This is a genomic window from Bacillus sp. 95MFCvi2.1 (genome assembly GCF_000374965.1).
Lineage (GTDB): Bacteria > Bacillota > Bacilli > Bacillales > Bacillaceae_G > Bacillus_A > Bacillus_A pseudomycoides.
In genome coordinates, this window is sequence record NZ_KB895707.1 from 57672 (window position 1) to 105512 (window position 47841).

The 47841-nt window shown below is 34.7% G+C and carries 48 protein-coding genes and 4 pseudogenes (1 of these 52 cut by a window edge); 13 read left to right on the forward strand and 39 right to left on the reverse strand.

The features are described from left to right. A protein-coding gene (locus tag C568_RS0121360; RefSeq protein ID WP_018782673.1) for an amino acid permease crosses the window boundary here: on the reverse strand, positions 1–1100 show its 5' portion. Its footprint begins 337 nt before the window's first position; only the first 1100 of its 1437 coding nucleotides appear in the window; the start codon lies at positions 1098–1100; its stop codon lies beyond the left edge, outside the window. Between the two features lie 407 nt (positions 1101–1507). On the opposite strand from C568_RS0121360, the gene C568_RS0121365 reads away from it, so the two are divergent. After that, complete coding sequence (locus C568_RS0121365) at positions 1508–2005, forward strand: CcdC protein domain-containing protein (protein ID WP_018782674.1); 498 nt, start codon at positions 1508–1510, stop codon at positions 2003–2005. 657 nt (positions 2006–2662) lie between these two features. On the opposite strand, the gene C568_RS0121370 is transcribed toward C568_RS0121365, so the two are convergent. The 8 genes and pseudogenes from C568_RS0121370 to C568_RS0121405 form a co-directional block, all read right to left on the reverse strand. Continuing rightward, entirely contained in the window at positions 2663–3049 is a 387-nt protein-coding gene (locus C568_RS0121370) for a VOC family protein (protein ID WP_018782675.1), read from the reverse strand. A gap of 536 nt (positions 3050–3585) precedes the next feature. Further along, entirely contained in the window at positions 3586–5034 is a 1449-nt protein-coding gene (locus tag C568_RS32365) for a transglutaminase domain-containing protein (protein WP_018782676.1), read from the reverse strand. A 730-nt stretch (positions 5035–5764) separates the two neighbouring features. Further along, positions 5765–7174, reverse strand: coding sequence for a PH domain-containing protein (locus C568_RS0121380; RefSeq protein ID WP_018782677.1), 1410 nt, complete (start codon positions 7172–7174; stop codon positions 5765–5767). Continuing rightward, on the reverse strand, positions 7167–7643 hold the full coding sequence (locus C568_RS0121385; RefSeq protein ID WP_003195753.1) for a PH domain-containing protein: 477 nt from the start codon (positions 7641–7643) through the stop codon (positions 7167–7169). The genes C568_RS0121380 and C568_RS0121385 overlap by 8 nt, the downstream gene beginning before the upstream one ends. 87 nt (positions 7644–7730) lie before the next feature. Next, a complete protein-coding gene (locus C568_RS0121390) occupies positions 7731–7913 on the reverse strand; it encodes a hypothetical protein (protein ID WP_018782678.1) in 183 nt (60 codons plus the stop codon). A gap of 94 nt (positions 7914–8007) precedes the next feature. Continuing rightward, on the reverse strand, positions 8008–9015 hold the full coding sequence (locus tag C568_RS0121395; RefSeq protein WP_018782679.1) for a sensor histidine kinase: 1008 nt from the start codon (positions 9013–9015) through the stop codon (positions 8008–8010). Next, positions 9012–9682: pseudogene (locus C568_RS32045) on the reverse strand (response regulator transcription factor). Before C568_RS32045 ends, C568_RS0121395 begins: the two are co-directional and overlap by 4 nt. A gap of 34 nt (positions 9683–9716) precedes the next feature. Continuing rightward, positions 9717–10703, reverse strand: coding sequence for an alpha/beta fold hydrolase (locus tag C568_RS0121405; protein WP_018782680.1), 987 nt, complete (start codon positions 10701–10703; stop codon positions 9717–9719). A 518-nt stretch (positions 10704–11221) separates the two neighbouring features. Between C568_RS0121405 and C568_RS0121410 the strand changes: the two genes are divergently transcribed. Further along, positions 11222–11701, forward strand: a complete 480-nt coding sequence (locus tag C568_RS0121410) for an NUDIX hydrolase (protein ID WP_006093851.1) — start codon at positions 11222–11224, stop codon at positions 11699–11701. Between the two features lie 275 nt (positions 11702–11976). Here C568_RS0121410 and C568_RS0121415 read toward each other — a convergent pair whose 3' ends face one another. Genes C568_RS0121415 through ecsA form a run of 3 tightly spaced genes read right to left on the reverse strand, consistent with a single transcriptional unit; the run spans position 11977 to position 14657 of the window. Then, positions 11977–12696 carry an EcsC family protein gene (locus C568_RS0121415; RefSeq protein ID WP_003195743.1) on the reverse strand — a complete coding sequence of 240 codons (720 nt, stop codon included), beginning with the start codon at positions 12694–12696 and terminating at the stop codon, positions 11977–11979. 13 nt (positions 12697–12709) lie between these two features. Beyond that, positions 12710–13921, reverse strand: coding sequence for an ABC transporter permease (locus C568_RS0121420; protein WP_018782681.1), 1212 nt, complete (start codon positions 13919–13921; stop codon positions 12710–12712). Next, positions 13914–14657: an ABC transporter ATP-binding protein EcsA gene (ecsA, locus tag C568_RS0121425; protein WP_003195739.1), complete on the reverse strand. Its 744-nt coding sequence runs from the start codon at positions 14655–14657 to the stop codon at positions 13914–13916. The genes C568_RS0121420 and ecsA overlap by 8 nt, the downstream gene beginning before the upstream one ends. Before the next feature lie 587 nt (positions 14658–15244). Between ecsA and C568_RS0121430 the strand changes: the two genes are divergently transcribed. Further along, positions 15245–15679 carry an HIT family protein gene (locus C568_RS0121430; RefSeq protein WP_003195737.1) on the forward strand — a complete coding sequence of 145 codons (435 nt, stop codon included), beginning with the start codon at positions 15245–15247 and terminating at the stop codon, positions 15677–15679. 41 nt (positions 15680–15720) lie between these two features. Here C568_RS0121430 and C568_RS0121435 read toward each other — a convergent pair whose 3' ends face one another. Then, complete coding sequence (locus tag C568_RS0121435; protein WP_003195735.1) at positions 15721–15912, reverse strand: hypothetical protein; 192 nt, start codon at positions 15910–15912, stop codon at positions 15721–15723. A 79-nt stretch (positions 15913–15991) separates the two neighbouring features. Here C568_RS0121435 and C568_RS0121440 point away from each other — a divergent pair, with 79 nt between their 5' ends. Both C568_RS0121440 and C568_RS0121445 read left to right on the forward strand, forming a co-directional pair. Next, positions 15992–16354, forward strand: coding sequence for a YtxH domain-containing protein (locus tag C568_RS0121440; RefSeq protein ID WP_006093849.1), 363 nt, complete (start codon positions 15992–15994; stop codon positions 16352–16354). A 300-nt stretch (positions 16355–16654) separates the two neighbouring features. Beyond that, the gene (locus C568_RS0121445) at positions 16655–17212 is read left to right on the forward strand and encodes an HTH-type transcriptional regulator Hpr (protein WP_006093848.1); all 558 of its coding nucleotides are present in this window, start codon (positions 16655–16657) and stop codon (positions 17210–17212) included. A 6-nt stretch (positions 17213–17218) separates the two neighbouring features. Here the strand turns inward: C568_RS0121445 and C568_RS0121450 are convergent, their stop codons facing one another. Beyond that, the gene (locus C568_RS0121450) at positions 17219–17554 is read right to left on the reverse strand and encodes a DUF1878 family protein (RefSeq protein WP_003195729.1); all 336 of its coding nucleotides are present in this window, start codon (positions 17552–17554) and stop codon (positions 17219–17221) included. 119 nt (positions 17555–17673) lie between these two features. Between C568_RS0121450 and C568_RS0121455 the strand changes: the two genes are divergently transcribed. After that, positions 17674–17868, forward strand: coding sequence for a hypothetical protein (locus C568_RS0121455; protein WP_018766633.1), 195 nt, complete (start codon positions 17674–17676; stop codon positions 17866–17868). A 30-nt stretch (positions 17869–17898) separates the two neighbouring features. Here C568_RS0121455 and C568_RS36535 read toward each other — a convergent pair whose 3' ends face one another. After that, the gene (locus C568_RS36535) at positions 17899–17970 is read right to left on the reverse strand and encodes a YjcZ family sporulation protein (RefSeq protein WP_224796251.1); all 72 of its coding nucleotides are present in this window, start codon (positions 17968–17970) and stop codon (positions 17899–17901) included. A gap of 355 nt (positions 17971–18325) precedes the next feature. Between C568_RS36535 and prsA the strand changes: the two genes are divergently transcribed. Beyond that, a complete protein-coding gene (gene prsA / locus C568_RS0121460; RefSeq protein ID WP_006093846.1) occupies positions 18326–19171 on the forward strand; it encodes a peptidylprolyl isomerase PrsA in 846 nt (281 codons plus the stop codon). Between the two features lie 299 nt (positions 19172–19470). Here prsA and glpD read toward each other — a convergent pair whose 3' ends face one another. From glpD to C568_RS32050, 10 genes and pseudogenes are all read right to left on the reverse strand, one after another. Continuing rightward, positions 19471–21153: an aerobic glycerol-3-phosphate dehydrogenase gene (gene glpD, locus C568_RS0121465; RefSeq protein WP_018782682.1), complete on the reverse strand. Its 1683-nt coding sequence runs from the start codon at positions 21151–21153 to the stop codon at positions 19471–19473. Between the two features lie 133 nt (positions 21154–21286). Next, positions 21287–22777: a glycerol kinase GlpK gene (glpK, locus tag C568_RS0121470; RefSeq protein ID WP_003195725.1), complete on the reverse strand. Its 1491-nt coding sequence runs from the start codon at positions 22775–22777 to the stop codon at positions 21287–21289. 13 nt (positions 22778–22790) lie between these two features. Continuing rightward, positions 22791–23612, reverse strand: coding sequence for a glycerol uptake facilitator protein GlpF (glpF, locus tag C568_RS0121475; RefSeq protein WP_003195722.1), 822 nt, complete (start codon positions 23610–23612; stop codon positions 22791–22793). A gap of 540 nt (positions 23613–24152) precedes the next feature. After that, positions 24153–24710, reverse strand: coding sequence for a glycerol-3-phosphate responsive antiterminator (locus C568_RS0121480; RefSeq protein WP_003206079.1), 558 nt, complete (start codon positions 24708–24710; stop codon positions 24153–24155). A 240-nt stretch (positions 24711–24950) separates the two neighbouring features. Continuing rightward, positions 24951–25151: a sporulation YhaL family protein gene (locus C568_RS0121485; protein ID WP_018782683.1), complete on the reverse strand. Its 201-nt coding sequence runs from the start codon at positions 25149–25151 to the stop codon at positions 24951–24953. A gap of 144 nt (positions 25152–25295) precedes the next feature. Then, positions 25296–27683, reverse strand: a complete 2388-nt coding sequence (locus C568_RS0121490) for an immune inhibitor A domain-containing protein (RefSeq protein WP_018782684.1) — start codon at positions 27681–27683, stop codon at positions 25296–25298. A 224-nt stretch (positions 27684–27907) separates the two neighbouring features. Continuing rightward, positions 27908–28801: an alpha/beta fold hydrolase gene (locus tag C568_RS0121495; protein ID WP_033794563.1), complete on the reverse strand. Its 894-nt coding sequence runs from the start codon at positions 28799–28801 to the stop codon at positions 27908–27910. Between the two features lie 364 nt (positions 28802–29165). Next, positions 29166–29363 carry a Phr family secreted Rap phosphatase inhibitor gene (locus C568_RS0121500; RefSeq protein WP_018782686.1) on the reverse strand — a complete coding sequence of 66 codons (198 nt, stop codon included), beginning with the start codon at positions 29361–29363 and terminating at the stop codon, positions 29166–29168. Beyond that, on the reverse strand, positions 29363–30457 hold the full coding sequence (locus C568_RS0121505; RefSeq protein ID WP_018782687.1) for a Rap family tetratricopeptide repeat protein: 1095 nt from the start codon (positions 30455–30457) through the stop codon (positions 29363–29365). The genes C568_RS0121500 and C568_RS0121505 overlap by 1 nt, the downstream gene beginning before the upstream one ends. Before the next feature lie 207 nt (positions 30458–30664). After that, positions 30665–31056: pseudogene (locus C568_RS32050) on the reverse strand (tyrosine-type recombinase/integrase); the annotation flags it as partial. Between the two features lie 410 nt (positions 31057–31466). Between C568_RS32050 and C568_RS0121515 the strand changes: the two are divergent. The 6 genes from C568_RS0121515 (at position 31467) to C568_RS0121540 (ending at position 36771) form a co-directional block, all read left to right on the forward strand. Next, complete coding sequence (locus C568_RS0121515) at positions 31467–31850, forward strand: hypothetical protein (protein WP_018782689.1); 384 nt, start codon at positions 31467–31469, stop codon at positions 31848–31850. A gap of 53 nt (positions 31851–31903) precedes the next feature. Next, positions 31904–32398 (forward strand): hypothetical protein, encoded by a 495-nt coding sequence (locus tag C568_RS0121520; RefSeq protein ID WP_018782690.1) that lies wholly within the window; start codon positions 31904–31906, stop codon positions 32396–32398. A gap of 706 nt (positions 32399–33104) precedes the next feature. Continuing rightward, on the forward strand, positions 33105–33935 hold the full coding sequence (locus C568_RS0121525; protein WP_018782691.1) for a hypothetical protein: 831 nt from the start codon (positions 33105–33107) through the stop codon (positions 33933–33935). 56 nt (positions 33936–33991) lie between these two features. Beyond that, a complete protein-coding gene (locus tag C568_RS0121530) occupies positions 33992–35656 on the forward strand; it encodes an AHH domain-containing protein (protein WP_018782692.1) in 1665 nt (554 codons plus the stop codon). Between the two features lie 42 nt (positions 35657–35698). Beyond that, positions 35699–36271, forward strand: a complete 573-nt coding sequence (locus C568_RS0121535) for an imm11 family protein (protein ID WP_018782693.1) — start codon at positions 35699–35701, stop codon at positions 36269–36271. Between the two features lie 164 nt (positions 36272–36435). After that, the gene (locus tag C568_RS0121540) at positions 36436–36771 is read left to right on the forward strand and encodes a hypothetical protein (RefSeq protein ID WP_003197782.1); all 336 of its coding nucleotides are present in this window, start codon (positions 36436–36438) and stop codon (positions 36769–36771) included. Positions 36772–36829: 58 nt separating this feature from the next. Here C568_RS0121540 and C568_RS0121545 read toward each other — a convergent pair whose 3' ends face one another. The 14 genes and pseudogenes from C568_RS0121545 to C568_RS0121605 all read right to left on the reverse strand — a co-directional run bounded on the left by C568_RS0121545 (position 36830) and on the right by C568_RS0121605 (position 47646). Continuing rightward, positions 36830–37042, reverse strand: coding sequence for a Phr family secreted Rap phosphatase inhibitor (locus tag C568_RS0121545; RefSeq protein WP_018782694.1), 213 nt, complete (start codon positions 37040–37042; stop codon positions 36830–36832). Then, positions 37042–38136: a response regulator aspartate phosphatase gene (locus tag C568_RS0121550; RefSeq protein WP_018764131.1), complete on the reverse strand. Its 1095-nt coding sequence runs from the start codon at positions 38134–38136 to the stop codon at positions 37042–37044. The genes C568_RS0121545 and C568_RS0121550 overlap by 1 nt, the downstream gene beginning before the upstream one ends. Positions 38137–38298: 162 nt before the next feature. Further along, a complete protein-coding gene (locus C568_RS0121555) occupies positions 38299–39327 on the reverse strand; it encodes a GH25 family lysozyme (protein WP_018782695.1) in 1029 nt (342 codons plus the stop codon). Continuing rightward, complete coding sequence (locus C568_RS0121560) at positions 39327–39533, reverse strand: hypothetical protein (RefSeq protein WP_018764129.1); 207 nt, start codon at positions 39531–39533, stop codon at positions 39327–39329. The genes C568_RS0121555 and C568_RS0121560 overlap by 1 nt, the downstream gene beginning before the upstream one ends. A 9-nt stretch (positions 39534–39542) precedes the next feature. Continuing rightward, on the reverse strand, positions 39543–39794 hold the full coding sequence (locus C568_RS0121565; protein ID WP_033794565.1) for a hemolysin XhlA family protein: 252 nt from the start codon (positions 39792–39794) through the stop codon (positions 39543–39545). Between the two features lie 84 nt (positions 39795–39878). Continuing rightward, positions 39879–40367 carry a hypothetical protein gene (locus tag C568_RS0121570; protein WP_018782697.1) on the reverse strand — a complete coding sequence of 163 codons (489 nt, stop codon included), beginning with the start codon at positions 40365–40367 and terminating at the stop codon, positions 39879–39881. A 153-nt stretch (positions 40368–40520) separates the two neighbouring features. Continuing rightward, positions 40521–40745 (reverse strand): hemolysin XhlA family protein, encoded by a 225-nt coding sequence (locus tag C568_RS0121575; RefSeq protein WP_003210100.1) that lies wholly within the window; start codon positions 40743–40745, stop codon positions 40521–40523. A 143-nt stretch (positions 40746–40888) separates the two neighbouring features. Next, entirely contained in the window at positions 40889–42283 is a 1395-nt protein-coding gene (locus tag C568_RS0121580; protein ID WP_018782698.1) for a BppU family phage baseplate upper protein, read from the reverse strand. Beyond that, a complete protein-coding gene (locus C568_RS32055) occupies positions 42280–43269 on the reverse strand; it encodes a tail fiber domain-containing protein (protein ID WP_331271563.1) in 990 nt (329 codons plus the stop codon). The genes C568_RS0121580 and C568_RS32055 overlap by 4 nt, the downstream gene beginning before the upstream one ends. Positions 43270–43276: 7 nt before the next feature. Next, a pseudogene (locus C568_RS33415) lies at positions 43277–43450 on the reverse strand (head maturation protease, ClpP-related); the annotation flags it as partial. Beyond that, positions 43416–44607: pseudogene (locus tag C568_RS32060) on the reverse strand (phage portal protein). The pseudogenes C568_RS32060 and C568_RS33415, both read right to left, overlap by 35 nt. A 197-nt stretch (positions 44608–44804) precedes the next feature. Next, a complete protein-coding gene (locus C568_RS0121595) occupies positions 44805–45260 on the reverse strand; it encodes a hypothetical protein (protein WP_018782701.1) in 456 nt (151 codons plus the stop codon). A 228-nt stretch (positions 45261–45488) separates the two neighbouring features. Further along, positions 45489–47141 (reverse strand): terminase TerL endonuclease subunit, encoded by a 1653-nt coding sequence (locus tag C568_RS0121600; protein ID WP_018782702.1) that lies wholly within the window; start codon positions 47139–47141, stop codon positions 45489–45491. Beyond that, positions 47125–47646 (reverse strand): P27 family phage terminase small subunit, encoded by a 522-nt coding sequence (locus tag C568_RS0121605; protein ID WP_018782703.1) that lies wholly within the window; start codon positions 47644–47646, stop codon positions 47125–47127. Before C568_RS0121605 ends, C568_RS0121600 begins: the two co-directional genes overlap by 17 nt. Between the last annotated feature and the right edge of the window lie 195 nt (positions 47647–47841).

Genomic DNA, 47841 nt, shown 5'->3' on the forward strand with positions numbered 1-47841 from the left:
GAGAATAGGCTCGCTATAATATCGAGCACTAATACAAGCACAATTGCATTTACCGGTACGGATGTTCTTGGATTTACCTTTTTAAAATAACGCGAAGCAAAAAACACATCATCCCGCGCCATTGCATAAATGATACGGGAAGCAGAAGCCATTCCGATTAAGCCACATGCAAAAATGGAAATGATAACAAGAAGCATAAACAAAGTCCCAATGAATTGGCCGAGCTTTGTTTTAATAATAAGTGGAAGCGGGTTGACAGAAGCTGTCACATCGGCTAAATCTGAAATGGAAATTGTAACAGTAAAAAGAAAAGCAAATCCAATGATACCGCCAATCAGCAATGCGAAAAATACAGCACGCGGTACATTTTTGCTCGCGTCAATTGTTTCTTCCGAAAGATTCGCCGCGGCTTCAAAGCCGACCATGGTCCACGACCCCATCAGCATAGCGATCACAAAGCCACCAAGGTAAGTACCGCTTTTTTGCTCGCCAATATTTGTTAGCATATCCCAATTCGGAGTTGTGAATAGCGCAACGATAGCAAGAATGACAAGAATGCCTACCATACCGATTACTTCAGTATATACTGCAATGTCATTGAGACGAGAAGCCAGTTTTACGCCGAAAATGTTGAGGACAGCCTGTAGCAGTAAGGTTGCGAGTACAATATACAAAAGGGTCTTCCCACCGATATTCCAGCCGAACACATCCGCAATGAGTGGAGCCAGGCCAAAATCGACGGCAGGAATGACAATGACAAAAAAGCAAAATCCGAGCCAGCCGGAAAACCACCCTAATCCTTGATTTGCCAGCCGCGTCACCCATTGATACGAGTAGCCGCTGAGTGGCATTCTCCCTGCCAATTCAGCAATAACAAGAGCGACAAGCAAGTGACCTGCTAATACGATTGGCCACGTCCAAATACCTGCGGGCCCCGCATTGTTTAAAACAAACCCAAAATTCGTGAAAATGCCCGTTGTGATGGACATAAATGAAAACGCGACTGCAAAGGAGCTAAAAAATTTTAAAGACCTCTTTAACTCTTGCTTGTAGTGATATTGCTGCATGTTATTCGTTTCCTGCTTGACTTTTGTGTGCATAAAAAGCCTCCTTCCACTTTTCCTGTACGTTGTATATCTTCTTAGCTTGTTTCCATCCTTTCTCTTTTTTTGTTTTGAAAATTCAGTCTTTTTAGAGCGATTTCATTCACTCTCCTCTATTGCAAGTACCATACCAATTATACAATTTGCGTCATGCTTGGATTTTGCAAGCTTTTCACTGTTTAAAATGTTGCCCCAATATGAAATTTTGAATAGTTTATTCAAGATTTCATATTCCGTCGGGGACTGATTTTCTGTTTTAAAGATATACAAAAAAAGAAAAAGCTAGATCTAGACTAGCTTTTTTACATAATCAGCGTTATTGGTATTCAATTAAAACAAATACTACTACTCAACCATCTACAATTCCCATATAATTGAAATATCCTATGTATAGAGGTGAAATTATGGATTCTTCTTCGTTTTACTCTATTGTGATCATAGTTGCTGCGTTGGTCTTATGGCGTAGAATCAGGGCAATGCATCATCCTATTAAAGGAAACGGAACCCGTCTTCTCTTACCCATACTATTTTTGTTATTACCCTGCATTCCCATCATCTTAAATCCAAAAGCACATGCCGCTGGCTGGGAATGGATTTGTGCAGTTATCTTTGGGTGCCTTTTGTCAATTCCACTTATTTGGACCACTAACTATGAACTCCGATCCGATCGGCATATTTATGCCGTAAGAAACAAGAGCTTTATCATTACCTTTCTCATCATACTTATTATCCGATTTTTACTTCGTGATTATTTAAAATGGCTAGGTCCAGAAACAGAAGCAGCACTATTTATGACTGTAGCGCTGGGGTATATCTTACCTTGGAGAATTATCTCTTTCATCAAATTTCGTCAACTATACAAAAGTCGAATCCAAACTAACGACAACATCGACTTCCGATAACCCCACTTATCAGCAGTCAATGTATCTCGAAACCTATAAAAAAAGTCCCTACAGAATATGAAGGGGCTTTTTACTCACATAATCATCATTATCAATAACAAAGTAAGGCTCACTTTTTATCTATGACTCCTAAACAGAAGTAATCATTACCGTACCCGATAAACCAAATTATAGGTAGTTAGTTACACCATTCTTATTCATTTCATACAATATACGTTGGTTAAATGACTACTCTTTTATAAAAGGAGGTGCAACAAATGATGCCTTATTCTGGTATGCCGTCTCAAATGTATTCGGGACGGATGGTGTCTACAGACAGTCAAATACCTCAAATGGTACCCAGTCCCTGTTGTTGCAAGGCAAACAGCTCGTAATCAAATTGAAATAACTTATGACCAGCCTACTGATTTAGAATCTGCAATAAATGTAAGAAATTACTGGATTAGAAATAATCTAGATAGACCAGCAGTTGGAGAGCTTGTGGAGATAAAAAAGTAAGTTCAGCTGATACCTCATGCAAAAAAGCACCGTCTTTTCTGTTCGTTCCCTATAAAGATTCTACTCTTACAAACACAATTAACACAGTTCAAATAAATTGAACTGCGCTACTAAAGTTGTTTAATATTGTTTAACCTAATCCCATTTTGAACAATCGAATTACAGCATTTTATATATCTCAATTAAGTTATCGTCAGGGTCACGAAAATGTGCAACACGCGCTCGCCATTCCTCACGATCATGCGGTTCATTAACAAATTCAATTCCTTTTTCTTTGAAACGGTTATAAGTCTGATCGACATCTTCAACTTCAAATTGAAGCAAGAATTTTGATTGGGACTCAGCTTCTAAAGGCTTATTTCCTTCTCCGACCAATTCGGCCATCACGTTTCGAGATACAAGCTCAATTTTCGTTTCTCCATTATTGAAAAGCGCATATTCCATGTTTTCCTCGTACCAACTCACTGGAAATTCCAATAGATCTCTGTAAAACACGGCACTTTTCTTAAAATCTTTGACCAAAAGTCTTATTTGCAACAACTTCAAATCAATCATCTCCTAAAAAATACTATTGAAGAGCCAACACCATCGTCATTCATTGAACATTTCGTTACTGATTCCAATATCCCTTCATGCTTCATGTAATTATCCTGCTGTGTTATCTGTATAACAAATGAAACAACATTGTTATCATTCAACACTTTCTATCGTGATACAGAAAGAATATTCTCTATAAAGCTTTAGAAAATAGAATAAGGAAGCACTCTTCATCAATTAAAGTTGCTTCCTACCTTCCAATGTACTATCAAATGCAGTTGTCTAGAACTACAATATATATTCGTTAAGATTAGACTTCTTAAGTGTAGCCCCAATAGTCGCTACTATCGTGAAAATTGAATCACTATATATTCTATGTTTAGCTAGTTTTATTGATATGTAATATTAAATATTTATTTTGGTTTTGCAACGCCCTCTACGTGAATACATGTACTTTTTCATACGGATATTACTCACCTTTATAGGCTCATCATATCCGTATGTCTAAGCAAATGTATTAAAGTTTTTGTACCAAAAGATACAGTTTAACGTTTGATGGCTTTTAAAATGTCCTGGTATTTCCATGATTTTGAGCTACCTGACTGGATTTTATTTGCTAATTCATTCGTGTAATTTGTTGTTGCTGCCGCAAATTTATTACGATCCCACTGATGATCTTGAGCGATTTGTGCATCAGACAGATTATAGTATGAATAAGTTACTCGTCCTTGCACATCTGGAATTGGATCATCAAAAGTTGTATCAAGATGGTACCATTTTCCTTCAATTTTCACTTGATTCCAAGCATGTGGTTGTCCATTTCCAGTTCCTGTTACAATATGATTTTCTATTCCAGCCTCTTTTAACAATTGATATGTTAATAATGCATATCCTTGACAAACAGCAGAACGGTTTGCTAAAGCTTCATACGCTGTATAAGCTTGGAAAGAAGTATCATAAGAGACATGTTTTACAACATAATCATGAATTGCTTTTACTTTCTCGTGTTCATCCATACCAGCTTGAACAATGGAATTGATAATTGATTTCGCTTGTGTCTTTACATAGTTCGTTTGTTCTTTGGATTCACGATATGTAATCTTTAATGTAAACGTGTAATTTCCTGGAATACCACGAATAGAGTATTGCGTATTTGCGATATTATAATTTAAGTATTCGTTAGATTCGACTGCCTTGTCGTATTCTTTAACAAGTGTATCCATAACTTCATTAATATTAGAGTTTTTGGATTTGTATGTCATTGTTATATTTTCTTCTTGATTATTAATATGCTTTTTTATTTCATTTTGAAATGCGTCTAATAGTTGCCCGTCAGGTCGTGAAACGTTATTTGCATTTGCAGCGTTTGGATTCCAAACACCATTACTTTCAAAGTAATACTTTTTACCATTATCTTGGATCCAGCCTGTTTGCATTGCTCCGCTTCCACCAAAGTAGTACCATGCTCCATTAATTGACTGCCAACCTGTTTGCATTGCTCCACTTCCGTTGAAGTAGTACCATGCTCCATTAATTGACTGCCAATTTGTTTGCATTGCTCCACTTCCGTTGAAGTAGTACCATGCTCCATTAATTGACTGCCAATCTGTTTGCATTGCTCCACTTCCGTTGAAGTAGTACCATGCCCCATTAATTGACTGCCAATCTGCTTGCATTGCTCCACTTCCGTTGAAGTAGTACCATGCCCCATTAATTGACTGCCAATCTGTTTGCATTGCTCCACTTCCGTTGAAGTAGTACCATGCTCCATTAATTGACTGCCAACCTGTTTGCATTGCTCCGCTTCCGTTGAAGTAGTACCATGCTCCATTAATTGACTGCCAACCTGTTTGCTTCGCGCCGTTTACATTGTAGTAATTCCATACCGATCCAGTTTGTTTCCACCCTGTATCAGCACTTGCATAAGTAGCTACTGTTGATCCCATAACTGTTAGACCAACTGCCATAGCTAACATTTTGATGTTTTGTTTCATAAATTCATATTTCCCTTCTGTTGACCTATTTATCTATCAAGCATTAACAGTGAGGGCGTTGCAAAACTAAAATAAATATTCAATATTATAAGTTTTTCGTTTTCATAGACAATATTAGCGACTAAACAACAAGATTTGAAGTGTACAATTATAATATTATAACAAAAATTCCAATCATTTTTCATGCGATATTGCATAAAAACGATTGGAAAGAAAATAGAGGTTGCCATTCACTTGTTTGTCTATCAATTAACTGTCCTGCTGTTTTATTCGCATAACAAATGAAACAACATTATTATCATTCAACACTTTCTATCGTAATACAGAAAGAATAGTATTTTTTCGTTTTTTGGGTAATGATTTGCCTTAACTTGATGAATCCCTTTTTTACATATAAGTCGCTGCTATGAAAAACAATATGGACTTGCACTCGTTTTCTCTCTCTGGTTTCACTTGGCATGGAGAAAAAAAGAGCTGACCGCTTCTATCCATGATCGAATCCTCTCTCCTACCCAAAAAGAATGGTTTTCTATCAGTTTTTCATTTTATATAATTTTGATTTCCAACATACAAATTACGGTTATGAAAACAAAAGCAGATTTCCACTCATTTTCTCCTTTTGTTTTCACTTGGCATGGGGCTAAAAAAGGATCTGACCGCTTCTACGCATGGCCAGATCCTCTATTCCCCCTCTAAAAAGAAAAGGTTTGTCTTTTTTCTATTTTGGTTTCTACTTATTCTTATACCAATCTAACATACACTCTGCATCTTCTAAACGCGTATGCTCTAATTTATAATTTGCGGATGCACTAGAGAAAGTCTGCGAACATAAATGCGCTCCACGCTGAAAATAAGATTGCGTTTTCTCGATTGATTGTACATGTCTTCTTCTTACTAAACCTGTATATTTAGCAATGTTACGATACACCATCGTTAACTGTTCTCCTTCTACTCTATAGCCACCTGCACGGAATGTCGCATATCCGAGTGACAAAAGTAATCCAAACAAAGGTAACAGTGTCCAAATCACAAAATATTTTTCAAAATATACACTTGCGCCTGTAATCGGAACTGCTAATATACAAAAGAAAAGAAAACTCTCTAATAAATAGCGGCGCAGTGCCGTTTTTGGCAAGGCTGTAACATTTTGATTTAGTTCATATGGCAACTGCAAATGAGCAAGCAATTCTGCGACGCGGTCTTTCCGAATGACCGGATGAAGCGTAACATTCTCCTCACCTTTTTCATTGTTTTGAATCACTTCTACATGCACAGAGCAGTAACCAAATGGTTGACGGAATATCCCTTCTTTTATCGTGATCCCTTGAATGCGGTGCAGCTTTAACACAAGTTCTTTTCTTTCTAGAAGTCCTTGTGAAATGCGAACTTCATCATTTTTCCGATGCACGGTAAAGTTCGCGTGCTTTAAGGCGTAACCAAATGTGGATACAATCCAAGAAACAACAAGTAAGACCGCAACCATATAAATCCAGCCATACACATCATGATCCATCACATATGTTTCTACTCTTTCTTTCATCCATTTCGGGATATATTCATCTACTTGGGAGTAAATAAAGAATAATAAAGAGAACAACAAACCAAATTGACCAGATGTAACGGATGCTAATAAAATCTCTTTCCAAGTCAACTTATATTCCGTCCGATTTTCTTCTGTCAAACTAGCATTTACAGTATCCTCTTCTATTTCTGTATGTTCCTCTGCCCGTTCATTTAACATTGTAATTAATGTTTTTGCTTCGTCAGCTGTAATACCAGCTAAGCTAACCTCAGGCTCACCACCACCGCCAGCTGTTTCAATTTTGAGCTTCGTTAAACCTAATATTTGATATAACATACTTGAACTTGTATTAATCGTCTGTACGCGTTCTTTATTCAAGTAACTTTCTTTTTTCACAAATAGTCCTTGTTTAATGTGCAGTACATTATTTTCGATCCAATATAATTTATAGTACCACTCAACAATAACAGAGATAACTGAAATCACTAAGAAACCTATCGGTACTAAATACCAAAATGGAAATTTTCCTTTTAAACTAAACAGAAAAATAATAAATGGTATAAAGTCTGTAATCTTTAATTCAAGTAACATTGTGATTGGATGCTGCCTCTTATACATCCTCATCACTCACCTTCGCAAGTTCTCCAATTTGTCGTTTCAATTGTTCTGCTTCTCTCATCTTTAAACCTGGAATACTATGAGAAGTAGCGGCAGTTGAAATTTGTAATTCTGCTAAATCATATTTTCTCATAATTGGACCTTGCTCAATTGTAACGTGTTGCACGCGAATCATCGGAACTAATACACGCTTAACCGTAAACATTCCGTGCTGAATTTCTAATTCTTCTTCATTTAACCGATAGCTGTAATAACGCTGACGTAATTTCGGAAATATAAAGTAGTCAAACGGTGTATACACAACCGTCAATCCAATAAGTACATAAAACAGCCAAGCCCACCAATTAAATTTAATCATGAAAAAGAGATAAGCAAGGATTACTAATACACTTATGCCTAGTTCAATTAAAACACGAGCTTTCCAAACTCTGACCATATCAGGATGAATTTCATTTTCCAACGGCTGCATCTAATCACTCCAAATTTAGTAATCTAATATATGAATTCTCTCATTTACTATTTTACAGAAAATTACATGGAAATAGAAATGTTTTTATTATAATTCTTTCTTTTCATCATCTTTCTTCTCCGGGATGAAATAGCCGAACCAAATAAACCAAATAAGGCTAATCAATGCCGTCCATTCCTTTTCGCCTTGAAACGCATCAATTACATTCGGAAACTTATAAACTCCAATTAACCCAAGGAAGCCAAGCCACCAGTCTTTTCGAAATTTCATCTTTTCCTTCTCCTCTCTACCGATTCATTGATTCTATCTATTTTCGATTCCCAATATCCACATCTCGGCTATGAAAACAAAAGAAAACCTGCACTCATTTTCTCTTTTTATTTTCACTTGTTGTAAAACAAAATATAGTCCCGTCTTCACTTGATTGTAACGTATATTTTATATTGAGCATTCTAGATATATCCTGAATGATTTTTAATCCTAACCCCGCACTTTTACGATTCATATCGAAACCAATTCCATTATCCTTAATAGAAACAACCTTATTTTCAATGGTTATCTCAAGTTTTTTAGCTTTTGAATGTTTTAACGTGTTCTGGAAAATGTTATCAAATAACCTTTGAATCCATAAATCGTTACTCGTCCATATTAAATCCTTATTTATTGGATTATATATTAATTCAATATCATGAATACTATACAAATAGTCCCACTTTTTAACCATATCTTCTAATAAATCGTGTATATTTACCTCATGATTTAAAACATATGAACTCTCTAATGTATCAGTGGATTGTAAATTAAATTCATTAGTTAATTCAGCAATATACTGTATTTGTTGATATAACGATTCTAGTATTGGTGCTTGATCATTATATTGACCTTCTAAGTAGAATAATTGTAACCTAACAGCTGTTAAAGGTGTATTAATATCATGTCTTAATTTATTTAAAAGTTCCTTTTTTATTTCCTCTTGCTGTTTAAGTTCTAATTCTCGATATGTAGTTCTTTCAATTAATAAATTTACCGCCCTGACGAGTTCCCCTATTTCATCGTCGTTTTTAACATCTAATTTATTCGGAATCTTTTCATCACTAGCTAAATTTCGAATGGTTTTATTCAATATATTTATTTTATTTAATAGGGAATTAATGGATTTCGAGAATAAAAAGGCTAACAGTAATAGTGATAAAAAAAAGACGACTAGCATTGTAGGATACGCAAAAGATTCATGAAATGGAATATTATTATTTTTCGTTTTAAAGGCAAGATTATAAATGACTGACATAGAGATACTAATCAACAGTAATAAAAATGGTACGCTTATAACAGCTGAAAACAACAATAACTGGTATTTTTTCTTTAATTTCATTTCTTTATATAGGTATTTAATCTATACCCTTCTCCATATATATTTTGAAGAATTTCACCTGTGTTATCATTAATCTTTGTTCTAATTTTTTTATGTGCACATTTACGATATTTTGATTTCTATCTTCGAGTTGCCATAAATAATCAAAGAAATGTTCTTTCGTTAAAATACGATTCCTATTTTCATATAAATAGAAAAATATTTTACGCTCAATCGCAGTAAACTCAACTTCATTATGTAAGTTATTGTTGAAAACTTTTTTATGCTCAGCATCAATATATAAATGTTTGATTTGTGTAAAAGTACCATAGCGATTATCTAGCATTTTCTGCATTCTTAGTAATAGTTCTCTAGGATCAAAAGGCTTTATCATATAATCCTCTCCGATTGTTAAACCTTGGAGTTTGCTGTCCATATCACTTCGAGCAGATAGAAAAATAATTGGAATATTTAATCCTAGATTTTTTATTTTCTTTGTAATTTGATAGCCATCTTCACCTGGCAACATAATATCCATTATGACTAAATCTATCTCGTGGATGATATCAATAACTTCTTTTCCTTCTTTCTTCCAACATACATAATACCCTTCGCGTTGCAAAATCTTTTGTAATAAATCTCCAATCATTAAATCGTCTTCAACAATTAAAATTTTATATCCCTTCATCACATAGACCTTCCATTTTCAAAATAAGAATCTCTTAATGTTTTTCTACTTTTTTATTAATAAAATTCATGGCAAGATTATATATCTCATCAGGCTCATATAAATAAATGCTGTGCGTACCTTGAATTTTTATTACATCTGCTATCAATAGTTGCTCTGCAAACTCCTCATAATCTTTGTTTTTTTGTTTTGTATATTTCGAATTTTTATTTTGTTCAGCGATCGCATCTAAAAATAAAATAGGTGTTTCTTTTGGTGTCGGTAGGTTAACTGATTTTTTACCATTATTGTAACTCTGTAAAAGCTCTTGCTCCATATCATTATTAAAAAATTGTTTATATGATAGTGCTTTATACATTTCTTTTTCATGTTCAGTTAAAAAAGATTGTCGGATCACCTCAGGATTATACGTAACAGAAGGAAAAAGACGATGTACACCCATTTTCGTTAACAGATTGAATCCTCTTACTTTTAATGAATCCACTAAGTTCATTTTATGAGTTACGTATTGCTTCGGTAAACCAATATCTAAAGCAATAATTCCCTTCACTTCATTTGGATACTTTTGTGCCCAGTAAATTGCTTCGATACCTGAGATAGAGTGTGGTACTAATACATACGGCGGTTTATTTCCACTTTGCATGAGCGCTTCTCTACTTTGTTCTAACATCGTATCAATATCTCTATCATCGTGAAAAGCATCACTGTATCCATAACCGGCTCTTTCAATAACCGCAATCTTGTTTTCTTTTGAAAACTTGCTATATAGTCCTTTCAGTTCATAAACAGGAGCAGCTATCCCAGATCCAGACATAAATACATATGTATCCTCACCGCTCCCTTCCTTGTATACATTGATTTTTTTATTATTAAAATTGACTAATGTTCCCTCACTTTTGATTAATGACGATTCTTTACTTAATTGATAATTATGGTATATAAAAACAGATAGTAACACCAGTAAGATAACCGCAATCGACACAATACATATATTCTTTAATACTTTACATAATTTTCTCATAGAATTCTCCTTTCAAGCTATATTGAAAGGATACGATACAAAAATAAATTTCTAATAAATTTTTCTAAATAGAAATCATTTGTTTGTAAAGGAATAATATGCGCCCTTAATTTTAAGCCTTCCAGTCAATGACTGTTGGCAAGCTTTTAAAGTTGTTTCTGTAATGTTTAAAGAAATGAAAGTATTATTTTAATGAACTACATGCTACTGATTTAAAATTTCAATTTATAACGGATTACCTATCAATTTCGACAGGTTTTTTATTGTTTTAGAAGGAATATTATGGTTAATGCCGAATACTCCTGTTTAATAAATTATATAGAGAGATTTTAAAACAAATATAGTGGATAGTGTGCAGTTGAAACTCTAAAAGTGTATGAAGCTAGTTTTCATGTAGACTCTTATATTAGATCTGATGCTCTTTTAGCCCCAAAAGGAATTGCATAGTAACGAACTAAGACAATGAAATTTAATTCTGATAGTACAAGGATTGCAGAATTTTTAAAGGAGACATATATATGGGATATATTATGGATTTGCGTAATTTGGTTGGAAGTAGACCTTTAATTATGGTCGGGGCGTGTGTCCTTGTTATAGATCATGAGCAGCGAGTTTTATTACAACTTCGAAAAGATAATGGATGTTGGGGACTGATTGGCGGTTCTATGGAGTTAGGAGAAACACTTGAACAAGTAGCTCATAGAGAATTGTTTGAGGAAACAGGACTAACGGCTGAGAATCTGAAATTAATTCATACATACTCAGGGGAAGCTTTTTATTATCAATATCCTCATGGTGATGAAGTCTATAATGTTGTGACGGCTTTTGAATGTAAAGAATATAACGGTCATTTAAGTCATGATAAGAATGAGGCAACAGACCTTCAATTTTTCTCTTTATATGACTTGCCAAAAAATATAAGCCCACCAGATAGACCTGTACTCGAAGATTATAAATTAAAATACTCATACCATCACTCACTTCAAAGCAATCTATAAATAGCGTAACACGATTACTTCCATTCGTTGAGCACTACTTCCCCAATCATTTTTCTACATATAGAAACGGGTAAAGAATACATACCAAAAGACCTCCAAGTATAGAGGTCTCTTTAATTTCTTTATAACTGATGTACGAATGATTGAGATAATCCTTTTTTACTAAAATCTCATCCACACTCCCACTCCAGATGTTCTTCTTTTAGACACACCCCCCCTTTGGTAAGCATAACCAAAGAGGGGGAAACTTCGTGACTTCATTTCAAAGCCACATATCAAATCGATATTCCCTTCCGCTGAAGCAACCGCAAACGATAACAATTCATCGTCACTTCTCCGAGGCGTTGCAACAATTGATAGTTTGCATATGCACCAACCGGGGCACCAATAATCGGCACAAGCTGCAGCATCTTCGCTAAATCGATATAATCGCGGTACTCTTGCTGGAATTTCTCCCAGTCCATATGATTTTCTTTCTCTGTGTCCCACGTTTCGATCGCTTTCCATATTTCCTTGCGATGATCATCACTTGAAAATGCTAATTGAAACACGTGCAGAATAAAAAGTCGCTCTTCTTCTTTACTCGTATCGAATCCATACATAGTCGCTGCATCGAATAAAAATTTAATTTTAATGCTGAGCAGGAGCGGAAAATCGGCAAGTCCTAAAAGAATACCACCAGCTCCTGTTCCGGCGCCTTCTGCTGCGGCAATCTTTTTGTACTCGTCCATTTTCTTTAACACTTCTGCATCTCTTCTTTCGAGCGACCAGTCTGTTTCTTTTAACTTCGGTTTTATAAAATTGGATCCGGCGCTAATACCTTGCACCATCTTTTTAATTGTTTCTGTTAACACATTTTGCACTTTTTCTGGAATTAGCTGTTGTACTTTCGTTTGTACCTTTTTCGAAAACCTGGTCATCATAGAAGAACTTTTCATGATTGTAAGTTTCCACTGCTGTAATTCTTTTATGACCTTCCCTTCATATTCAGTCATAAGTTCATTCCTTTCAGTTTAAACGCTCGATGCGCTTTGCACCGTATTGATATACGAAAGCGATACTAAATACTATGCTAGCGGCAAGTAAAATACAAGTCATGATGATATCTTTTGTTGCGAAAGCAAAAATGATGGTAAATACAACACTGCCTATACATAGAATTGCATTTAACAGTTTCAGAAAATCCTTTTTCTTTTCTTCTACGGTCACTGGATATAAATCAAGCCAAAGTTTTAAACGATGGTGTTTCCAAAGGCTTAATAGTTGATATCCAATTAAGTATAAAAATACGATACTCACAATAAAGCGTCCATATAAAAACGGTATAAAGTAAAGAATGACACCGCCAATCGCAAGTAAGCGAACATATAGACCAAAGTAGTTGCCAGATCTTAAAAATGTCCGTGTATACAAATATAAATATGTACGTTTTTCACCAATCATGGAAAGTACAAAATCAAGCCATTTCCGGCGTGACACTCGTTCTTTTAATGCTGGTACATCCACAAACATGTTGGCGATGCGGTACAGGCGCATCATTTTCTTTCCTTCTTCTGCAATTAAGTATTCCCAGTTTAACGGTTTTCCTTGTACCTTTTGATACATGAAAGCAAGGTATACAACCATTACAAAGAGAATTACTCCGATGTAAATCACTGAAGTTCGCTCGACAAGGAAGTATACAAATAACCCGTTACATAAAAAGCGAATAAACCAATCCGCGCGCTGCATGCCTTGATCTGTTAAAAATGATTTTTCCCATGCTACAAATAAATTCCATGCTTTAACGAGAACAAGTGCAGCCACAATCCATATGTAAGCCCCTCCTGTTTGCTTCATCTGCTGGAAATATAGCGGAGCAAGCGCAGCCGCTACAATTGCGATTACATATAGCTGAATCATAAATGTAAAGAGAAATGCTTTTGTAAAGTATGGTTTTAATTTTTCTTCAACTGGAAGCAAATACACAAGATCCGCCTCTTTTAATAACGTTTGAATCGATCCTGCTGTTAATACAAGTCCTAATAGTACCGCCATAACTAGCGCGGTCGGAAATGAAGGAGTCAGTGTTTGCAACCATTGCTGATAATAATAGGCCCCTGCTCCAATGATAAATACGAAAATAAATTTTAAATGATCATTAAAAACATACTTACTATATGTACGAACTTCTTTTAAGAAATATTTGAACCGTTCTTTCCATAATGCTTTGCTATTCATAATCTTCTTCCTTTGTTAACGCAATATAAATATCATCTAGCGTCGCACCTGGCATGTTAAATTGTGATTGCAACTCAGATAACGTTCCTTTCGCACGAATTTCACCTTGATGTAAAATAATAAAGGAATCGCAGTAACGTTCTGCTGTCGCTAAAATATGGGTACTCATTAAAATACCAGCACCGCTCTTTTTCATCTTGTCCATCATTTGGAGTAATGATTGAATCGCTAATGGATCGAGTCCAACGAAAGGTTCATCGACAATATAAAGTGACGGTTCAACAAGAAAAGCACTCATAATCATCACTTTCTGCTTCATACCTTTTGAAAAATGAGCTGGGAACCATTTTAAACGATTCGTCATTCGAAATTCTTTTAATAATTGCCCGACGCGTTCTTCATATTGCTTCTCATCTATACCATATGCCATCGCTGTTAACTTTAAATGTTCTTCCAATGTTAACTCGTCATATAATACAGGTGTTTCAGGAATAAAAGAAAAACTAGATCGATACGCTGTCATATCTTCTCGTATTGTTTTTCCGTTAATTGTTACCGTACCTTTTTTCGGTTCCATTAAACCGATAATATGTTTAATCGTTGTACTTTTACCAGCACCATTTAAACCGATTAAACCAACAAGTTCACCTTTATTAACAGAAAATGAAACGTTTTGCAGCACCGGCCGCTTCGTATATCCTCCTGTGACATTTTCCACACGTAATAACTGTCCCATATGACACCACTTTCTTCGTTATATTCATTTGTTTGTACAAAAGCATATATTCCATCAGAATGTATACATTCATCTTACCAAAAAACAAAAGATACTACATAGTATCGAATTTCTTCAAAAAAAAAAATAATTTCTTTACATATCCTCTGCAAAACGGGACATCATAATTAGTGAAGAAGGAACACATTGAAAAAGCAACCACCAAGTTGATGAACATAGCCTAGCGAAATCATCATGAAATGGGGTGTCCATAATGGACAAAGAAAATTTACACGAAACCAGATAGTTTGTTTTATTTTAGAAACGGGGTGTCTCGAGGAGAGTATATACTGTTTTATAAAATAAACAAGTTCATTTCATAAAGGATTATCATTTCATTGTAAATGGGGTGTCTAAGGCAGAATACGAGCCGAATTGTCACATATTTCCTAAATAAATGAGGTGTCTGCGAACGGTAGATTATATTAAATGCTTTTTCAATCCCTCTTCAGAAAGCAGGAAGCTGAGTCAGCTTCCTGTTTTTCGTGTTTGTTCTCCTATGTAAGTATGGTAAAATACGGCTAAGACTACTTGAAAGGATGAGAATAATGAATCACACAGCGGATAATTGTATTTTTTGTAAAATCATTGAAGGACAAATCCCTTGCTCAAAAGTATATGAAGATGAACATGTGCTTGCATTTTTAGATATTAGCCAAGTGACAAAAGGACATACACTTGTCATTCCAAAGGTACATAAACAAGATATTTTTGCTTTAACGCCAGAAATCGCATCACATATTTTTTCTGTCGTTCCTAAAATCTCAAATGCGATTAAATCTGAATTTAACCCAGTCGGCTTTAACCTTTTGAATAACAACGGTGAGAAGGCTGGACAAACTGTATTCCACTTCCACCTTCATTTAATTCCACGCTACGGTGAAAACGATGGTTTTGGCGCTGTTTGGAAATCACACCAAAATGAATATACGACGGAAAATTTACAAAACATCGCAAGTACCATTGCAAATAGTGTAAAATAAGGGTAAGAATTCTCTCTATTTTGTACGAATTGTAAACCGTACTATAGAAACATATAAAATACGATTGTACATAACAAGCCTATTCCTCCAAAAGAAATGTACTGCATGGCTTGTTTCTTAGCCCAAAATGCTGGAGGATACGATCTTTTTTGCTTTATAAATAACAATAAATGCATAGCACGTACAAGAAAGAAAAGACTTACGATAAAACAAATTGTTGTCACAAGTTTCACTTTTCTCCCCCCTTGTCTTAAGCATATGCATTGTTTTATACATCATGAATACCAACAAAAAATAAGGAGGTTTCCTTTTATGTCAAAAGCTAAATCCTTTGTAACAGGTATCATTTTTGGCGGAGCTGTCGCTGGACTAGCCGTTCTTTTTTCTACTCCTTCTTCTGGTAAAGATATGCGGAGTAAACTAAAAGAAAAAGGAAATGATATAAAAAAAACGCTGGCTGATATTACTGCTGATACAAAATTATTAAAACGTCAAATTGTTGAAACAGCTTCAGAAGGTAAAGAAGTTTTTCAAGAATTGAAAGACGATATGCAGGATACGCTTTCCACATGGAAACAAGATATTTCCCAAAACAAGCTTCATATTGAACAAGAGATTTTAGACATTCAAAAATCAATTGAAAAACTGCAACAAGCAGTTCCAGAAAAAGCGTAAACAATGTTTCATTCTTAGTTTTTGCATATAACAAATATTTTTTATGACTATTTCTCTTCCCGCGACATATCACATAGATATGTCGTGTTTTTATGCATTTACAATATATGTTATCCTCTATTACGTGAAGATAACACATATAGTTATGACACCTAAAACGCTTCCACAGTTATGCATGATTTGTACAAGAATATAATTTTTCCTAAAAATTTTCACAATTCTCACAAAAAGACTTTATTAATTTTTATTTTACTGGCATAATAGATACTAATGAATAAGAATGTAAAAGTGGGTGAGTAAATGAAAAGTGGAGAAAAAGATTATTCGGTAAAAGAAGCCATGATTTTCAGTCAACGCATTGCTCAATTATCGAAGGCATTATGGAAATGCGTAGAAAAAGATTGGCAACAGTGGATTAAACCATATGATTTAAACATTAACGAACATCATATTTTATCCATTGCGTATCATTTAAAAGGGGCTTCTATTTCTGAGATTGCAAAGTTTGGCGTTATGCATGTATCAACTGCATTTAACTTTTCCAAAAAACTTGAAGAGCGCGGCTATCTTGTATTTTCAAAAAAAGAAGATGATAAACGAAATACGTATATTGAAATTACAGAAAAAGGGGAAACATTGCTGCTGCAATTAATGGAGGAGTATGACCCTGAAAATAATTCGGTCTTTAATGGCGCTCTTGCACTTCGCAATTTTTATGGTAAGTTCCCAGAAAATATCGAGTTAATCGCGATTTTAAGAAATATTTATGGACAAGATTTTATCGATATTTTTGAGAAATCACTAGAAAATATTGAGGAAAATTTTACGGAACACGATAAAAAATTAATTAAAAAATAATATTGATTATTTTTTCGCTGTCATGCGTAAAAATTCTTGCATAATTGGCTGAAATAAGCCCTGTCTATGTAGCGCTTCCGCAGTCTCGTTTACTTCGAGCTGATGTGGAAGCGCTTTTTCAAACTGCTCCAAAAGAGCATCAAACAAAAGTAAGCCTTCTTGTTTTTCTACTATGTATTGTTCGTTCAATTGTTCACAAAGATTCAGTATACGTTCAATATCTTTTTTACGAGCTTTTTTCTTTATAATTAAAGAATAAAATGGACACTTATCTTCATCGATCATTTGGAAAAGAAGTTCTACATAATATTCAGCTTGCTCTAGTCGTTTTACAACGTCCATTTTTCCCCTCACTTTCTAACACAAGGTCTTCTATTTCTGAATTTTATAACACGAACAAAATATCGTATGATACAATATATAAAAGTATATGTATTTTGGCCAAAAGGAGGTATCTCCTCGTGACTCTTATAGAAATTGTTTTTGTCACATTTGCACTTATTGTTCTATTCTACACGAATTTCCTGACACATACACTGTGTGTGCGGAAACAACTATCCGAGAGCCGACAAACGAGCGCTTTTCGGGTTATTAATGTATGTATTACCATTCTATTAATTTCTAGTTATATAGAAATTATATTTCATGCAAAGTGAGGAAGGAAAGCCCCTTCCTCATTTTTTCCTCTATAAGCAAATTATACCTATAATGACTAATAAAATAAACAGTACAACCAATAAAATAAGTGATGAATTCATTCACCCATCCCCTCTCCTCTTTCCTATATATGCACATTCGCCCAAATTGGTACTCATTCCCAATCTGACAATCTTTATAAACAAATAGGTAATTTTTCTTTATCAATAGGAAAAGACGTCGAAATGTGATATATTAAATTTTGTACATATTGCTTATACTATAGAATAAAATTACCTTCAGCTAAATTTTATCCTCAGCCTCGGTAAGCCCTGTTAAGCAGGCTTTTAACTTTATAAGAAGGCGAAACCAGTGAGACTTAATCGGGCTCTTTTGGACAAGCATCATCTGAAATGAGGACGCTCTCCATTTGTGCGGGATAAATTAAAAATACATAATAGTAGGAGTGTTTATTGAATGAAGAAAGCTATGCTTGCCTTAGCAGCAACAAGTTTGATTGCTTTATCAGCATGTGGATCATCTGACAAAATTGTTACATCTAAAGCTGGTGACATTTCAAAAGAAGACCTTTACAAACAAATGAAAGACAGAGCTGGTAAACAAATTTTACGTGGTATGGTACTTGAGAAAGTACTTCTTAAAAACCATACAGTCGACGATAAAGAAGTTGACAAAAAATATGATGAATACAAAAAGCAACTTGGCGATCAATTTGACGCAGCTTTAAAACAACAAGGCTTTACAAAAGACTCATTTAAAGAAAGCGTTCGTGCTGAATTAGCGATGGACAAAGCTATTGAAAGCAGTATCACTGACAAAGAATTAAAAGAGAATTATAAACCTGAAATTAAAGCAAGTCACATCCTTGTAAAAGATGAAGCAACTGCGAAAAAAGTAAAAGAAGAACTTGGACAAGGTAAATCTTTTGAAGAATTAGCAAAACAATACTCAGAAGATAAAGGTTCTGCTGAAAAAGGCGGCGACTTAGGCTACTTCGGACCTGGTAAAATGGTAAAAGAATTTTCAGATGCTGCATATAAATTGAAAAAAGATGAAGTAAGTGAGCCTGTGAAATCACAATTCGGTTACCATATCATCAAAGTAACTGATATTAAAGAACAAAAATCATTTGAAGAAGAAAAAGCAAACATTAAAAAAGGCCTAGTTGAGAAGAAAAAACAAGATCCTCAATTCATGGCTGAGCTTCAAGACAAAGAACTTAAAAAAGCTGATGTGAAGGTTGAAGATAAAGATTTAAAAGATACCTTTGAGACTCCAAAAGCTGAAAAAGAGAAGAAATAATAAAAAAAGCTCGGCATATGCCGAGCTTTTTTATTAGGCCGTTGAAGAGACAGGAGAATTTGTTGTAGAAGAAGTAACAGAATGGGTTAGTAGAAACTAGTAAATGAAATTTTATAGGCGCAAATCCAAATATATCGACCGTTCTTCACAATATATCGGCGTTTCGACAAAGGATATCGACTTTGCGATAAATAAAAACAAAAACAGGAGCCGTCCAGTTCCCGTTTCCCAACATTCTGTTAAAAAACCCCGAATTGTGGACAATTCGGGGTTTCGTTCGGAAAAAGGTGTATTTATTTTTATGCTAATGCAGCTGCTTGTTCTTGCTGATCTACAGGCACTACAGCGTCCGTTAATGCTTTCTCTAATTCAGCTGTGTATTTCATTTGTTCTTCTTTGCTCCAGCCTAATTTTGCTGCCATATATGCAATTACTGCTTCTTTCCAATCATATACCCAGTGAATGTTGAAGAATACAGCCCCTCTACGGCGTACGAAGAAGTCAACAGGTTTTGCTGTCATTTCATAATCCATCGCGTATACAAGCGGTACAAGCACGTCTAACGGCATGTTATATTCTTTTGCTTCTGCTTTATGTTGTTTTGCTAAGTTAAAGAGAATATCTACGTTAGATCCATAGAATTTCGCAAACTCTTCTGCTTGCTTTGCTGTTAAACCATATTTTGTTCCCTCTTGTGCTTTTTTCGCAACGAATGTTGGGAATTGTTTTGATCCACTTACATGTCCACCAGAGATTGGCATATGCTTCGTTTCACTTTTCGGATACGCACTATGTCCTTCTTTTTGTAATAATGACGTTACATAATCTACTACCATTTCAGCCATTTTACGATATCCTGTTAATTTTCCGCCCGCAATTGTGATTAAACCAGATTCAGAAGTCCAAATTTCATCTTTACGAGAAATTTCAGATGCACTCTTACCTTCTTCATAAATTAATGGGCGAACACCAGCCCAACTTGATTCAATATCTTTTTCTGTAATCTTCACAGTTGGGAACATATAGTTAATCGCATTAATGATATATGTGCGATCTTCTGTTGTCATTTGTGGTACTGCTGCGTCTTTATCATAGAACGTATCAGTTGTACCTACATATGTTTTCCCGCCACGTGGAATTGCGAAGACCATACGCTTGTCTGGTGTATCAAAGTAGATCGCTTGCCCTAGTGGGAAACGTTTTTGATCGATTACTAAGTGAACACCTTTAGATAATTGCAATACTTTTCCTCTTTTTGAATTATCTTTTTCACGTAATGTATCTACCCAAGGTCCAGCTGCGTTTACAATTTTCTTACCGTATACTTCATACACTTCTCCATCTAATAAATCGACGACACGTACACCACATACTTTTCCATCTTTATATAAGAAACCGTCTACTTTTGCATAGTTGACTGCTTTTGCACCATGTTCAATTGCTTCTTTCATAACTTCGATTGTTAAACGAGCATCATCTGTACGATACTCTACGTAATAACCGCCGCCCTTTAAGTCTTCTTGTTTTACAAGCGGTTCTTTTTTCATTGTTTCTTCGCGGCTAAACATTTTTCTACGTTCGCTGCGTTTTACACCCGCTAGGAAGTCGTATACACGAAGACCGATTGATGTACTGAATGAACCGAATGTCCCGCCTTTATGGAACGGAAGTAACATCCACTCTGGTGTTGTTACATGGGGACCGTTCTCATATACGATCGCACGCTCTTTCCCAACTTCTGCTACCATTTTCACTTCAAGTTGTTTCAAATAACGTAAACCACCGTGTACAAGCTTCGTTGAACGACTTGATGTACCTGCTGCAAAGTCTTGCATTTCAAACACAATTGTTGATAAACCGCGTGTTGCTCCATCTAATGCAATACCAGAACCCGTAATACCTCCACCAATTACGATCACATCTAACTCTTGTTTATTTACTCCATTTAATACGTCTTTACGTTGTTTACTTGAAAATTTCATGGTAATTCCTCCCTTTGATAACGAAAAAAGAGACCACAAACTCCGCTATAGAATTCGCTTCTATAGCGTGTTGTGGTCTCTCCAAATCTCCTACCGAATTATTAACTTATCATCATTATAACACTGTTTATAATTATTTAAAAGCTTTTGTTGCTTCAATTGCTTTTTTCCAACCCGCATATAGCTCTTCACTTGTTTCCGCTTCCATTGCTGGTGCAAAGCGCTTGTCCATATTCCACTGCGCCTTAATTTCGTCTTGGTTTTCCCAATATCCAACTGCAAGACCTGCTAAATACGCTGCACCTAAAGCCGTTGTTTCATTCACTTCTGGACGCTCTACTGGAACATCTAACATATCACTTTGGAATTGCATTAAGAAGTTATTCTTAACCGCTCCTCCATCAACGCGTAATGTTTTCAGTTCAATACCTGAATCTGCTTCCATAGCACATAATACATCTTTTGTTTGATATGCTAATGATTCTAGCGTTGCACGGATAAAGTGTTCTTTCGTTGTTCCGCGTGTTACGCCAAATACCGCTCCGCGTACTTCACTATCCCAATATGGTGTTCCAAGCCCTACGAATGCTGGAACAACGTAAACGCCATCTGTTGATTCAACGCGAGATGCGTATTCTTCGCTCTCACTTGCATCTTTAAACATACGCATGCCGTCACGTAACCACTGGATTGCAGAACCTGCTACGAAAATACTTCCTTCCAGCGCATATTCAACTTTACCATTTAAACCCCATGCAATTGTTGTTAATAGGCCATGTTCAGATGCAACTGCTTTTTCACCTGTATTCATTAACATGAAGCAACCAGTTCCATACGTATTCTTCGCCATACCTTCACCGAAGCAAGCTTGTCCAAATAACGCAGCTTGTTGGTCACCTGCGATACCTGCGATTGGTATATTTTGGTTAAAGAAATGATAATCAACTGTATGGGCATATACTTCAGAAGATTGACGTACTTCTGGAAGCATGCTTTTCGGCACTTCTAACATATCTAGAAGCTCATCATCCCACTGCAGGTCATGAATATTAAACATTAATGTACGTGATGCGTTTGAATAGTCTGTTACGTGCGCTTTACCACCAGACAATTTCCATACAAGCCATGTATCAATTGTACCGAATAATAATTCGCCGCGTTCTGCTCTTTCTCTTGCACCTTCAACGTTATCTAAAATCCATTTTACTTTCGTACCTGAGAAATATGCATCAATTAAAAGTCCTGTTTTTTCGCGAACCATATCGCTATAGCCTTTTTCTTTTAACTCATCACAAATTTCAGCTGTTTGGCGAGATTGCCATACGATTGCGTTATAAACTGGTTTACCAGTTTCTTTATCCCATACAACCGCTGTTTCACGTTGGTTTGTAATTCCGATACCAGCGATTTGCTCTGGCTTTACGTCCGCTTCACTTAAACAAGTTGCAATAACCGCTAAAATTGATCCCCAAATTTCTTGTGCATTATGCTCTACCCAACCTGGCTTTGGAAAATGTTGTGTAAATTCTTTTTGAGCTGAATGAACAATTTTACCTTCTTTATTAAAAAGGATTGCACGTGAGCTTGTTGTTCCTTGGTCTAATGAAAGAATGTATTTTTTCATAATCGGTTCCCCCTTATGCTACTTTTCTACTATTTGTATTGTTTTCGCTCTTTTTACTTGTCATATAAGAGATTGCTAGTACAATCACAGTTGCAATTATCACATAAATAAATGCTGCATTTTGTTTTCCTTCAAATACAACTTGATGGAATAAACCTGCAAGTGATCCACCTAAAATCGGTCCTACTACCGGAATCCATGCATATTTCCAGTTTGATCCACCTTTACCCGGAATCGGTAAGAAGAAGTGTGCAATACGAGGTCCTAAATCACGAGCTGGGTTAATTGCATAACCTGTTGTTCCACCTAATGATAAACCAATACTTACAATTAAGAAACCTACGATGAATGGATTTAAACCATCCGCAAATTTATTTGCACCAATTGCTAATATACCAAATACTAAAACGAATGTTCCAATCATTTCACTTAAAAGGTTTGCAAATGTATTCGGAATTGCTGGTCCTGTTGCAAAAACGCCTAATTTTGTACCTGGGTCTTCTGTTTCTTTCCAATGAGGTAAGTAATGTAAATATACGATAATTGCACCGATGATTGCACCGATCATTTGCGCTGCGATATAACCTGGTACATCATTCCATGGAAGCGCTCCCTTAAAAGCAAGTCCAATTGTTACTGCTGGATTTAAATGTGCCCCACTAATCGATCCTACTGCATATGCTGCGATGGCAACCGCTAAGCCCCAGCCCATCGTAATAACAATCCAACCAGAATCCTTAGCAAACGACTTCTTTAAACTTACGCCTGCACAAACGCCGCCACCAAGAACGATTAACAACGCTGTCCCTATTAACTCCCCTAAAAATGCTGACATAAAATCCCTCCACAATCAATTTAAATAATTCCAATGTGATAGAGGTAAAATGAATGGCCATTCGTTTTTTTTCAAAAGAAAAAGATCCACACCTGGCATGCTTCTATATAAAAAATATAGAAACAATGAAATGTGGATCTCTTCTTTTCTCCGTCACGTTTATTAACTTATCTATAATGTTAACCTTAAATGAAAGCGGTGTCAATACATTCTTTTCACATTTTCGACACTTTTTATTTTTCTCAACATACAAGCCACTGTTACGAGAAAAAAGCGGTCTTTCACTTACTTTCTCCCTTTGTTTGTACAAGGCATAAGGCGAAATTAGGTACTGACTGCTTCTTTACACAGGCGGATCCTCTTTCCCGCCTAAAAGAAAGCTTTTATTTCGGTTTTCCCACATATAAATCGCGGCTTTGTAAACAAAAGCGGTCTTCCACTCATTTTCTCTCTTTGTTTTCATACGGCATGAGACGAAAATGGGTACTGACCGCTTCTATGCTCAGACGGATCCTCTCTCCGCCTAAAAGAAAGCTTTTTCTATTTTTGGTAATGTTTCCAGAGTTCTTTTTTCGACGTTGTAATCGCCGTCGCACCAGCGGATAACGCTCTTTCTACATCATCAACCGTACGAATAAATCCGCCTGCTAAAATCGGTACGCCCGTCCGTTCTTTTACCTCAGCAATCACACCTGTTAAAGCTCCGGGAAGCACCTCAATATAATCCGGCTTTGTTTTCTCTAAAAGATTACAACTCTTTTCCATCGCACTCGAATCAATTAAAAAGATACGTTGAATCGCGACAACACCCTTTTGCTTCGCCTTCATAATTACACTTGCCTTTGTCGACAATAGTCCATATGGCTTATACTCTTGACATAAAAACTCTGTTGCATGGCCATCGCTTTGCAAACCGTGAATTAAATCGACATGTAAAAATACCTTTTTACAATGCTGCTTCGCAAGTGCAACAACACTTTTCAATTGACCGATATGAATGTCTAAAATAACAATATACTCATAAGAACTATATAGTAACTTTTCTAAATCTTTTATTTGCCGAACAGCTGGCAAAATATTTTGTTCATGAAATTCCATTCAAAAAGTCCCCTTCTTTACGTCTTCCTACCTTTTATAGTACACAATTTAAGCGAAAAGAAAAGCTAGCAAGAGAAATTTTTAATTCTCATTCTTGTCGCATTGTGTTGAACAGTCGATATCCTATGTCCAATTGCCGATATATGACGAGAAACGGTCGATATATCTTAAAAATCGCCAATATAATGATGGCGCAAAAAAAGAGTGAATAACCGATTAGTTACTCACTCTTTACTAGGATTAAAGCAACACAGAATCCTTATCACTCTCTTGATTACGTCTCTCGCGTTCTTCTTCTAAACGCTTCATATATACTTCTCCTTCTTTTTCAATAAACTCATTATCCATATCTTGCTCTTTTTTCGAAGTATATAAAACCATGTAACCACTTACGATAATCCCGATAATAACAAGATAAATCCACCATGGTAAAGTTTCCACTCTTCGCCCTTCCTTTCCTGAGACAAGCCTTGTTAGTTTCACTATATGAAGGTAGGACAAGAGTTATGACAATTTCTTTTTCAAACAAGTAAAGCAGTACTCCCATCTACAATCACCGTAGATAGAAGTACTGTCTTTAAAATTCTATCGATGAATCCAAACTGCACCTGCAGACTTGTCTTCAGCTTGTCCTACTACCTCAAACTTCAATCCTAGTTTCGGCAACTTACGTCCTGCATCTGGAATGATGCTGTTGATATACTGCTTAGAATCATCAAATTTCGCAACGCCTGGTAATCCTTTATAGTCAAAGATACCGCGAGTTGGCGAATCTACTTTCCATGCTGGCGTTTGATCAAATGAGAATGCCGCATCGGCAATTTGATAACGCGTACTGCTCTTCACAGTCGGTTGTCCGTTTAATGTCCCTACGATTGCCTCTGGATGAGAATCTACTACGCCTAAGAATCCTTCACCTGGATGAACGCCTACCCAGTTATCTGTAAAGCTTTGATCCGCATACCATACAACCATTCCTGTATTAAAGACTGGGCCACGTGCATGTTGTAACGCCATGTCAGAACCAGCGTAATTTCTCCACTCTACATAGTAGTTATGTTTTTTCTGTTCAAATCCGTTAGACACAGTAAATCCTTTTAACGTCATTGCAGGTTGTCCTTCTGCATCATCAGAGAAAACAACTTTTCCATCTACAGTTAATGCTGCATTATCTAACGCAAATCCTTTATACGCTACTGCAATATCTGTTAAATACTCAAATTGCAGTTTTACTTTTTTCCCTTTGAATTGGCTTAAATCGTATGATTTATCAACCCACTTACCATCAGTTGTATCCATACCGCCTTTTACGTCTTTTTCGCCCATTCTATCAATACGTGTCTTCGTTCCATCTTCTGCAATAGCATACACGTCAAGGAAATCATACTTCGCTTCAAGCTCATAGAATGCCTTATAATCAAACTTAGCATCCGTTGCATTTGTTAAATCAAATACTGGTGTCTCAAGTGTTGTATGAATGTCATTTCCTTTTGTACTGTAATAAAACTTCTTACCAAATGCCGATTCGATATTTTTTATATCTTTGTCCGGCAAGTTAACGCGAACGATTCCTGGTCGTTTTGATTTCGTAACACTTTGATCTAAATATGTTGCAGCACCGATTCCCGTGCGAAGTTTATCATAATCTACCTCAACGATATTCGCCCAGTTACCCTTCATATTCTTTTGGAAAAACTCTTTATTTTGTGGTGAAAAACTTGTTGGCTCTGTTCCTGCAATCTTTCCAGCCCAGCTGCCGCCGCTCATAATAGACCAAGATTCAACTGGTTCACCTTGTCCAGTGTACTTTGTATCGTACTCATCCGGTAAGCCTAAATCATGACCGTACTCATGGGCAAACACACCAACCGCTCCATCTTCAGGCTCGATTGTATAATCGTATGCAGCCATCTTTCCGCCCCAATTCGGAACAGAAGCTTGTGTTCCATCAATTGCATATGGTTTTGATCCAAGTTTTGAACGGTGAGACCAAATCGCATCATCTTTCAATTTACCGCCGCCAGCTTCTTGACCCACGCCAGCATGAACAACCATTAAATGATCAATAATGCCATCTGGCTCATTTTTATTACCATCTCCATCTTGATCGTACTGATCAAATTGGTCAAAATCAGCTAAGTTAATCCCTTTTGCTACTGCTGCTTTTAATGCTTCCTTCACAAAATCACGCGGTCCTAAAGGTCCTTTATTATCATGACCGGTACCAGCATCTGCACCATAATCAGAAGCTTTTCCTGGAACAGTAAGCCATTCCGTTACAGTTCCATCAACTGTGTAGCTACCACCTGATTGCTCTTCATAATATTGCTTGAATGTGTTAATTTTTGACCCATCAAATAGCGTAAATGGCTCATCACCAAATAACATTTTTTGATAATGCTCACGATTAAAGTCCTTAGAATACATATATCCTGGCGCTTGATCAATATTATTATGTTTAAAATCGCTAAATTCTACGAGTAAAACAAGCACTTTATCTTTTCGAACAGTTCCATTGTACTCTTCTTGCTTTGCTGGTGTAGTAGGTACTTTTCCATTTAATTTTCTAGGATTCAATCCTGCATCTTGTCCAGCTACTGGTCCTGCTGTTGGCTGCTGCGCCTGTTCATTTTCCTTCATTTTTGCATCTTTTACTTTTTTCATAAAATCAGAAGCTTCTTGCGTAAGACTATCTTCTGTAATGATTTCTTTCCCAGGGTTTTCCCCTTTCTTTTTCTCAACATACTTTTCAACAGCCTTTGACGTCTCAGCTTGTGATGCAGATTTATCAATGACTCCCCGTTCTTTTAATGCTTCTGCCAAACGCTCATCCGGTATTAAATGCTCATCTATTGGTAGAGATGATGATGGTGTTTCAGCATATGCTGCTTGACTTCCAAAAGCAAAAGTACTACTTAGCACTGCTGCTGTTGCTAATACTGATAAAGGTTTTAACTTCTTATTCTTTTTCAATGCATTTCCTCCCCGTTGTTTGCGAACTATCGTTTTTTTGTCGATAACAACATAATATTCGTATTATGACGAATATTCAATATTTTTCAACAAATAAAATGTTGAGAAATATTTTTTTATGCAGGGTGAAATACATAAGATAGCAAAATAAAAAGGTTCTGCCCTAAATAGCAGAACCTTTGTTTGAATCATCTTCTTAATTATGAAAGAAGGAACGGGTAATTCTATTCATTGATGGATACAGCATGCTTTTCAAAAAAAGCTTGGACATATTTCATAAACTCTTCCGGCTCTTGACGGAACGGAGCATGATACCCTTTTTCAATAATATGGAATGTACTATTTTTAAATAGTTGATGATAGGCTTCACCATTTTTCCATGAAACGCTTTTATCATTTCTGCCCCAAATGATTAAGGTCGGCACCTTGATTTCATTCGCATCCATCGCTAATCGATGTTCTCTCATCTTACTTAATTCACTATAATGCTCTTTATCATCTCTTCTATTTTTCACCGCATTTTTATCATAATCCGTAATGGTAGATACCGTATTTAAATCAACCGATAAATTCGGCTTTTGGAAATCTTCTTTTTGCTGGAAGGATTCTATTCCTGTCGAGTCCGCTAAAATAAGGTGCGTAATCGCCTCAGGATATAGGTATGTTAAATTAAGAGAAATCTCTCCCCCCATTGAATGACCAAGCATCGCAAACTTATCATAGCCTAATTTTTTCATTAACTTATAATATATATTTGCTTGCGCTGGAAATGAATACTGAAAATCCATTGGCTTCGAAGAACGACCAAATCCTAAAATATCAACTGCAATGATCGTATGATCTTTCGCTAATTCTGGATAAATATCACGAAATCCATCAGAAGAACCTCCAAAGCCATGAAGCATAAGAAGCGGCGGTTTCCCTTCACCAATTTGTTTAAAATATATTGTTTGCCCATCAATTTCTGCCATTTTTTCTGTTGTGTTCAATTTTGTTGCAACAGTATTTTTTACTTCTTCTACTTTTGCTGTTGGTTTCTCAACGATATTACAAATCACTAATACGACAAGAACAATACAACTAATTATATAGAACTTTAATCGTTTCAAATTTATCATCTCCTTTCCGCTACTTTAAATCATGAAAAAATACACTTAACATAAGCTTTCACTTTTTGTCGGTATTTTATAGCCATATAGTTGTAACTATTAAAGTTACAACTATATCAAAAAAATATGCTTTCTCTCTAAGTAAGAATGCATTGGGATATTTCTTGTATTTGATTATTTTCGTACTGTCCAACCCTCTTGTAATCATTATAGTTACAAATAAAAAGTAGGTCAATCATTTTTCAAAAGTTTTATATACGTATAGAAATGAAGGATAAAGAAAACAAATAAAAGAAGAACGCCTTTTAGTGAGGGTAAACGTTCTTCTTTTTGTTATAGGTCTACATGAGTATTCATTATAGGTGTTCGTGGTCTATTCTGAAGCACTTATACCGGTGTTTCCATCAGTATATGAATAGGCAGATGTATCGCTAACGCTATATGCTAAATCAGGCTTTGATATGAAATGGTCTGCGTGAGTAGCTTGTTGTGTTTCAGCAAAATGATTTAATCCAAGGGAAAGAATTCCGATAACAGATAAACCAACAGTAATAACACCCAATTTTTTCATTATTTTAACGCTCCTCTACTTAATAATTTTTGTTTCGCTTCATAACAGATATTAAAATAATCACTTACTTTTTCATGATTATTCAATTTACGAAATTCGACAGCTAACAACTCACCATATTCTTCAACATAATCCCATAATCCTTGTTTTTCGAAGTAAAATATTCCTTCTTTTATCTCTTTTTCCACTAAATCCATTGAACATCTTTCATTTAGTGTTTTCAAAATGTTGAAGTGATACATATATTCTTTGTTTCCTACTGCAGAACAAATATTTAAACCGTTTTCAATTAATTTTTGTGCAATATTTATTTCACCTAATTTATAATGTTCCCTTGCTTGTAGGAAAATGGCTTTGATATGATTAGGAAGTTTCTCTGTTACTTCTGATAAATGACGAATAGCTAAAGTGGATAGATTTTGGGTAGCATACAATAAACCTAGATTATGTCTAACTATTAAAATTAGCTTATCTTCTTTAGCTTTCTGTAAAATGTCAATTGCACGATTTAAATGTTCTTCGGCTTGTTCAAATTGTTTTAAAAATATACAAGCTGTCCCTATAATATTTTCACAGGATGCAACTTTGACTTCATATCCTTCTTGATTTAAAAATATTGCTTTCGCCTTATTTATATATTCAATAGAAGATAGCATTTTGTAAGTATGGTGATACAATACAGCAAAGTGTTGATGAAATTCAGCTTGTTCTATCGGATTAGAAACTTGCTTTAATAATTCTTTAGCTTTCTCAAAATGTATTTCAGATTCTTTGTAATTCGAAATGAACATTAGATGAATACCTTTAAAGAGATGATAATAATGTGTTAAAAGCAGATCATTCGGAAGAGACAAGGAATCAATTTTATCGAAGCTATTGCTTGTAATACTTAAACGATCTGCTAACACTTGATAGCGAAAATCTAATAATGAATAATAAAACAATATGTTTTGATCTTCTTCCATATGATTAATTTTTGATTCAATTTCCTCTTTCAATCGTGTCGCTTTCTCTACTTGTTGTTGCAGCATTGACTGATACCAAGCGTCTAATGAATGCTTAATCTGTTCTTTCGTTACTACATGTGCACTCATAGAAATTCATCCCCCTCGTTTACAACTGTAATTATCACTTTTCCACAAATTGTATATCCCTCTAAATATATAAATAACTTGAGAAATAATTATCAGAATATTCAACTCAAAAGACATAATTAAAATCCACCTCATAAAAAATAGCTTTCATATCCTTATTGCGGGTAGTACCAGCGAAACTGTCACTACCCGCAATAAGGATATGAATTAAGAATGCACTGATTCCTCTAGATATGATCTCTCTTCAATTTGAATTCGTTCCATCATATCCAATTTAAAGGTCCCGTAAGGATTTACATGACTATAGATGAGTATTTCTTGCAACATGGCTACATCTTTTGTTTATAAAACCAATAGCTGAAGGTTTTGCGCATAGTGTGCATACCAATGGATTCTACATCGGTAAAATCTCCAGCTTTTTGTAATTGTCGGTACGCTTGGATTTGGCTAATGGGTTGATCTCTTTTTCGAGAAGGAAATAACCAGGTACTTTCTAGGGATTGGGTATAGGAATAGACTTCATTAAAAATAGAAGTGAGATTAATCATGCGCTCTTTCTTCGTTTTTCCCTCTTTGCTTTTGAATTCTTTTCTCTTTTTTTATTTTTGTAGTAAAAATAAAAAGAACTTGTAAAAAAATACAAGTTCTTTTTAAAATAATGTAAACTGAAGGGTAAAACAAACTATCTTATCAGAAAAACTAGGGATCACTATTTCTTAAGACTACTAGGACCTCTTTATTATATAACAAATATTAACATGCAAAGTTTATAGTTTTGAAAATTATGTGAATTAAGATGACAGATCAATTTATTCCATATATAAAGTTACGTTAAATTCGTGGGGTTTAACCCCACCTTTCCTCCATTGTATGAAGAAATTCGGTAAGTATGGATATGTTGCCGAGCCGAACATACCAAAAACAAAGGGTAATACATTTATGTTTGATATCCGCTTTATTAAAATATTTTCCGTATAGGAAATTTTAAAAGTAAAGAGGTGGTTTTTAAATGTATAATGAGTCTATATATTTTCCTTATATAAATTATAATCAATACTTCGATCGTCAATTCCCTGGTCCTCAGATTCCAAGTATACCGGGAATGCCAGGTTTTCCGGGTGCACCCGGACAGCAAAGTTCACAAGCTCCAACATCTCCTCCTCCATCATTTATTCCTCAACAATCAACTGCTTCACCATTTGCTGTTGATCCAGGGGCAATTTCATTCTGTTTATTTCGAAATACCTATATATGGCTTACGAATGGTGAACAGTTTTGGTATTATCTGATTTTTGTAGGACGAAGATCTGTTACTGGTTTTAGATGGAACGGTAGGTTTTGGGTGATTTTTGGAATTGATACAAGAAGGATTAGTTCATTTACATGTTTTTAAAAATTATAGAGTAACGATAAAAGTTTAATTATATAAACAAAAGAGGTATTAGAATGAAAAACTTTCAATCATTTGATGGGACAATAACTATGATTAACGATTTTGTAACAGGATCAAATGAAGAAATAGGATGTACTAAATTAATATCCGTAGATAATGGTTATGGGACTCTAACAAATTTTGTAGTGAAACCAAATACTTATTTTATTGACTACGCAGCGGTAGTAGTAGGAGATAAAGTAACTGGATTTTACGATGCTAACATCCCTGTTCCTCTCATTTTCCCACCACAATTTCAAGCAATTGTTATAGCGAAATATATACCCTATCAAAATGTAAAAGTAGATAATTTTAATGAACAGTTAGAGAGTAGTGATGGAAAATTAAAATTAAATATTTCTCCTTCTACTCAAATTTTATTAACAAATGGCCAATTTTTTACAGGGAATCTTGCGAATCGAAATTTAATAGTTATTTATGGTCTTACAACAATGAGTATACCAGCCCAAACTACGCCATATAAAATCATTGTTTTGTGTCAAAAGTGATTTTTATTTTAAAGGGTCTCTCGGTTTATTTGAGAGGCTTTTTTTGTTTCTGAAGAAAAAAATAATGAAAAGTAGGAAAAAAGGTTTATTTTTTAAGATAGGGCCACGCCCCATACTCATCAAGCTAAGATTTTGAAATATCCCCAAAACGAAAATTTTATATTTCTACATTTATTTATGAGAATTCAGCTTACTTTTTTCGTTTTGGGAAACAACCAATTTCTTAAGTTGATGGATATGTGTTACTACCCCCACTTTTAAAAATAAAAAAGGCAAGCAACCCCAGCTATACGCTAAAATCACTTGCCCCATAAGAATTATTTAGTTATGAAAAGTAGGCTTATAAAACGAACGATTCTATTTTATATACGGATATCAACCGAAAAATATATTAAATCGTTCATAAATCAACGTTTGCTCATTTTAATATTTTCCTGCTATCGATAAGAATCGTTATAAAAAGAAAGATATGTGGGCGAATTGTGGGCAAAAAAAATTTATAAGTTTACTTTTTTATAATTAAAAAAACAAAAGAGCACAGCGTGTATAAGTAGTGCTACCAACACTCTTATACCGTCCACCTGAAGCACCCAGGTAAACACTTGCTGTACCCTCATGAAATATTTTACATCATGTAGGGCTTATTAAGCAACGTTTGCCGAATTGGTGACGTTGCTTTTTTGTTTCCACAAAGGAGACGAATATCATGAAAGAACGTATTGATGTTATAGCAAGTAAAGAATCTTTTCACAATCTCTCTACATTCATAGAAGTAGAAGAACTAAATCAAACTGTACGAGCATATAGAGACACCATTCGTATATCTATTAAACGTACTGACGTACAAACTAAACTCATTACACTACTTGAAATTTTAAAACGCCACAGTTGCAAATACGTAGGTGTTAGTTTCCTATGCAAAAATTCAATTGCTGACATGATGGAAATATCTTATAAAACTGTTCAACGTTTAATGAAGAAACTTGTGAACCTGGGCATGATCCGCCAGGTATCTATGAAGCGTAAAAAAGATATGCTTCAAACAGCTAATGCTATTATTATTCAACCTATTGTGGAAGAAGTGTCCGACAAGCAATCTGCTAAAAGTCCTACAAAGTGTCCGACCATTAAAACAACACCTATTTCCTTAAAACAAAATATAAAAGATATAAACAAACGTAATAGTAATGAGAATAGTATTACTACTGAAGATAATATTAAACAAGCTGATTTTGTTGCCCATTGGGTTCCAGAGCGTTTTGTTTCTTTAGTTAGCTCTTTTTATTCTGAATCAAAAACAATTCAAGAACTGTGGAAGGTTGTAAAACAGTGTAATAGAGTTGTTAACCATACAACAGGTGATAAAGCATTTGATAAAGACCAGGAGCTTTCTATTGGCTTAAAAGCTATTAAAGAGTTTGTTACGAAAGTGAAGTCTGGAGTAAAAATGAAGAATGGTAAATTCGCTTATTTCAATGGGATTGTAAATAACCTAATGGACAAGTTCTATTTTGACTGTGAATTTATGGGAATATAAGATTTACAGTCCCCCCCTTAAATTGGTATGATTTACTTAATTAAGGAGGGAGATTTTTGAATTTAAATATGTATCTAGGAGAAGTACATACCCAAACGCAAAGTATGAACGCTATATGTACCGCTACCATTCAAGGTATGGAACAAGCTATTCAGTCGATTGATGCTTTTGCAATTGATACTGCTCTACAAGGACAAACATATAGCAGTGCAAAAGCATTCTTTACAGAAACTTTTCGTCCTTTAGCACAAGGAATCATTTACTTATGTGAGGAATTGATTCGTCAGAATGATGCTTTTCCAAGTCAATTTGAATCAAAGGTAGCCTCAACCGATGTAATCGAACAAGAAATATTAGAACAAATTCAAGAAATTGACCGAATGAAAACAAGTATGGAAGCCGTCAGTCAAGCTATGCCAATCCCAAGTATGGACGCTATGGCGAATCTTTTTACTCTCATGAGGAAAAAACTGCAAGAAAAGTTAGATCATCTATATGAATTTAATCAAACGTCTAGCAATAACTATGCTACAGCACTTCAACTAGCTGCTAGTATTGCTACAGGTCTTGCTGAAGTCCAAAGTGGGAAAGGTTTTAGTCCTGCTAGTGGTACATTTAGTACACAGGGATTGAATATGGAGTGGACAACTTCTATTCAAGAAATTATAGCAAAGCGTGAAGCAGAACGGTTTTCCAGTCAAGGTGTTGAAGAACTTGGTCAATCTGATTTCATGAAGAATGACAAGACTATATCAGACCAGCTTGATGAAGGTGTACGTGTCGGTTCTGGACGAGCTGTTAGAGACGGAATAGAAGATTTTAAAGCATTGGGAGACAAGGAAACGTGGGAAGATATGGGGTATGCTGCATCGCACCCTTTTAATACCCTTAGAGCCATGTACAATGTCCTTTCAGATTCATATATTAAGAATGTAAAAAATGGTGATTTTGAAGATGCTGTAATATGGTTTAGTTATTCCCTAACAGGAATAGGAGTAGGACTAATTGGTGATAAAGGTATTGGTAAAATCACAAAAGTGTTAAAAGGAGCTAGATATGCAAAAGTAAAGGACATCAAAGTACCACGTATACAACAAACTGTTACAAATTGGGTTGATAATTTAAGCATAGAAAATCGATTGGCGTTTGCTGATACAAATGGACTTAATCTAAGGTCTAGTTTTGATTCCTCTACTTTTAATAAAGCTGAGGATACAATGGTATATGCCAAAACAACAGGTGGAAAAACTAGAGTTAAAGATGTACAAGAGGTAATTCAAGACTATGCAGATAAGGTTCTTGATAGAGTAAAAGTAGAAGGTGAGCACCTTAATTCATATACAGCATCTAAAGTATTGCGTGAAGAACTTAAAGAAGTAGGAATTGAACCACCACCATATCCTAATGCGGCACATCATATTGCACCTTGGAATGATAGAAGGGCGGCACAGGTACAAGAACTATTAGAAGAGTTTGGAATACATCATAATTCTGCTGCTAACGGAGTGTTTCTTCCAGGCTATGGGGCAGAAGGACATAAATATGTAACTACTGAAGCCCTACATATAGGTAATCATAGTCCAGAGTATATAAGAGAAGTATACAGAGTATTAAGTGAAGTTAAACGCTTTGAGGGTAATCAAGCAGATGCAGTTGCAGCCTTGCAGAAAATAAGAGAAAGGTTATTGGACGGTAGTTTAAAACTAAATGAACCCAAATAATCTCAAGTGTTTTACTAATTAAATTATAAAGGAGTAAAAGGTATGAAAATTTGGCAATTAAAAAGCTTATTTGATAACTATAAATCTTTTCAGCTATTAAATTTGAAAGAAGATCGAAAAAAATATTTTGATGAAAAAATTGATTTGGCAATAAAGTTATCTGATTCGTGGGGAGAAATTCTTGTTGAGTGTGTAGAAGGAGATAACCATAGTGATTGTCCTATGTTCTGGGGGGAACTTGGTACGCCAATGATTAGTAAAAAAGCAAAAGAGGTATTAGAACCTCTAATTTGCAATAATGTTGAGTTTCTTCCGCTAACTCATGATGTTACAGGTGAAGTTTATTACCTAATAAATGTTTTAAATACAGTTGATGCAATTGACTACAATAAAGCAGTTTTTGAAAAACTAAGTACAGGATTAATAATAGGTTTCGAAAAATACTCATTTCTACCTAATATAGTTGAAGGGCAGATAATATTTAAAACCTATTTAAATCAAAGATTACATTCCTCTACTGTTTTAGTGTCAGATGAATTTAGAAATGCAGTGTTAGAAAGTGATTTGACAGGTTTCGAATTTGTTGAGGTATGGGATTCGGAATCGAACATGTAAAACAAAGTCCTAAAACAGAAGGATGATAAAAAAGAAGAACTCCTTGTATTGAGGTAACGTTCTTCTTTTTTATTGATCTATGTAATTATCCATCAAAAATGTAATACTTACAGTTATTACGTAAAATTGGTATGATTTAGGCATTATTTCGAGGAGGTTTTTTCATGAGTTACGATACAGTAGGTTCGTTGCAACGTATGCAACAATTAGAACAAGCACAAGCAGCATCAGGAAAACGTTTAGTGCTAAAAAGAATTAATTCTACTCTAGATATATGGTTAATTATTATTGCATTTATTTTATTAATTCCAACATTAGGATGGTCTTTTGTACTCTATGCTCTTTATTTTGGCATAAGAGAAATTTTCGCTAAAACATACTTAGTTCAAAACGTAGCTACTGGTGAAAAATTCAAAGTAGATAAAGAGGATTTCAAACAATACAAGAAGGATTTTAAGAAGAAGGAAAAACAAGTTAGAAAGATATCTGATTTGAAATAAAAAAAAAGAAGAACGCCTTTTAGTGAGGGTAAACGTTCTTCTTTTACTGTAAATTCACTTAAATTTCTTGTGCTACAACTATACCAGTATCTCCATGTGCATTAGACGGTGCTCCACCACCATCACCAATACTGATATAATCAGGTCTTGCAGGTGCTCCACCAGTATCACCACGGGTTGAATATTGATTCGATTCATTAAAACTATTTAAGCTAATTGCTAGAACACCAGCAACTACTAATCCTGTTACTACTCCACTAATTTTTTTCATTATTTCAAAGCCCCTTTTTCTAAATGTTTTTTACTTGCGTTATTACTCATATAGAAATATTGACTTGCCTTTAAATAGTTACCTTCTTCATGGAATTTGATGGCTAATTTTTGACTGTATTCTATTATACATTCTAGTAAATTTACACTTTCAAAATATGAAATTCCTTCTAATACAGCTTTTTCTAATTCAATTGTATTCGAATCTTTATTTAATTCTTTCAATATCATAAAACGATGTAGAAATTCCTTATTTTTTAATTCATTACAAATTTTAATTCCCGATGCGATATAGCTTTCTGCTAGTTCGATTTTACCTAATTTATAACACTCCTCAGCCATAGTAAAAACAGCTTTATAATGTTCAGGTAATTTTTCGACAACTTCAGAAACATGACGAATGGCTAATTCAGATAAATTTTGACTTCCATATAACCATCCAAAGTTACTTCTAATCATTAAAATATATTTTTCGTGCTTTACTTTCTGAAATATATTTAAAGCAATATTGAAACTTTCTTCTGCTAATTCAAAGTGTTTTAATTCAATGCAACATAAGCCATATACATTTTCACATAATGCAACATTAATTTCATATTCGGAGTGTTTTATAAATTCTTCTTTTGCTTTTTGAAGGTATTCAATGGATTTTACTTGTTGGTATGTGTGATAGTAAAATTCACCTAAACGATAATTAAATTCAGCTTTTTCAAGAGGGTTTTGAATATATTTTAGTAGTGTTTCTGCTTTTTCAAACTGTTTTTTTGCTTCTGTATAGTTTTCGGTGATTCTAAAATAGAATGCTTTGAAGAAATGATAGTAATATGCTAAAAATCCCTCTTCAGCAACTTCAAAAGATTCTACACTATCAAAGCTATCTTTTTTAATATTTAACCAATCTGTAAGCACCTTGTATCGAAAATCTAATAGTGCATAATACAATAATATGTCTTGATCTGTTTCTACATGATTGATTTTATTATCAACTTCTTCTTTAAATCGTGTCGCTTTCCCCACTTGTTGTTGCAACATTGATTGATACCAAGTATCTAATGAATGCTTGATCTTTTCTTTGGTTACTACATTTGTGCTCATAACAAGCCATCCTCCTTATTCTATCTGTAATTATCTAAATATTAACACATTTCCATGGAATTAAGTGGTAATCATTATTGAAATACATATTGATAAATATTTTTTGAAGCATTGGTTTAGGGAAATAAAAAAAGCTGACTCCTAAGAGCCAGCTTTTTATTTTTATCGAATATCAAAATGTTTTTCTTCCACATAGTTCTTATTGTCGATAGCAAGCCATCCATCTTTTCTATAATAGATGTCGTAAGTTGCAGAACCATCAACCCTACCAAGAAACGGACCATTAGGCGCTTCATACGTATTAATTCCATATCCAGTAGGATATTTAGAATAAGCATGAAACCATTGCACCTCAAAATGTTCTTGCTTCGCCCATTGATTCGGACCAAAACAAAGCATGTTTTCATTTCCACCATACCAAACACCTTCAAGAATTACATGTGGTGTTTGGTCATTAAAACGTTCTCCAGTAAAGTTACCATCTGGTGCATCATAAAGATTAATTCCATATCCAACAGGATATTTAGAAACAGCAATTCCGATGCCTATATTTCGAGATGAAGCGATTGTGTTTATATCATCACCAATATACCAATCTAATGTTTTATCTCCCCGTAATAAATTAATATCTACTCTTCCAATACCATTGATATATCCGTTATCAGTGTATTGCCAAATATCACATGGATATGCTGGTTTGACTTGTGGTTGTCCATCATTTGTTCCGTAACGTGGTAACCAAATAAAATCCGCTTTTACATTTTGTAAATTATATTGATTATACATATGATGCGATACATATAAACCGACTTTCCAACCTGCAGCCTTACAAGTATCAATAAATGCTTGTGATGCCTTTGCTAAGTCTCTCAAGTTACCCTTACTTTCCATAGATGCTACAGTATCATCTTCCACATCTAAAACAAGAAACTTAGCATTCTTATTAACTCGATTCAAGAAGTCTTTTGCTTCCACAATTGCATCATTCACACTAACATAGCAGCCATACGCATATGCTGCATGTGGGATACCTCTAGCTTCTAAATTTTTCACGTGTTGATTATATAATTCATCTACTTTATTTGAACCATATTGCACACGGCAAATTGCTAATCCCAATTGTGGCGCTGCTACATCCCAATTAATTTTATCGTTAAATTTTGAAATATCTACAATGTATTTTTCTGTCATTATTCAACATCTCCTTGTTCATTTTCTTCATGATCTGACCAAATTCCTAATGCAATACCAACGGATAATACATAAGGTGCTAATTCATCTAAAAAGCTTTTTGCTTCTGGTAAGCCGAATTTAGTGAATAGAAATCCGACCAACGAAAAAACCGCAACCCATGTTTTCCAGTTGCGGAATCGTTTCTTAATATCTTGTTTGCCCATTATTTCCCCCTACTTCCCTACAAATTTAAAAAGCAATGTAATGGCACCAGCAATAATTGAACCAATTACGGTTGTTCCTATCCAAAATACAAGCCTATCTAAACGATCTACACGTAAGTGAGCGCTTTTTGCTGATTGCTGTGCTTCTATTGCAAGTTCCCTCACGTTGCCAAGACCATCAATTTTTGTTTCTACTCTTGTTAATCCAATAATTACTTTAGTGAAATCATCATGATTTTCTTGTTCCGGCAATTTTTTCATCCCCTTTTTGGCAATAAAAAAGAAGCATCGTTTATGCTCCCTTTTTATTGCTATTTAACTGATCATCTCCTTTACTGCTTACTATTACTTAATCGGATATGATAAAGAAAATGATACATAGCGAGTTTGTGCTTGTGGAAGATAAGTAGAAACCCTTCCATCTTTATGAACTACTACAGTAGCTGCAACCGGATGGTTTGGATTATTATCTAAAAATGCTGTAGCAGCAAAATATGAATCTTGGTGTGGTGCAATATCTGGTGTGATTCTTGTGAATACTTGTTGGTTTTTAACCAATCTAATCGCACCTGTCATGTGAACCCAGTTTCCGTGTCTACGGAGCATTGGAGGTGTATCAGTGTCGGCTACTGCATTTGTAATCGCTAATTCCTCCCATGCTACATCATCCATATAAAAGAGTCCTTCGCCATCCATCCAAACACTGCTTTCATAACTACCTTTATTTAAGAAGATAGCTTGTGCTTCCTTATCCTCACTGAAGAATCCTGGAATTAATCCGAATTGTTGTTGAATCTCTTTAATTACCTCTTGTTTTAATTCATTGTTAGTCATTATTGAACATCTCCCTTGAATTTTTTTGTTTGATTTTTTGATTCTCTTTAATCGACTCTTATTTATCCTTTTCTACATTGTTCTCACCCCCTTTCGAGCAAAATAAAAAGAGAGACGATTGTCCCCCTTTATAATCACATTTAAACATATACTTTAAATACCACCTTTTATTATCAATCCTAAAACTGCCATAACTATTGCACTAATAACAATTCGCAAAATCCATGTTGTATTCATACTAATTTTTTCTAACTGCCTATTAATTGTAGAAATGTCTTTTTCGTTAATAGTTGTACGAGTTTCTAAATTGCGAATATCTCTCATGATTTCTTTTTGTTCCGTTTTTAGGCTGTCAATTTTTTTATATACGTCTTCCATACGCTCACATCCTCCGTTAATCTTAATAAGTCAATCCTTATATATTATGAGACAACCCTATTCATTGTGAATGTAATTCAGATGTTTGCGTATCAAAGCCGTATTTTATCCAAAATAAAAAAGCCTACTTCTGCACACCCTTTTTAAACCGCATTATTTTCATCTAAACCTTTTGATAACTGGGTAACAGTAGCTCTTGCTTCCCAGACATAAATCTGATCTTTGTCTTTATTGTTATAAACAACTTTGAATTTTTGCCCTGCTGTAAAGTACCACTGAAAACTACCTGTCATCCTAACCCATTTACTTACATAGCCCGTAATTTCTCCTGCAATTTCATGTTCTTCAATTGTTTTTCCACTTGCATCTAATATGTGGATTTCAAGTATATGTTCAGCATCCGCTGTTTGGGCTAATGCAGACAGGTAAGCATGTACATCATAGATACCACTTTCTTTAATGTGAAATAGACCACCAGAACGGTCTACACTTCTATTAAAACCCCAACGAGGAAGATCATTAAACTCTACAATCCACTTTCCGCTATTGTAGCGTTTTTCTTTATGAAACCAAACAGCCACATTAGAAGGAGCTTGAAGTTTATTGTGGATTAAGAGATCAGCTTCAACTTTAACTTTTTTATATTTCGAGTCTTTACTAATAACTAAGGCATCAGTTTCTTCTTCTAAAATTGATTTACCATTCAAAAGTAATCTCTTCTCATCAAAACTCCATGATGCAAACAGTTTTTTCACATCTTCAAATGATGGATGTTCAACCCACCCTAACCAACCTTTTGCATCATCAATATAATTAGTCCAGAGTTTATTTTGGTAATCTTTCGCAAAAATAAATCCGTAAGTAGGGGAATTTATAAATGAGATACCACGCCAAGATTTAGCATTAGGTGTATTTCCTTGTACACTTCCATGACAATAAATTGTGTTTATCCCTAGCCCTCTGGCTACAATTTCATCAAGAATATTTTTTGTAGGATCACTAACCGAGATTAACGCACCGCCTACATCTGTTGTGATTTTGGGTACTTGAACATTATTTGCATTAATTAATTTTGTTAACTCTACGATTAGTTTATTCATGTCATCAATTTCTTTTCTATATCCTGCTACTTGTTCCAATGCTTTTTCAAAATCAGAAATATAACTTTCCATTTTAATATTTCCTTCTTTGACATCTCTTCTTAAAACAATTCGGATATCGGGTGTACTTGTACGTTCTGAATCTCCCTTTTCTATAACAAAATAAGCCATCCATTCGTTAGAAGTTGAGACTGCTTTAGCAGGTAATATATATTCAATGATTCCATTACTCACATCAATAATTTTGGCATCATCCCGAATAAACTGTTTATTATTTGTTGCTTCATACTTTGCTACATATCCAGTTAAATCAACTACTCTACCATTATCTTTTAGATATACAGTTAGTTTTAAACCATTTTTATCATTTTGGCGTGAACGAATGGTTTTGGTGAATACTGGATCAGCTAAATCAATTGTAATTACTTCATTTCTCATCTCGTTACGCTCCTTTCAATCACACCATTTTTAAGACGTCTAGGTGGTCTTCTCGTGCGTTTTGGTCTTCCTCTATGCTTTACATTTCCTTTTGGTTGTTGTGGCTCTATTTTTTCAATTCTGGTATCAGTTTTTGTAACATACTCTTGAACCCCTTTTGTTAATTGTGAAAGCATACCATATAAACCTACGCCTGTTTCTTCATCTTCATTCGGAATAACTAAACCATAATGTGTTGGAATTGCATCAGTGGTAATTGGTGGCTCTCCTTCTTTTCGATTCATACGCATTTCATAAAGCTTTGGAATATCTGTTTTCAGATTGTATTGTTTAATATCCCAATCCATGACTTTCTCTAATGCACTAAATTGTATATCTCGAATATTAGTCTTGTATTTTTTCTTTGATGATACTTTAAAATCAGCAGCTAAAATCCCACCATAAAATGAACCAGTGCCAGACATAACTTGAAGGTATCCATTTGCAGAATTAGAATTTCGTAGCAAAGAATACTGAAGCACTAAGTCTGTATCACCGCTAGAAGCAGTTTTTACCGAAAAGATTCTCTTTCCGTTTTGATGAAACAGAAATCCTTTTCCTGCTGTAAAATGCATATTCTCTTCAGTTGCTTCAAGCATGAGATTCTTTTTACTTTTCGCTGCGAAATCTGTTGCAGCATAAAAATTCATGTATGAATATAATGCATCTATATTTAAAGACTCTTCTGCTTTTATACTCATCTTTCCATTTTGGTCAAAGAAAATATTTGCTGAAAAGTACAGATCTGTTTTACTTCCGCTTATATACCCTCTTGTGATACCAATACCGCCAGCTTTGGGATATGAGTCAGATTGTTGATATATTGCTACTGCCCCTTGTGAAGCGGTTATATCATCGTTTCCGCCTAAAAAGATAGTGGGCTGCATTTCTTTTCTTGAATTTATATAATATCCTAAAAACATACGGGTAATGTCTGACTCAAACAAACGTATAAATTGTTTTGGCTGTAATATTCTTTAACTGTTCTCGCACTTTACTACTTGAGATACCTTCATACCAAGAATACGCTGAAATAGTTCCATACATATATAAGTCTGCTTCTTCAGTATTAGCGCTATTAAGTACCTCAAATCTATTTTTGATTTTCGGGATTTCCGTTACTGTCATTCTCATCACCTCCCTTTAATGCTGCTGCATTTTCAACTGATTCATAGTTTTTCGTAACATACCGTTTATTTGCCCATTCCTCATTAATTGCTTCACGTCCTAACATCCGTAAAATATCATTAATTGAATTTGCACCAATTCTAAAGAACACATCACAAGCACTTGCTAACTGTGTAATATCTACATATTTAATACGACTCGTATCTACTTTTAAATATGTTCGTTCTAAGTACTCTTCCTTCTTATAAAACTTACGATTTATTTCATCTGCAATAAGTTCTACAAGCGGATTAATACAGAACATAAGGAAATTATCTGTTTGCTTGGAGACATCGACAACATCACCTTTTAACATTCCTTTTGGTACATGAAAAGCCATTGAAACAAAATCAATAATGTCATCAACAAGTGCTTTAATATCTCGACTATCTAATTTATTTCCTTTGGAAGTGTTACTAAAATTCTCTAATGTATATCCATCTTGTAATTGGAACACAGCACCTGCATTATCTGCTTCAAAAAACGCTTTAAACTGTTCATTGAACATAGCATCCATTTGTTGTTGCATTTCTGGTGTGTGCGCTCTTAAAAATTCACCTTTCACCACAACACGCATTGCATTAGAACGCTTATAAATACTTGTAGCAGAAGTAATTAATTTTCCCCAGCTGCTATATAAACCATCAATTACATTCATGATATTTTCATCACTTAATTGAAAATAAAAAACCTCACTCTCTTTAAATACCTTTTCGGTAAAAGTGAAGTTTTTAACAGTAACGCCTTTATATATTTTCTTTTAATGCAAATTCTTCTTTGCTAAAACTGTCTGCAATATATAGTTGATCGTTATGCATAATTACTAAACACTCATTATCATAAATTAAATGGGAGACTAAACTATGCATAAATTGTGAAGCATTTTGGTTTTGGTTGGGCTGCACATTAAATAAATAGTGATTTTCCTTTCGAACCTCTTTTCCTTTTTCAAAGGTTTGAAACTCACAACAAACAAGTGTATTTGCAATTAAATCAACACAAGTATTTACAGCTAGTTTTTTAAAGAAGTAATCAACAGATGCTTCATAAAAACAGCTTTTTAAATCTGCTGTACTCCTTTTTCCAAACAAACCGCCTATCCAATCAATTAAACCCATTCTCTCACCTGCCTTTCTAAGGATACCACCAGCATTTCGGAAAAAAACACGTTAGGGTTACTTTGCACTTTACGTCACAATTGCTCCCTCTACACCTATTACATAGTTAAATCAAAAAAGTATCCTTAATAAAGGATACTTTTTTGATCTAATGTTCTTTTAGTTTTTTTCTCTAAATAAATTAAGTCTTTTTGAATTTATTTTACTATTTCAAACCTTGCACTTGCATCACAATCATTATAGATCGTTCGACCACTAGTACATCGCATTTGTAATGATATCCAACCATAACCTTCATGGTAAATTGTTCCAGTTGCTTCATTCCAATGTGAATCCCTCGGATATATATAACCAATGTTGTAAAGTACTTCATTAAAATAGGAATATGAAGGAACAAATCTAGCATGGATAGTTCTATTTCCAGAACGGTTAATTACAGAATACTTAATATACTTACCATGTCCTACCCAAACGCTTGGTGTAGAATCACAGTTTTCTCCATAGGATAGTATACCATTTCCAATATTATTCGTGGTTGGAGGGCATCTATAAGACTCTGCATTTGCTTCTGATGCTGGTGTTATAAAAGTAAATATAGAGGTAAGTATAATAACCACTCCCAGTATAGCAAACCACTTTTTAAATTTACTCATCAAATCCCACCCTTCCCTTTTTTGATAATTCATAATAACATTACTTTATAGATAAGGTAGAGTCAGCAATTTTTACACGACAAATTTCTTAAATGGGGTAGTATCACATCGCCATCAAGCTAAAAGAACGAGTTATCCCCAAACAATAAATACGAGCAAAATGCACAAAATTTTCGTTATGAGGGTGGTATGAGATTTTAACTTGATGGGCATGGAGCTGTACCCCTTCTAGTAAGTTCTTACTTTAAATGCACCAACAGAAAATGGTTTTGCTTCTGTTAATTCACTATCTTGTGTTAAAGCATGAGTCAACGCAAAGAAACCGTCTGTTTTCCGTTTCTCTTTATCAATCTTGCAATACTCTTTGTTTCCATTTCCTTTTTCATCTACATAAACATTCCCTACATACCAACGCATTAATGGATCATCACCAAATACAATTAATTGTTTAATAAACATCTCATCAATTAATGGTGCTAATTTTGCATGTGTAATCGGGCCTCTTCTCACAACTTCTAAAGGAATCCCCGTTTCCTTGAATTTCTCCTCTAAGATGGAAGCACGGAAACTATCACAAGCGACCTTCTTGATATTAAATATTTTTGCTTGTTCCAGATACCAATTCACAACACGATCTGCATCAATGGATTTGTCATAAACAATCGTACATAATCCTTTTTCTTTTGCGATTTCAATAATGTCGGGGTTGATATCTTGCAATTTTAAGGCCATATGATGAATGAACGTGTGCTGCTTCCAATACCTTTTCCCATCATGTTTAAATAGCAAACCTACAGAACAAAAATCTCGTACATCTGCAAAATCAATACCACCTACTGCATCAATACCTTTTAGATTCTCTGGAAAAGGTTGATCTGTTGCTAATCTATCTTCATAGGTTGCAACCTCTTTTCTAGAATCTTCAACTGGTGAATTCATTCGTTTTGTCATAAATTCAATACGTAATGAACTGTTTTTCTGCATATCGTAGTATTCTTGACGCATTTTTTGTTGTAAAGATGGATTATATCGGTATGATGGATTCGCTTTTTCCCACATTTCTTCATTATCTACTTCTGACGGATCATCTAATTTACAAATGAACGGAAATAATGTGGAATCTGGCAACTCTTTATTTAATACTGCTCTTGCTTCTTCTTTTAAATCATCAAGAACACCACCACGAACATAACCATCTGTAGAAATATAGAAAATACGTGGATCTTTCTTTTTACCAAGACCAGAAGTAAATACCTTTATATTCTTGTAATTGTCATATTCATGTATCTCATCGAAAATAACAATACCAGAACGCTTACCATCTTTTGTTCTAGCATTTGATGTATTGTAGTTCATTTTTGATTTTGTACGTCTATGTTGAATCAATGTTTGAGACTTATAAAAATTCTTCTTCATTTTTTTCTTATGTTTTGGATCATCTAAAACATTGTAAACATCTTCGAATGAAGTTTTTGCTTGATCTTCTGATGTTGCAACAATATCAATATCGTAGTTTGGTATTCCATGATGTGATGTCAGCATAAAAAAACTATCATAACCCATCCAACCATTCTTACCAGCACCACGCCCTAATAAATTAAAAAAGCGATCAAACATTAATCGACCATCATCATAACGAACGCCAAATATAAATGCATTGCAAAACTTCTGCCAAGGGAATAATTGAAAAGGAAAATAAGGTGCTGGAACACTCACTGATTTTTCAATTGCTTCTGCATCTATTACAACGTTTGGTTGATCTAATTTCCATCGTAGAAATTCCATAAGCTGTTTTTGTTCTTTACAAGCTTGAATTTCTCCATTTTCAACCATTCTCATGTAATCATCAATGTAGAGGTGATAATTATACGTCTTCGTCATCATCATCACCCTTATCTACTTCTGTTGCTTTCAATCCTAGTTCTGCTAAAAGTTTAAGCATTTGAGCATTCGTTTTATTTAGTTCACTAATACTTTCATTTTTCTTTTTGCCCCTTTGCTTTCCATTCGACCAATCAACAACAACACCCCTTTCTTCTATATCAAGAATGAGATTGTTTTTAATGTCCCAAAGTGCCATATAGTCAGATACTAAATCAGTATAATGTGCGCCAAATGTTCCGTTTTCTTCTAATTGGTTCATTAAATCCTGTTTGATAGTCTCTTTTAGCTTGTTTATTTTCGGCTTTAGTTTTGTGTGCACCCTTGTTTTTTTAGGTGCAACCTTTTGAACTTTGTGTGCACCCTCTCTTTGCCACCCATATCTCTTTTTCCATGACTTTACGGTATTAATAGAAACAGCATATTTTTCTGCAATGTCCTTATACTTCATACCGCTTAAATAGTCACTGTGAGCGGCTTCTTGAGGTGTCGCATTATTATTCATCCATATTCACCACCTCTTTCCATACATCAAATTTGAGGCGGTTTTAAACGAATTTAAAAAGGATGCACCCTGTATTTTGTGTGCACCCCTCCCCCTCACGTGAGAAAATCAAAAAATATTTTTTCCGACGTCCCCTCCCCGTTGAATGGTTCCCCAGAAAAAAAGCTAAAATTTTTGACCGGGGGGGTTTTAGGA

Excerpts from the sequence above, each read along its gene's own strand:
- glpK (WP_003195725.1), bottom strand. The coding sequence starts at position 22,777 with ATGAAAAAATACATTCTTTCATTAGACCAAGGAACAACAAGCTCACGT.
- C568_RS0121525 (WP_018782691.1), top strand. The coding sequence starts at position 33,105 with ATGAAAGAACGTATTGATGTTATAGCAAGTAAAGAATCTTTTCACAAT.
- C568_RS0121520 (WP_018782690.1), top strand. The coding sequence starts at position 31,904 with ATGAAAAACTTTCAATCATTTGATGGGACAATAACTATGATTAACGAT.
- ecsA (WP_003195739.1), bottom strand. The coding sequence starts at position 14,657 with ATGGGACAGTTATTACGTGTGGAAAATGTCACAGGAGGATATACGAAG.
- C568_RS0121540 (WP_003197782.1), top strand. The coding sequence starts at position 36,436 with ATGAGTTACGATACAGTAGGTTCGTTGCAACGTATGCAACAATTAGAA.
- C568_RS0121420 (WP_018782681.1), bottom strand. The coding sequence starts at position 13,921 with ATGAATAGCAAAGCATTATGGAAAGAACGGTTCAAATATTTCTTAAAA.
- C568_RS0121505 (WP_018782687.1), bottom strand. The coding sequence starts at position 30,457 with ATGAGTGCACATGTAGTAACGAAAGAACAGATTAAGCATTCATTAGAC.
- C568_RS0121385 (WP_003195753.1), bottom strand. The coding sequence starts at position 7,643 with ATGCAGCCGTTGGAAAATGAAATTCATCCTGATATGGTCAGAGTTTGG.
- prsA (WP_006093846.1), top strand. The coding sequence starts at position 18,326 with ATGAAGAAAGCTATGCTTGCCTTAGCAGCAACAAGTTTGATTGCTTTA.
- C568_RS0121365 (WP_018782674.1), top strand. The coding sequence starts at position 1,508 with ATGGATTCTTCTTCGTTTTACTCTATTGTGATCATAGTTGCTGCGTTG.
- C568_RS0121480 (WP_003206079.1), bottom strand. The coding sequence starts at position 24,710 with ATGGAATTTCATGAACAAAATATTTTGCCAGCTGTTCGGCAAATAAAA.
- C568_RS0121600 (WP_018782702.1), bottom strand. The coding sequence starts at position 47,141 with ATGACGAAGACGTATAATTATCACCTCTACATTGATGATTACATGAGA.
- C568_RS0121550 (WP_018764131.1), bottom strand. The coding sequence starts at position 38,136 with ATGAGCACAAATGTAGTAACCAAAGAAAAGATCAAGCATTCATTAGAT.
- C568_RS0121570 (WP_018782697.1), bottom strand. The coding sequence starts at position 40,367 with ATGACTAACAATGAATTAAAACAAGAGGTAATTAAAGAGATTCAACAA.
- C568_RS0121445 (WP_006093848.1), top strand. The coding sequence starts at position 16,655 with ATGAAAAGTGGAGAAAAAGATTATTCGGTAAAAGAAGCCATGATTTTC.
- C568_RS0121515 (WP_018782689.1), top strand. The coding sequence starts at position 31,467 with ATGTATAATGAGTCTATATATTTTCCTTATATAAATTATAATCAATAC.
- C568_RS0121500 (WP_018782686.1), bottom strand. The coding sequence starts at position 29,363 with ATGAAAAAATTGGGTGTTATTACTGTTGGTTTATCTGTTATCGGAATT.
- C568_RS0121405 (WP_018782680.1), bottom strand. The coding sequence starts at position 10,703 with ATGAGAAAATTATGTAAAGTATTAAAGAATATATGTATTGTGTCGATT.
- C568_RS0121560 (WP_018764129.1), bottom strand. The coding sequence starts at position 39,533 with ATGGGCAAACAAGATATTAAGAAACGATTCCGCAACTGGAAAACATGG.
- C568_RS0121545 (WP_018782694.1), bottom strand. The coding sequence starts at position 37,042 with ATGAAAAAAATTAGTGGAGTAGTAACAGGATTAGTAGTTGCTGGTGTT.
- C568_RS0121430 (WP_003195737.1), top strand. The coding sequence starts at position 15,245 with ATGAATCACACAGCGGATAATTGTATTTTTTGTAAAATCATTGAAGGA.
- C568_RS0121440 (WP_006093849.1), top strand. The coding sequence starts at position 15,992 with ATGTCAAAAGCTAAATCCTTTGTAACAGGTATCATTTTTGGCGGAGCT.
- C568_RS0121605 (WP_018782703.1), bottom strand. The coding sequence starts at position 47,646 with ATGAATAATAATGCGACACCTCAAGAAGCCGCTCACAGTGACTATTTA.
- glpF (WP_003195722.1), bottom strand. The coding sequence starts at position 23,612 with ATGTCAGCATTTTTAGGGGAGTTAATAGGGACAGCGTTGTTAATCGTT.
- C568_RS0121580 (WP_018782698.1), bottom strand. The coding sequence starts at position 42,283 with ATGAGAAATGAAGTAATTACAATTGATTTAGCTGATCCAGTATTCACC.
- C568_RS0121390 (WP_018782678.1), bottom strand. The coding sequence starts at position 7,913 with ATGAAATTTCGAAAAGACTGGTGGCTTGGCTTCCTTGGGTTAATTGGA.
- C568_RS0121575 (WP_003210100.1), bottom strand. The coding sequence starts at position 40,745 with ATGGAAGACGTATATAAAAAAATTGACAGCCTAAAAACGGAACAAAAA.
- C568_RS0121555 (WP_018782695.1), bottom strand. The coding sequence starts at position 39,327 with ATGACAGAAAAATACATTGTAGATATTTCAAAATTTAACGATAAAATT.
- C568_RS32365 (WP_018782676.1), bottom strand. The coding sequence starts at position 5,034 with ATGAAACAAAACATCAAAATGTTAGCTATGGCAGTTGGTCTAACAGTT.
- C568_RS0121535 (WP_018782693.1), top strand. The coding sequence starts at position 35,699 with ATGAAAATTTGGCAATTAAAAAGCTTATTTGATAACTATAAATCTTTT.
- C568_RS0121595 (WP_018782701.1), bottom strand. The coding sequence starts at position 45,260 with ATGAGTAAATTTAAAAAGTGGTTTGCTATACTGGGAGTGGTTATTATA.
- C568_RS0121410 (WP_006093851.1), top strand. The coding sequence starts at position 11,222 with ATGGGATATATTATGGATTTGCGTAATTTGGTTGGAAGTAGACCTTTA.
- C568_RS0121495 (WP_033794563.1), bottom strand. The coding sequence starts at position 28,801 with ATGATAAATTTGAAACGATTAAAGTTCTATATAATTAGTTGTATTGTT.
- C568_RS0121415 (WP_003195743.1), bottom strand. The coding sequence starts at position 12,696 with ATGACTGAATATGAAGGGAAGGTCATAAAAGAATTACAGCAGTGGAAA.
- C568_RS0121380 (WP_018782677.1), bottom strand. The coding sequence starts at position 7,174 with ATGTATAAGAGGCAGCATCCAATCACAATGTTACTTGAATTAAAGATT.
- C568_RS0121395 (WP_018782679.1), bottom strand. The coding sequence starts at position 9,015 with ATGAAATTAAAGAAAAAATACCAGTTATTGTTGTTTTCAGCTGTTATA.
- glpD (WP_018782682.1), bottom strand. The coding sequence starts at position 21,153 with ATGAAATTTTCAAGTAAACAACGTAAAGACGTATTAAATGGAGTAAAT.
- C568_RS0121565 (WP_033794565.1), bottom strand. The coding sequence starts at position 39,794 with ATGAAAAAATTGCCGGAACAAGAAAATCATGATGATTTCACTAAAGTA.
- C568_RS0121450 (WP_003195729.1), bottom strand. The coding sequence starts at position 17,554 with ATGGACGTTGTAAAACGACTAGAGCAAGCTGAATATTATGTAGAACTT.